The organism is Actinomyces sp. zg328 (genome assembly GCF_009829635.1).
In the GTDB taxonomy this organism is placed as follows: domain Bacteria; phylum Actinomycetota; class Actinomycetes; order Actinomycetales; family Actinomycetaceae; genus Actinomyces; species Actinomyces marmotae.
Genome location: NZ_VWPE01000016.1, coordinates 1 through 52,112 on the forward strand (window position 1 = coordinate 1; position 52,112 = coordinate 52,112).

38 protein-coding genes, 1 pseudogene and 1 riboswitch are annotated in these 52,112 nt (G+C 73.3%); of the genes and pseudogenes, 16 read left to right on the plus strand and 23 right to left on the minus strand.

The window, feature by feature from the left end:
* Window positions 1-204, minus strand: a pseudogene (locus tag GVV75_RS07495) (electron transfer flavoprotein subunit alpha/FixB family protein); the annotation flags it as partial.
* A 93-nt stretch (window positions 205-297) separates the two neighbouring features.
* Window positions 298-1,059 (minus strand): electron transfer flavoprotein subunit beta/FixA family protein, encoded by a 762-nt coding sequence (locus tag GVV75_RS07500; protein ID WP_159524223.1) that lies wholly within the window; start codon window positions 1,057-1,059, stop codon window positions 298-300.
* 111 nt (window positions 1,060-1,170) lie between these two features.
* On the opposite strand from GVV75_RS07500, the gene glgX reads away from it, so the two are divergent.
* From glgX to GVV75_RS07540, 8 genes are all read left to right on the plus strand, one after another.
* Entirely contained in the window at window positions 1,171-3,549 is a 2,379-nt protein-coding gene (glgX, locus tag GVV75_RS07505; protein WP_159814191.1) for a glycogen debranching protein GlgX, read from the plus strand.
* 159 nt (window positions 3,550-3,708) lie between these two features.
* A complete protein-coding gene (locus tag GVV75_RS07510; RefSeq protein WP_159814193.1) occupies window positions 3,709-5,091 on the plus strand; it encodes a PAS domain-containing protein in 1,383 nt (460 codons plus the stop codon).
* A gap of 65 nt (window positions 5,092-5,156) precedes the next feature.
* A complete protein-coding gene (gene trpS / locus GVV75_RS07515; RefSeq protein WP_159626644.1) occupies window positions 5,157-6,302 on the plus strand; it encodes a tryptophan--tRNA ligase in 1,146 nt (381 codons plus the stop codon).
* A gap of 107 nt (window positions 6,303-6,409) precedes the next feature.
* Window positions 6,410-8,464 (plus strand): alpha-1,4-glucan--maltose-1-phosphate maltosyltransferase, encoded by a 2,055-nt coding sequence (locus tag GVV75_RS07520; RefSeq protein ID WP_159814195.1) that lies wholly within the window; start codon window positions 6,410-6,412, stop codon window positions 8,462-8,464.
* A 149-nt stretch (window positions 8,465-8,613) separates the two neighbouring features.
* Window positions 8,614-10,428 carry a maltose alpha-D-glucosyltransferase gene (gene treS / locus GVV75_RS07525; protein ID WP_442858386.1) on the plus strand — a complete coding sequence of 605 codons (1,815 nt, stop codon included), beginning with the start codon at window positions 8,614-8,616 and terminating at the stop codon, window positions 10,426-10,428.
* Complete coding sequence (locus GVV75_RS07530) at window positions 10,425-11,975, plus strand: phosphotransferase (protein WP_159814197.1); 1,551 nt, start codon at window positions 10,425-10,427, stop codon at window positions 11,973-11,975. The genes treS and GVV75_RS07530 overlap by 4 nt, the downstream gene beginning before the upstream one ends.
* 97 nt (window positions 11,976-12,072) lie before the next feature.
* Window positions 12,073-14,322 (plus strand): 1,4-alpha-glucan branching protein GlgB, encoded by a 2,250-nt coding sequence (glgB, locus tag GVV75_RS07535; RefSeq protein WP_235905498.1) that lies wholly within the window; start codon window positions 12,073-12,075, stop codon window positions 14,320-14,322.
* A 231-nt stretch (window positions 14,323-14,553) separates the two neighbouring features.
* Complete coding sequence (locus tag GVV75_RS07540) at window positions 14,554-16,917, plus strand: glycogen/starch/alpha-glucan phosphorylase (protein WP_159814199.1); 2,364 nt, start codon at window positions 14,554-14,556, stop codon at window positions 16,915-16,917.
* Window positions 16,918-17,013: 96 nt separating this feature from the next.
* Here the strand turns inward: GVV75_RS07540 and GVV75_RS07545 are convergent, their stop codons facing one another.
* The 3 genes from GVV75_RS07545 to GVV75_RS07555 all read right to left on the minus strand — a co-directional run bounded on the left by GVV75_RS07545 (window position 17,014) and on the right by GVV75_RS07555 (window position 20,456).
* Window positions 17,014-17,949: a tetratricopeptide repeat protein gene (locus GVV75_RS07545; protein ID WP_201288738.1), complete on the minus strand. Its 936-nt coding sequence runs from the start codon at window positions 17,947-17,949 to the stop codon at window positions 17,014-17,016.
* A gap of 102 nt (window positions 17,950-18,051) precedes the next feature.
* The gene (locus tag GVV75_RS07550; RefSeq protein ID WP_159524230.1) at window positions 18,052-19,074 is read right to left on the minus strand and encodes a hypothetical protein; all 1,023 of its coding nucleotides are present in this window, start codon (window positions 19,072-19,074) and stop codon (window positions 18,052-18,054) included.
* Window positions 19,074-20,456, minus strand: coding sequence for a hypothetical protein (locus GVV75_RS07555; RefSeq protein ID WP_159814201.1), 1,383 nt, complete (start codon window positions 20,454-20,456; stop codon window positions 19,074-19,076). Before GVV75_RS07555 ends, GVV75_RS07550 begins: the two co-directional genes overlap by 1 nt.
* A 301-nt stretch (window positions 20,457-20,757) precedes the next feature.
* Here GVV75_RS07555 and GVV75_RS07560 point away from each other — a divergent pair, with 301 nt between their 5' ends.
* Window positions 20,758-22,179: a hypothetical protein gene (locus GVV75_RS07560; protein WP_159524232.1), complete on the plus strand. Its 1,422-nt coding sequence runs from the start codon at window positions 20,758-20,760 to the stop codon at window positions 22,177-22,179.
* A gap of 85 nt (window positions 22,180-22,264) precedes the next feature.
* On the opposite strand, the gene GVV75_RS07565 is transcribed toward GVV75_RS07560, so the two are convergent.
* Window positions 22,265-22,630 carry a GntR family transcriptional regulator gene (locus GVV75_RS07565; RefSeq protein ID WP_159524233.1) on the minus strand — a complete coding sequence of 122 codons (366 nt, stop codon included), beginning with the start codon at window positions 22,628-22,630 and terminating at the stop codon, window positions 22,265-22,267.
* Window positions 22,631-22,696: 66 nt separating this feature from the next.
* Here GVV75_RS07565 and GVV75_RS07570 point away from each other — a divergent pair, with 66 nt between their 5' ends.
* Complete coding sequence (locus tag GVV75_RS07570) at window positions 22,697-23,215, plus strand: hypothetical protein (RefSeq protein WP_159814203.1); 519 nt, start codon at window positions 22,697-22,699, stop codon at window positions 23,213-23,215.
* A 51-nt stretch (window positions 23,216-23,266) separates the two neighbouring features.
* Here GVV75_RS07570 and GVV75_RS07575 read toward each other — a convergent pair whose 3' ends face one another.
* Together GVV75_RS07575 and GVV75_RS07580 are read right to left on the minus strand one after the other, a co-directional pair.
* The gene (locus GVV75_RS07575) at window positions 23,267-23,557 is read right to left on the minus strand and encodes a hypothetical protein (RefSeq protein WP_159814205.1); all 291 of its coding nucleotides are present in this window, start codon (window positions 23,555-23,557) and stop codon (window positions 23,267-23,269) included.
* Between the two features lie 159 nt (window positions 23,558-23,716).
* Complete coding sequence (locus tag GVV75_RS07580; protein ID WP_159524235.1) at window positions 23,717-24,706, minus strand: malate dehydrogenase; 990 nt, start codon at window positions 24,704-24,706, stop codon at window positions 23,717-23,719.
* Window positions 24,707-24,904: 198 nt separating this feature from the next.
* Here GVV75_RS07580 and GVV75_RS07585 point away from each other — a divergent pair, with 198 nt between their 5' ends.
* Both GVV75_RS07585 and GVV75_RS07590 read left to right on the plus strand, forming a co-directional pair.
* Entirely contained in the window at window positions 24,905-26,722 is a 1,818-nt protein-coding gene (locus GVV75_RS07585; RefSeq protein WP_159718508.1) for an ABC transporter ATP-binding protein/permease, read from the plus strand.
* Window positions 26,719-28,581, plus strand: coding sequence for an amino acid ABC transporter ATP-binding/permease protein (locus tag GVV75_RS07590; RefSeq protein WP_236266101.1), 1,863 nt, complete (start codon window positions 26,719-26,721; stop codon window positions 28,579-28,581). The genes GVV75_RS07585 and GVV75_RS07590 overlap by 4 nt, the downstream gene beginning before the upstream one ends.
* A 26-nt stretch (window positions 28,582-28,607) precedes the next feature.
* On the opposite strand, the gene GVV75_RS07595 is transcribed toward GVV75_RS07590, so the two are convergent.
* The 5 genes from GVV75_RS07595 to GVV75_RS07615 form a co-directional block, all read right to left on the minus strand.
* Window positions 28,608-29,957, minus strand: a complete 1,350-nt coding sequence (locus tag GVV75_RS07595; RefSeq protein WP_159524237.1) for a dicarboxylate/amino acid:cation symporter — start codon at window positions 29,955-29,957, stop codon at window positions 28,608-28,610.
* A gap of 150 nt (window positions 29,958-30,107) precedes the next feature.
* Window positions 30,108-30,485 carry a DUF3017 domain-containing protein gene (locus tag GVV75_RS07600; protein WP_236266102.1) on the minus strand — a complete coding sequence of 126 codons (378 nt, stop codon included), beginning with the start codon at window positions 30,483-30,485 and terminating at the stop codon, window positions 30,108-30,110.
* Window positions 30,486-30,542: 57 nt separating this feature from the next.
* On the minus strand, window positions 30,543-32,324 hold the full coding sequence (gene purH, locus GVV75_RS07605) for a bifunctional phosphoribosylaminoimidazolecarboxamide formyltransferase/IMP cyclohydrolase (protein ID WP_159814207.1): 1,782 nt from the start codon (window positions 32,322-32,324) through the stop codon (window positions 30,543-30,545).
* Between the two features lie 27 nt (window positions 32,325-32,351).
* A riboswitch (ZMP/ZTP riboswitch) is annotated at window positions 32,352-32,441 on the minus strand.
* Between the two features lie 183 nt (window positions 32,442-32,624).
* Window positions 32,625-33,746 (minus strand): peptide chain release factor 2, encoded by a 1,122-nt coding sequence (gene prfB, locus GVV75_RS07610; RefSeq protein ID WP_159524239.1) that lies wholly within the window; start codon window positions 33,744-33,746, stop codon window positions 32,625-32,627.
* A gap of 37 nt (window positions 33,747-33,783) precedes the next feature.
* On the minus strand, window positions 33,784-34,701 hold the full coding sequence (locus tag GVV75_RS07615; protein ID WP_159524240.1) for a LysR family transcriptional regulator: 918 nt from the start codon (window positions 34,699-34,701) through the stop codon (window positions 33,784-33,786).
* A gap of 73 nt (window positions 34,702-34,774) precedes the next feature.
* On the opposite strand from GVV75_RS07615, the gene GVV75_RS07620 reads away from it, so the two are divergent.
* Window positions 34,775-35,224, plus strand: coding sequence for a CBU_0592 family membrane protein (locus GVV75_RS07620; RefSeq protein ID WP_236266103.1), 450 nt, complete (start codon window positions 34,775-34,777; stop codon window positions 35,222-35,224).
* A 146-nt stretch (window positions 35,225-35,370) separates the two neighbouring features.
* Here the strand turns inward: GVV75_RS07620 and GVV75_RS07625 are convergent, their stop codons facing one another.
* From GVV75_RS07625 to GVV75_RS07655, 7 genes are all read right to left on the minus strand, one after another.
* Window positions 35,371-35,841 (minus strand): pilus assembly protein TadG-related protein, encoded by a 471-nt coding sequence (locus GVV75_RS07625; RefSeq protein ID WP_235925283.1) that lies wholly within the window; start codon window positions 35,839-35,841, stop codon window positions 35,371-35,373.
* A gap of 74 nt (window positions 35,842-35,915) precedes the next feature.
* Window positions 35,916-36,389, minus strand: a complete 474-nt coding sequence (locus GVV75_RS07630; protein ID WP_235925282.1) for a peptidase T4 — start codon at window positions 36,387-36,389, stop codon at window positions 35,916-35,918.
* Between the two features lie 8 nt (window positions 36,390-36,397).
* Window positions 36,398-36,871 (minus strand): TadE/TadG family type IV pilus assembly protein, encoded by a 474-nt coding sequence (locus tag GVV75_RS07635; RefSeq protein ID WP_235925281.1) that lies wholly within the window; start codon window positions 36,869-36,871, stop codon window positions 36,398-36,400.
* Window positions 36,861-37,127, minus strand: coding sequence for a hypothetical protein (locus GVV75_RS07640; protein ID WP_159718500.1), 267 nt, complete (start codon window positions 37,125-37,127; stop codon window positions 36,861-36,863). Before GVV75_RS07640 ends, GVV75_RS07635 begins: the two co-directional genes overlap by 11 nt.
* Window positions 37,128-37,174: 47 nt before the next feature.
* A complete protein-coding gene (locus tag GVV75_RS07645) occupies window positions 37,175-38,104 on the minus strand; it encodes a type II secretion system F family protein (RefSeq protein ID WP_159718498.1) in 930 nt (309 codons plus the stop codon).
* Window positions 38,101-38,952, minus strand: coding sequence for a type II secretion system F family protein (locus GVV75_RS07650; RefSeq protein WP_159718496.1), 852 nt, complete (start codon window positions 38,950-38,952; stop codon window positions 38,101-38,103). Before GVV75_RS07650 ends, GVV75_RS07645 begins: the two co-directional genes overlap by 4 nt.
* Window positions 38,952-40,283: a CpaF family protein gene (locus tag GVV75_RS07655; protein ID WP_159718494.1), complete on the minus strand. Its 1,332-nt coding sequence runs from the start codon at window positions 40,281-40,283 to the stop codon at window positions 38,952-38,954. The genes GVV75_RS07650 and GVV75_RS07655 overlap by 1 nt, the downstream gene beginning before the upstream one ends.
* Window positions 40,284-40,581: 298 nt before the next feature.
* Between GVV75_RS07655 and GVV75_RS07660 the strand changes: the two genes are divergently transcribed.
* Window positions 40,582-41,853, plus strand: coding sequence for a phosphotransferase (locus tag GVV75_RS07660; RefSeq protein WP_159718492.1), 1,272 nt, complete (start codon window positions 40,582-40,584; stop codon window positions 41,851-41,853).
* 36 nt (window positions 41,854-41,889) lie between these two features.
* Here GVV75_RS07660 and GVV75_RS07665 read toward each other — a convergent pair whose 3' ends face one another.
* Together GVV75_RS07665 and GVV75_RS10465 are read right to left on the minus strand one after the other, a co-directional pair.
* Entirely contained in the window at window positions 41,890-45,330 is a 3,441-nt protein-coding gene (locus GVV75_RS07665; RefSeq protein WP_159814209.1) for an ATP-dependent helicase, read from the minus strand.
* Window positions 45,327-48,908, minus strand: a complete 3,582-nt coding sequence (locus tag GVV75_RS10465; RefSeq protein ID WP_159814211.1) for a PD-(D/E)XK nuclease family protein — start codon at window positions 48,906-48,908, stop codon at window positions 45,327-45,329. The genes GVV75_RS07665 and GVV75_RS10465 overlap by 4 nt, the downstream gene beginning before the upstream one ends.
* A gap of 233 nt (window positions 48,909-49,141) precedes the next feature.
* Here GVV75_RS10465 and GVV75_RS07675 point away from each other — a divergent pair, with 233 nt between their 5' ends.
* Window positions 49,142-49,357 (plus strand): DUF3107 domain-containing protein, encoded by a 216-nt coding sequence (locus GVV75_RS07675; RefSeq protein WP_017177145.1) that lies wholly within the window; start codon window positions 49,142-49,144, stop codon window positions 49,355-49,357.
* Window positions 49,358-49,459: 102 nt separating this feature from the next.
* Here the strand turns inward: GVV75_RS07675 and GVV75_RS07680 are convergent, their stop codons facing one another.
* On the minus strand, window positions 49,460-50,134 hold the full coding sequence (locus GVV75_RS07680; protein ID WP_159524661.1) for a ferritin-like fold-containing protein: 675 nt from the start codon (window positions 50,132-50,134) through the stop codon (window positions 49,460-49,462).
* 365 nt (window positions 50,135-50,499) lie between these two features.
* Here GVV75_RS07680 and GVV75_RS07685 point away from each other — a divergent pair.
* Window positions 50,500-52,112: DEAD/DEAH box helicase (locus GVV75_RS07685; RefSeq protein WP_159814213.1), on the plus strand; the 1,613-nt coding region annotated here is incomplete at its 3' end.

Consider the following 52,112-nt stretch of genomic DNA (forward strand, 5'->3'; position numbering starts at 1 on the left):
GGCGGCCAGCAGCCGGGTCGCGCCCGCAGTGGCCAGGGCGGGCGCGACGGCGCTCGCCGCGGCGGCGTCGCCGAGCACGAGGGCGATCGCCTGGGGGCTCAGCGACCGGGCCGCGGCGAGCAGCTCCAGGGCGGCGCCGGTGGGGTGGCCGGCGTCATCGAGGTCGGCCAGGACGAGGATGGGGGCGTCAAGCGTGTGGGACATGCGGGATCTCCTTGGGTCTTATGGGCGGCGGGCGCGCATCAGACGTCTTACGGGCGGGCTCCGGATGAGCCTCAGACAAGTTTCAGACGAGCCTCAGACGAGCTTGGTCTCGACGAGCCACGCGGCGAGTTCCCGCCCGGCGTCCCCGGCGTCGGTGCGGATGATGCCGGCCTCGCGGGCGGGCCTCGCCTGGGCGGCCACCACGCTCACGGCGGGATCGCCCGGGGCCTCCAGCCCGAGGTCGTCCAACGAGAGCACGTCGAGGGGCTTCTTCTTCGCCGCGCGCATGGCGGCGAAGTTCGGGTAGCGGGGCTCGTTGGCCTGGTCGGTCACGGAGACGAGGGCGGGCAGCGGCGCGCGCAGGGTCTCGCGCAGCGTGCCGGTGGTCCGCTGGATCGTCACGGCCCCGTCGGCGACCCCCAGTTCGGTGGCCAGGGTGAGCGCGGGCACGCCCACGGCTGCGGCGAGCGCCCCGGGGAGCATGGAGGTCATGCCGTCCAGGGAGGCCATGCCGGTGACGATGAGGTCGACGCCGCCGATGCGCTCGATGGCGGCGGCGAGCACTCGCGCGGTGGTGACGACGTCGGCCCCGGCGAGCCCGTCGTCGGCGACGATGAGGCCGGAGTCCGCCCCCATCTGGAGGGCGCGGCGCACGCCGTCCTCAGAGTCCTCCGGGCCCATGGTCAGGGCGATCACCTCCCCCCCGGCGTCCTCGGCGAGGCTGACGGCCGCCTCGACGGCGTTCTCATCGAGCTCATTGAGAACATCCTCGTCGCCGCGCAGGAGGCGACCCTCCTCGAAGCGGCGCTCGGACTGCACGTCAGGAACGTGCTTGATGCAGACGACGATTTTCATGCGTCCAAGGTTGCCATAAAGCGGGGTGTGACCGCTCACTCAGTTCGGTGATCCTGCTTGCAGCCCTCGGCTCGCGCCCCGCGTTTGGCCAGGGTTGGCGCGCGAGCGACAATGAAACCCGTGTCCGATCCCGCCCTGCTCGCCCCTGCGCCGCTGGCACCAGCGCGCGCGCTTGAGCGCGCCCGCCTGGGGGCCACGCCTCAGGGCGATGGGACGGACTTCGTGGTCGTGGCCCCTCGCGCCACGGCGGTGGACCTGTGCCTCGTCGAGGTCGACGACGCCGGGACCCCCATTGCCGAGCGCCGCATCGGCATGCACGGCCCGCAGCAGGGCGCGTGGGACGCGCATGTGCCCGGCGTCGGCGTCGGGCAGCGCTACGGGTACCGGGTCCACGGATGCTGGAACCCCTCCGAGGCGCTCCTCCACAATCCGCGCAAGATGCTCCTGGACCCCTACGCGCGCCTGACCAGCGGCCCCACAAAGTTATCCCCGGAGATCTACGCCCACGCGGTGGAGGAAGACCTCTCCCCCGCGCTCATCCCCTTCGCCCCCTCGGAGCTGGACTCGCTGGGGAGCACGGCGCTGGGCGTGGTCACGGGCGGGCCCCGCTTCCCCCTGGTCCCCGGCCCGCGCGTGCCCGCCGAGCGCACGGTCATCTACGAGACCCATGTCAAGGGCATGACATTGAGGATGCCCGGCGTCCCCGAGCCCCTGCGCGGCACCTACGCCGGACTCGCCCACCCCGCCACCATCGAGTACCTGCGCGCCCTCGGGGTGACGACGATCGAACTCCTGCCGATCCACGCGGCCTTCTCCGAGCCGTTCCTCCAACAGCGGGGCCGGCGCAACTACTGGGGCTACTCGACCCTCTCCTTCTTCGCCCCCGAGCCGTCCTATGCGACGGCCGCCGCCCAGGCCGCCGGCCCCGAGGCGGTCCTCGATGAGCTGCGCGGCATGGTCTCGATCCTCCATGAGGCGGGCCTCGAAGTCATCATGGACGTGGTCTACAACCACACCTGCGAGGGCGGCATGGATGGGCCGTCCCTTTCCTTGCGGGGCCTGGACAACCTGGAGTACTACCTGCATGCCCCGCAACGGCCCGCCGTCTACGGGGATGTCACCGGCACGGGCAACAGCATCGACTTCCGCTCGCCCCGGGCGGTCCAACTGGTGCTGGACTCGCTGCGCTACTGGGCGACCGACGTCGGCATCGACGGCTTCCGCTTCGACCTCGCGGTGACCCTGGGCCGCCACGGCGCCGAGTTCACCCCCCGCCACCCGCTCCTGGTGGCGATGGGCAGCGATCCCGTCCTCAAGCGCGTCAAGCTCATCTCTGAGCCCTGGGACGTGGGCCCCGGCGGCTGGCGCACCGGCGAGTTCCCCGAGCCTTTCAAGGACTGGAACGACCGCTACCGCGGCGCGGTGCGCTCCTTCTGGCTGGCCGATGCCTCGGAGCTGTCCAAGGGGCGCCCCGGCTCGGGCCTGAGCGACCTGGCCACCCGCCTGTCCGGCTCGGTGGACCTGTTCGGCCACGGGGAGTACCCGGGTGGACGGGGCCCGCTGGCGAGCGTGAACTTCATCACCGCTCACGACGGCTTCACGCTCAGGGACCTGACCTGCTTCGACCACAAGCAGAACCTCGCCAACGGCGAGGAGAACCGCGACGGGACGGATGACAACCGCTCCTGGAACCATGGCTGGGAGGGCCCCGTGGCCGAGGGCATGGACGGGGGGCCGATCGAGGTCCTGCGCCGCCGCTCAGCGCGCAATCTGCTGGGCACGCTGCTCATCAGCGCGGGAACCCCGATGATCCTGGGCGGGGACGAGATGGGCCGCACCCAGGGGGGCAACAACAACTCCTACTGCCAGGACTCCGAGATCTCCTGGTACGACTGGGACCTGGAGATCTGGCAGCGCGACCTCATCTCCATCACGCGCTTCCTCATCCGCCTGCGCGAGGAGCACCCGGTGCTGCGCCCGGACCGCTTCGCCGTGGGAGCCCCGGCCCTCATCGACGGCGAGCCGGACACGATCCCGGACCTGTCCTGGTTCAGGGCCGACGGCGAGCGCATGGACCACTGCGACTGGCACGACGCCGGCTGCCGGACGGTGCAGATGCTCCGCTCGGGCGCCCCCTGGGGCGACGACGACCTCCTCGTCGTCATCAACGGCACCCTGGCCGAGCAGGAGGTCGTCCTGCCGGGGGCCCACGGCCGCGACTGGCACCTCGTGTGGGACTCCACATGGGCGGTGCCCCGCCCGCACACCTCCGCGTTCGCGCTGGCCCGCCGCATCAGGCGCGCCTCGGGGCCTGCGCCGGTCTCGATCATCGGCTCCGCTCAAGGGCCCATCTGCCGCCAGGACCGCCCCGGGGACACCACCACGATGGAGGTGCTCTCCATGCGCATCTACCTCTCCGGCGAGGCTCTCGCCCGGGAGCCGGAGCGCTTCGCCCACGCGGACGACGACGCTGCGAGACCGGCGAGCTAGGGCCTCCCGCGGGTCCCTCGCCGTCGGCGTCATGGCTCCCCCCGCGCCTGGCAGAGCGCGCGCCCTACGACTAAAGTCGCGTGTTATCTGTCTGTAATTTAGACGCGCGGCCGCCGCACGGCTCGTCACGCGAAACGACTCGCAAGGAGCCCCTCCAGCATGACCGAGGTCACAGGCGCCACCCATGAGGTCGGTGTTGACCAGATCTTCTTCTCCACCACTGACGCGCGCGGGGTGATCCGCCACTCCAACAACGTGTTCGTCGAGATGTCCCGCTACAGCCGCCAGCAGCTCTCCGGCGCGCCGCACAACATCATCCGCCACCCGGAGATGCCCGGCGGCGCCTTCAAGGCCATGTGGGACACCCTTCAGGCGGGCAGCCCCTTCGCCGCCTACGTGCGCAACCTCGCCGCCGACGGCTCGGAGTACACGGTGTTCGCCACCGTCACGCCCCTGTCCGACGGCGGCTACCTGTCCGTGCGCACCCGCCCCATGCGCGACGACCTGTTCGAGACCGCCCGCGCGATCTACCGCGACGCCCGCGCCGTGGAGGACGCCGCCATCGAGGCGGGGGACAACCGGCGCGAGGCGTCGGTCAAGGGACTGGGCCGCATCGCCGAGCTGCTCACGGCCGCCGGGCTGTCCTCCTACGAGGACTTCCAGAACGCCGCCCTACCGGCCGAGGTCGCCCGCAGGGAGGAGATGTCCGAGGGCATCCCGCGACGCCCGGGCGCCACCGGCGACCTGGCCGAGATGCTCTCCTCCGTGAGCGCCATCACCGATGGACTGGACTCCTGGATGGCGGGCCAGGGCGAACTGGCAGAGCTGTCGGCCTCGCTCAAGGCCACCGGGGCCTCTCTGACCCAGACCCTCGCCGATCCCCGCCTAACCGCCGCCACCATCGCCACGCTCGATCGCGGCGACACCCGCGTCAAGCCCCTGGCAGATATGCTCGACCTGTGGACGCAGATGCAGGGCATCGTCTCGCCCCTGGTCAACCGCCTCGTCAAGACCCTCGCCCAACTGGACCTCAACGGCGCCCGCACCCGCTTCCGGATCGCCCTGGCGCGCCTGCACGCCACGATCACCGCCCTGTTCACCGTTGAACTCATCGACGGCGTCGGGGAGACGCAGCACTCAGCCGAGTCCATCCCCGACCTCATCGAGAGCCTGACGGCCGGACTGGAGGAGATGGAGCGGGCCGCCCAGGCGCACCGCGCGCTCAGCGCCCAGGCCGTGGCCACGATCGGGGAGGCCAGCCGCATGATGCTCATTCCCAATCAGTTGCTCATGCTGTGGACGGGGTCACTCGCGGCGAAGGACCCCCATCTGCCCGCCACCGCCGCGGGGCTCTCAGCCGCGGCCTCCGGGGTCGTCGAGACCGTGCGGGGGCGCCTGGCCGAGCTCGACGCCCTCGCGGCGAGCTGCCAGCGCCTCGACATCGCCGCCGGGGCCTCGGACCTGCGCGGCCACCTGGCCGCCCTCACCCGGGCCGCCGCCTCGGCCGCCCCGTCGTCGCCCTCGCGGCGCCCGGTCCCCTGAGCGCGGGCGGGCTCCGCGGGCAGGGGCGCGGTGCCCTGCGACGCCCCTCGCCTAGGATTAGCGCCATGACGCCCTCCACCGCATCTGACACCTCCTCGGCCGCCCAGGCCCCCTCCGCCGCCGAGGAGGCCCTGGCCAGCGCCGTCGACGACGCCTCGCTCGCCCGCTCCATCGCGCGCAGCCGCGAGATCGAGGCGGACATGCCCCTGAACCCCGGCCGCTACCGGATGCTCACCGGCGTGCGCCCCACCGGCAACATGCACCTGGGCCACTACTTCGGGACGATGCGGAGCTGGGCGCCGATCCAGGACATGGGCATCGACACCTGGATCCTCGTGGCCGACTACCAGGTGATCACCGACCGCGACGGCGTCGGCCCGATCCGCGAGCGCGTCCTGTCACTGACGGCGGACGCGCTGAGCGTGGGGGTGGACCCGGAGCGCTCGACGATCTTCGCCCACTCGGCGGTGCCCGCCGCCAACCAACTCATGCTTCCCTTCCTGTCCCTGGTCACCGAGTCCGAACTGCACCGCAACCCCACGGTCAAGGCCGAACTGGAGGCCACCGCCGGGCGCGCCATGAGTGGCCTGCTGCTGACCTACCCGGTGCACCAGGCGGCGGACATCCTGTTCTGCCAGGCGAATCTCGTGCCCGTGGGCAAGGATCAGCTGCCCCACCTGGAGCAGGCCCGCCTCATCGCCCAGCGCTTCGACAAGCGCTACGGCCGGGCGGAGAAGTCCCGCCCGGTGTTCCGCCGTCCCGAGGCGCTGCTCGGCGAGGCCCCGCTGCTGCTGGGGCTGGACGGGGAGAAGATGAGCAAGTCGCGGGGCAACACGATCGAGTTGCGCATGAGCGCCGATGAGACCGCCAAGGCCCTGAAGAAGGCCAAGACGGACTCCGACCGCGTCATCACCTATGACCCCGCGGGCCGCCCGGAGGTGTCCAACCTGCTCATGCTCGCCTCCCTGTGCGGGGCGGGCTCCCCAGAAGGGATCGCCGAGAGCATCGGCGACGGCGGCGCGGGCGCCCTCAAGAGGCTCACCACCGAGGCGGTCAACGAGTACTTCGCGCCGATCCGCGCGCGCCGCGCGGAGTTGGCCGCCAACGAGGACCACCTCCTGGCGGTCCTGGCCTCGGGAAACGCGCGGGCCAACGAGGTCGCGGACGAGACCCTGCGGGCGGTTCGCGCCGCCATGCGCATGGATTACTGAGGCGGCCCGGGAGGCCCGGGCCCCGCCTGACCGTGACTGCCCGGGGGCGCGCCCGGAGCCCCTCCGTTCGGGGTGCCGGATGTACGCCGGGCCCGTAGTCTTGTCCTGTGATCCGACACACCACCGCTCCGCGTCCTGCCCGCCCCCTCGTCGGCCGGATCCCGGTCACCGAGGTCTTCCCCGTGGTCGAGGATGGCCACTGGCCCGCCAAGGCGGTGCCCGGTGAGGTCATCCCCATCCGCGCGACCGTCTTCCGCGAGGGGCATGACCGCTTCGCGGCGACCGCCGTGCTCATCCGCCCGGACGGCACCGATGGGCCCAGCGCCCGGATGCGGCTCATCGCCCCCGGCCTGGACCGCTACGAGGCGCGCCTGGCGCCCGACGCTCCGGGCGACTGGTCCTTCCGCGTCGAGGGATGGTCGGACCCCTACGCCACCTGGGCCCATGACGCCGGGATCAAGGTGCCCGCTGGTGTTGACGTCGAGCTCATGCTTGAGGAGGGCGCGCGCCTCATGGAGCGCGCCCAGGCCGTGCCCGGCCGGGGCCGGGCCGATGCCGCCGTGCTGGGAGCCGCCGCGGCCCTCCTGCGCGACGCCTCCCGCTCGGCCGTCGAGCGCCTGGGGGCGGGACTGGCCGACGCCGTCGTCGCCGTCCTCGACCGCCTCCCGCTGCGGGACCTCGTCTCCCCCTCACGCGCCTACCCCCTGCAGGTGGACCGCCCCCGCGCCCTGGCCGGCTCCTGGTACGAGATCTTCCCCCGGTCGCTGGGCGCCTACTGCGACGAGCGCGGCAACTGGCACTCCGGCACGCTGCGCACCGCCACCGAGAGCCTGGACCGCATCGCGGCCATGGGCTTCGACGTCCTCTACCTCACCCCCATCTCCCCGATCGGCGTCACCAACCGCAAGGGCCGCAACAACACCCTCAACGCGCGGCCGGGCGACCCGGGCTCGCCCTACGGCATCGGCTCGGCCGAGGGCGGCCACGACGCCATCCACCCGGACCTGGGCACCTTCGAGGACTTCGACGCCCTCGTGGCCCGCTCCCGCGAGCTCGGCATGGAGGTGGCCCTGGACCTGGCGCTCCAGTGCTCCCCGGACCACCCGTGGGTGGCCGAGCACCCCGAGTGGTTCACGGTCCTGGCCGACGGCTCCATCGCCTACGCGGAGAACCCGCCCAAGAAGTACCAGGACATCTACCCCCTCAACTTCGACAACGACCCCGAGGGCATCTACGACGCCATCAAGGGCGTCGTCGACACCTGGATCGCCCACGGCGTGACGATCTTCCGCGTGGACAACCCTCACACCAAGCCCCTGAACTTCTGGCAGCGCCTCATCAGCGAGGTTCGCGAGGCCCACCCCGAGGTCCTCTTCCTCGCCGAGGCCTTCACCCGCCCGGCGATGATGCGCACCCTGGGCAAGATCGGCTTCCACCAGTCCTACACGTACTTCGCGTGGCGCAACACCCGCGAGGAGTTGACCGACTACCTCGTGGAGCTCTCCCAGGAGACCGCGCACGTGCTGCGCCCGGCCTTCTGGCCCACGACGCACGACATCCTCACCCCGTTCATGACCCACGGGGGCGTGCCCGCCTTCAAGCTGCGCGCCGTGCTCGCCGCCACCCTGTCCCCCACCTGGGGAATCTACTCCGGTTACGAGCTGGCCGAATCCATTCCGCGCCCCGGCTACGAGGAGCAGATCGACAACGAGAAGTACGAGTACAAGCCGCGCGACTTCGCCGCCGCCCGCGGCAACGGCATCGAGGACCTCCTCACCCGGCTCAACACGATCCGCGCCTCCCACCCGGCGCTCGGCCAACTGCGGGACATCTGGTTCCATGACACCGGCAACGACCAGATCATCGCCTACTCCAAGCGGGTGAGCGCCGCCGAGGTGACGGAGGGGCCCACCAGCGCCCCTGGTGAGGACGACGTCGTCCTCACCGTGGTCAACCTCGACCCGCGCAACGCGCAGGTCGGCCGGTTGAGCCTCAACCTGGCCCAGCTGGGGCTGCCCGAGGACGCCGACGGCTCGCGCCCGTGCCTGGCGGTCACCGATGAGCTCACCGGGCAGGACTACGAGTGGTCCGGCTCGAACTACATCCGCCTCGACCCGCACTCGGGCCAGGTCGCGCACGTCATGCGGGTGCGCGCCCTGTGAGCGCTGCCAGCCCCCCGCCCGCCGGGTCACCGCCCATCGGCCCGCCGCCCACCGGCGCGGGAGCGCGCCCCCTGACGCTCATGGATCCCCCGGTGGGCACCGGCCCCGCCTCCATGACGGCGCCCGTGGCCGCCTCTGGGACCGCGCCGATGACGGTGGTCCCGCCCGTCCCGGGCGTGCCGGTGCTGCCCGAGCAGCCGCGCCCCGGCCTGGACGCCGACCCCGACTGGTTCCGCACCGCGGTGTTCTACGAGGCGCTCCTGCGTTCCTTCGCGGACTCCGACGGCGACGGCGTCGGGGACATCCCCGGCCTCATCACCCGCCTGGACTACCTGGCCTGGCTGGGCGTGGACTGCATCTGGATCCCGCCCTTCTACCCCTCCCCCATGCGCGACGGCGGCTACGACATCTCCGACTACACCGCCATCGACCCGCGCTACGGCACCATGGAGGACTTCCGCGAGCTCGTCCACCAGGCGCACCAGCGCGGCATGAGGATCGTCATCGACATGGTCCTCAACCACACCTCGGACGCCCACCCCTGGTTCCAGGCCTCCCGGTCCGACCCCGAGGGCCCCTACGGGGACTTCTACGTGTGGCGCGACGACGACTCCGGCTACCCGGGCACGCGCGTCATCTTCGTGGACACCGAGGAGTCGAACTGGGCCTACGACGTCGAGCGCGGCCAGTTCTACTGGCACCGCTTCTTCTCCCACCAGCCCGACCTCAACTACGACAACCCCGCCGTGGTGGAGGCCGTGCACGACGTCGTGCGCTTCTGGGCCCGCACCGGGGTGGACGGGTTCCGCCTCGACGCGATCCCCTACCTGGCGGAGGCCGAGGGCACCAACTGCGAGAACCTCCCCGCCACCCACTCGATCATCGCGGGCATCCGGGCGATGCTCGACCGCGAGTTCCCCGGGACCATCACCATCGCCGAGGCCAACCAGTGGCCCCACGAGGTCGTGGAGTACTTCGGCACCGCCGAGGCCCCCGAGTGCACCATGTGCTTCCACTTCCCGGTGATGCCGCGCATCTACTACGCCCTGCGCGCGGGCTCGGCCGAGGCGATCCGCTGGGTGCTCGAGCGCACCCCCGACATCCCCGCCCACGGCCAGTGGGGCACCTTCCTGCGCAACCACGACGAGCTCACCCTCGAGATGGTCACCGAGGAGGAGCGCGCCCACATGTACGCCTGGTACGCGCCCGAGGAGCGGATGCGTGCCAACATCGGTATCCGGCGCCGCCTGGCCCCCCTCCTGGACGCCTCCCGGGCGGAGACCGAGCTCGCCCTGGCCCTCCTGCTGAGCCTGCCGGGCAGCCCCTGCCTCTACTACGGCGATGAGATCGGCATGGGGGAGAACATCTGGCTGGAGGACCGCGACGCCGTGCGCACCCCCATGCAGTGGGACGACTCGCCCAACATGGGCTTCTCCACGGTGGTGGACCCCGGCGCCCTGACCCTCCCGCTGATCCAGACGCCCGGCTACGCGCACCTGACCGTGGCCACGGAGATGGGCCGGCCCGACTCCCTGCTCCACTTCACCCGGCGCATCCTGCGCCTGCGCCGCGCCCACCCGGTTCTGGGCCGGGGCGGTTTCGCCCTGCGCGAGGCCTCCGACCCCGCGATCCTGGTCCACACGCGCAGCGAGGGCGGTGCGCCGGGTGATGAGGGCGGCGCCACCCTCATCTGCGTGGCCAACCTGGCCGCCACCCCGCGGGCGGTCAGCATCAGCGTCCCCGAGCTCGCCGGCAGGGCCACCCGGGACGTCTTCGGGGGGACGCCCTTCCCGTCCGTCGGGGCGGACGGCTCCCTGCGCCTGACCCTCGGCGGCCTGGGCTACTACTGGCTCGAGGTTCTGCCCCGCCAGGACGGGGGCCACGAGGGCAGCGGGGATCAAGACGATGGTGAAGGCGCCGGCCCGCGGCCGGGGCACGACGACGAGGCAGGAGAGCCGCGATGAGCAACGCCACCCCCACCCAGTGGCCCACGGATGAGGAACTCCTGGAAGCCCTGCTGCCCTGGATGCTGGCGCGCCGGTGGTTCCCCCTCAAGGGCGACGCCGCCCCGTCGGCGCTGCGGCTGGCCCACCGCGTCGATCTGGCGCCCGGCGCGCGCGACCTCATCGTCGCCGCCCCGCGAGGCGATTCCATGGGCCGGGCCCCCGAGGCACTCATCCACGTGCCGCTCATCCTGGGGGCGCCCGAGGACCTGGCGCGCTACGCCGTCGACGGCGGCGCCCCCGGGTCCGAGGGACTGCTCATGACTGACTCCCAGGGCCGCGAGTTCGCGCTCATCGACGGCGCCCACCACCCCGCCTTCTGGCGGGCCTGGGCCGAGGCCGCCGCGGCGGCGGGGACCGTGCTCGGCGCCGAGGGCGCCGCCGCGATCGCCCAGCGCGCCGAGCGGCTGCGCGTGACCACCGGTGAGCAGTCGAACACGAGCGTCATCATGCCCGCTCCCCGCGCCCCCGAGCAGGCCGCGGGCCCGGAGGACGCCGCCACCGGCGACCTCATCGTCAAGCTCTTCCGCGTGCTCGCCCCGGGGCGCAACCCGGACGTGGAGGTCCCCGTGGCCCTCGCGCGCGACGGCTGGGACCGCGTGCGCATGCCCGTGGCCTGGTCCGTCGTCGCGGCTCCCGGGCCCGACCCGGCGGGCGCCCCCTCGATGGACACGGCGGTGGCCTGCGCCTTCATCCCCAGGGCTGACGACGGCTTCGAGTTGTTCTGCTCCTTGGCCGCCGACGGCGGCTCCGGGCCCGCCCGCGAGCGCGCCCTGACCCTGGCGGCGGACCTGGGGGCCACCACCGCGCAGATGCACGCTCATCTGCGCTCCTCATTGGGCGAGGCGGCCCCGCAGTCGCCGGAGGCGCTGGCCCGCGCCCTGCGTGAGCGGGCCGACTGGGCCATGCGCGAGGTCCCGGCCCTGGCCGAGGAGGTCCCCGGCCTGGGCGCCGCGATCGACGCCCTCCTGGCCGAGTTGGCCCTCCTGCCCGCCCTCGAGCCCGCCTGCCGGGTGCACGGCGATTACCACCTCGGCCAGGCGCTCCATGAGATCGGCGGCGCCGAGCGCTGGTACGTCCTGGACTTCGAGGGCGAACCGCTGCGCCCCCTGGCCGAGCGCACCCGCCCCGATCAGCCCGCGCGGGATGTGGCCGGCATGCTGCGCTCCTTCGACTACGCCTGGGCGGTCGGCGGGGCGGGCGGCAGTACCAGCGCCGACTGGCTCCCCGCGGTCCGCGGCGCCTTCCTGAACGGCTACCGCGCTGAGAGCGCCCGGGCCACCGGGACCGCCGGGAGCGCTCCCGCGGACGGGACCGGGGAGCAGGGCCCCTCGCGGCGCCAGTCCGTCCTCCTGGCCGCCCTCGAACTCGACAAGGCCCTGTACGAGGCCGTGTACGAGGCGCGCAACCGCCCGGACTGGCTGGCGATCCCGCTACGGGGCCTGGCCGGCATCGTCGCTGCTCGCAGCACTGATGAAAGCGCCTCCCACGGCCAGGCGGGAGCCTGATCGCGACCCTTTCCTCTCTCCCCCCCTCCCTCGTTCGATGCGACCGGAGACCTCAATCCCTCGCATCAGCTCACCCAGCCATGGAAGAATCACGATCATGACCGACGCCACACCCACCGGGTCCCCCTCGCAGTCCCCCGCCCCCAATACCGAGACAGGCTCCCCCTCCCCTGTCGAGGTCGAGCCCTGGATCCTCGCGGATGTCGCCTACGCGCGCTACCACAACCCGCATGAGGTCCTCGGGGCCCACGTCGGCGCCAACGGCGTGACCGTGCGCACCGTGCGCCACCTCGCCGACTCCGTCTCGGTGATCACCCCCGAGGGCGAGTTCCCCGCCGCGCACGAGCAGGACGGCGTCTGGGTCGCCGTCCTGCCCGGGGAGTCAGTGCCGGACTACCGCATCGACGTCACCTACGGCGAGGAGACCACCCGGGTCGACGACCCCTACCGCTTCATGCCCACCCTGGGTGAGATGGACACCTACCTCATCTCCGAGGGCCGCCACGAGGAGCTGTGGGAGGTGCTCGGCGCCCACCTCAAGCACTATGAGGGCCCCATGGGCGGCGTTGACGGCACGGCCTTCGCCGTGTGGGCCCCCAACGCGCGGGCCGTGCGCGTCGTCGGTGACTTCAACTACTGGGACGGCACTGCCTCGGCCATGCGCTCGCTCGGCTCGTCAGGCGTGTGGGAGTTGTTCATCCCCGGCGTCGGCGTGGGGGCCCGCTACAAGTTCGAGATCTGCTTCGCCGACGGCTCCTGGCACCAGAAGGCGGACCCGATGGCCCGCGCCACCGAGGTCCCCCCGGCCACCGCCTCCGTGGTCACCACCGCCGTCCACGAGTGGGGGGACCAGGAGTGGATGGAGCGCCGCAGCGCCACCGACCCGCACTCGGGCCCCATGAGCATCTACGAGGTCCACATCGGCTCATGGCGCCAGGGCCTGGGCTACCGGGGCCTAGCCGACCAGCTCGTCCCCTACGTCAAGGAGGCGGGCTTCACCCACGTCGAGCTCATGCCGGTGGCCGAGCACCCCTTCGGCGGCTCATGGGGCTACCAGGTCTCCGGCTACTACGCCCCCACCGCGCGCTTCGGCACGCCGGACGACTTCAAGTACCTCATCGACGCCCTCCACCAGGCCGGCATCGGCGTCATCCTCGACTGGGTCCCGGCCCACTTCCCCAAGGACGAGTGGGCCCTGGCCCGCTTCGACGGAACCCCCCTGTACGAGGACCCCGACCCCCGCCGCGGCGAGCACCCGGACTGGGGCACCTACGTGTTCAACTTCGGGCGCAACGAGGTCCGCAACTTCCTCGTGGCCAACGCCCTGTACTGGCTCGGCGAGTTCCACGTGGACGGCCTGCGCGTGGACGCCGTCGCCTCCATGCTCTACCTGGACTACTCGCGCCAGGACGGCCAGTGGGCCCCCAACCAGTTCGGCGGGAGGGAGAACCTGGAGGCCATCAGCTTCCTCCAGGAGGCCACCGCCACCGCCTACCGGAAGAACCCCGGCATCATCATGGCCGCCGAGGAGTCGACCGCCTGGCCGGGGGTCACCGCCCCCACGAACTACGGCGGCCTCGGCTTCGGGCTCAAGTGGAACATGGGATGGATGAACGACACCCTGCGCTACCTGCAGGAGCTGCCGATCAACCGCCGCTACCACCACGGCGAGCTGACCTTCTCCCTCGTCTACGCCTTCTCCGAGCAGTTCATCCTGCCGCTGAGCCATGACGAGGTCGTCCACGGCAAGGGCTCGCTGCTGTCGCGCATGCCCGGCGACGCCTGGCAGGAGCTCGCGGGACTGCGCGCCCTGTACGCCTACCAGTGGTCGCACCCCGGCAAGCAACTGCTGTTCATGGGCCAGGAGATCGGTCAGGGCGCCGAGTGGAACGCGGATAACTCCCTGGACTGGTGGCTCCTGGACGACCCGGGTCACGCCGGCCTGCTGCGCCTGGTGACCGACCTCAACCACTTCTACACCTCCTCCCCGGCCATGTGGGCCGATGACTTCTCCCACCGCGGCTTCGAGTGGATCGAGGCCGGCGACGGCGACCACAACGTCATCTCCTACCTGCGTAAAGGCACCGGCCCCGACGGCTCCAGCGACCTGGTGGTCTGCATCGTCAACTTCGCCGGCGCCCCGCACGAGGGGTACCGGGTCGGCCTGCCCTTCGCCGGCGGCTGGGATGAGATCATCAACACCGATTCGGAGATCTACGGCGGCTCCGGGGTGGGCAACCTCGGCCATGTCGAGGCCGAGGAGCTCCCGTGGAACGGCCGCCCGGCCTCCGTCCGCCTGCGGATCCCCCCGATGGGGGCCGTCTTCCTGCGCCCGACCCGCGACTAAGAGGGCCATGCCCGGGGTCATCGTCAAAGACCCCGGGGATCATGCGCCGCCGCACCAGGGGCGGGCCCGCGCGGGCCCGCCCCTGGCTTGGCATGGCCGCGGTGATCAGACCGGCCGACCGGCCCCCGCTGGCTCTACCACCTGGCATGGGGAGCGGCTGCGTGTACGATCTGAGCGAGTTCTGCAAGTTGCTTGCAGCCATCCGAACCCATGTCCGACAAGGGAAGAACTATGACGAAGAACCTGATGGCGACGGTTCCCTCTCAAATCCGCGCCGTCTCCGGTCGCCCCGCCGACGCCTCCACGCCGATGGAGGTCTGGCAGGGTCTGTCCTCCGCCGTCGTCGACGCCATCGCGGACGACTGGTACGCCACCACCCGCGCCTACCAGGCGGGCCGGATGGAGCACTACTTCTCCGCCGAGTTCCTCATGGGGCGGGCGCTGCTCAACAACCTGACCAACCTCGGGCTGGTCGAGGAGGCCCGCGAGGCGATCGGCGCCTTCGGCCAGGACCTGTCCGAGATCCTTGAGCAGGAGCCCGACGCCGCGCTGGGCAACGGGGGCCTGGGCCGCCTGGCCGCCTGCTTCCTCGACTCCTGCGCCACCCTCGACCTGCCCGTGACCGGCTACGGCATCCTCTACCGCTACGGCCTGTTCAAGCAGCTCTTCTCCGACGGCTTCCAGACCGAGCACCCCGACCCGTGGATGGAGGAGGGCTACCCCTTCGTCATCCGCCGCGAGGAGTGCGCCCGCATCGTGCGCTACAACGACCTCACCGTGCGCGCCGTGCCCTACGACATGCCGATCACCGGCTACGGCACGAGGAACGTGGGCACCCTGCGCCTGTGGAGAGCCGAGGCGATCGAGGAGTTCGACTACGAGGCCTTCAACTCCCAGCGCTTCACCGACGCGATCGTCGAGCGCGAGCGCACCGCGGACATCTCCCGCGTCCTCTACCCCAACGACACCACCTACGAGGGCAAGGTGCTGCGGGTGCGCCAGCAGTACTTCTTCTGCTCGGCCTCCCTGCAGGAGATCGTCGACAACTACATCGCCCACCACGGCGCGGACCTGTCCGGCTTCGCCGAGTTCAACTCCATCCAGCTCAACGACACCCACCCGGTGCTCGCCATCCCCGAGCTCATGCGCATCCTGCTCGACGAGCACCACCTGGGCTGGGAGCAGGCCTGGGAGGTCGTGTCCAGGACCTTCGCCTACACCAACCACACGGTGCTCGCCGAGGCCCTGGAGACCTGGGAGATCTCCATCTTCGACAAGCTCTTCCCGCGCATCATGGAGATCGTGCGCGAGATCGACCGCCGTTTCCGTGACGACCTCGCCGCCCGCGGCATCGACCAGGCGACCATCGACTACATCGCGCCGATCTCCGGCGGCCGCGTCCACATGGCCTGGATCGCCTGCTACGCCTCCTACTCCATCAACGGCGTCGCCGCCCTGCACACCGAGATCCTCAAGCGCGACACCCTCAAGGAGTGGCACGCGATCTGGCCCGAGCGCTTCAACAACAAGACCAACGGCGTCACCCCGCGCCGCTGGCTGCGCCAGTGCAATCCGCGCCTGTCCGCCCTCCTGGACGAGGTCACCGGCTCGGACGCCTGGGTCCGTGACCTGTCCGCCCTGCAGGGCTTCGACGGCGCCGCCACCGATGCCGTCCTGGACCGCCTGGCCGAGGTCAAGCGCGCCAACAAGGCCGACTTCGCCGACTGGATCAAGGCGCGCGAGGGCATCGAGATCGACCCCGACGCGATCTTCGACGTCCAGATCAAGCGCCTGCACGAGTACAAGCGCCAGCTGCTCAACGCCTTCTACATCCTCGACCTGTACTTCCGGATGAAGGACGACCCCACGCTCGTGGTCCCGCCGCGCGTCTTCATCTTCGGTGCGAAGGCCGCCCCCGGCTACATCCGCGCCAAGGGCATCATCAAGCTCATCAACACCATCGGCGAGTTGATCAACAACGACCCGGTGATCTCCAAGACCCTCAAGGTCGTGTTCGTCCACAACTACAACGTCTCCCCCGCCGAGCACATCATCCCGGCGGCCGACGTCTCCGAGCAGATCTCGATGGCCGGCAAGGAGGCCTCGGGCACGTCCAACATGAAGTTCATGATGAACGGCGCCCTCACCCTGGGCACGCTCGACGGCGCGAACGTGGAGATCCTTGAGGCCGTCGGCCCCGAGAACGCCTACATCTTCGGCGCCACCGAGGACGAGCTGCCCGCGCTGCGCGAGAGCTACGACCCGGCCTGGCACTACGAGAACGTCCCGGGCCTCAAGCGGGTCCTCGACGCCCTCATCGACGGCACCCTGGATGACAACGGCTCCGGCTGGTTCGCGGACCTGCGCCGCTCGATCTTCGAGGCCACTTATGAGCCCGCCGACGTCTACTACGTCCTGGGCGACTTCGCGGCCTACCGCGAGGCCAAGGACCGCATGGCCGCCGACTACGCCGACCAGCGCGCCTGGCAGCGCCGGGCCTGGATCAACATCACCCGCTCGGGCCGCTTCTCCTCGGACCGCACCATCAGCGATTACGCGAAGGTCTGGGGAATCAGCCCCACGCCCATCGCCTGAGGCCGGCAGTAGGAGGCCCGCCGCCCCTCGGGGCGGCGGGCCTCCCGCTGCGCGCGGGCGGGCAGCCGGGTCCGCGTCAGTACAGGCGGGTCCGCGTCAATACAGGATCGTGGCGAGGCGGCGGCGCGCGGCCTGGACCTCGGGGGCGCTGGCGCCGATGATCTCGAAGAGCTCCAGGAGGCGCAGGCGAGCGGTCTCGCGCTCATCACCGCCGTGACGGGCGACGGCGTCGAGCGCCCGGGCGAGGCAGCCCTCGACATCCCCCGCGGCGAGAGCCGCGTCCGCCCCCGCCAGAGCGGCGTCGAGGTCCTCCGGGGCGGCGTCGGCGGCGGCGAGCAGCGCCGCGGGGTCCTGGCCGTCCATGCGGGCGAGCATCCGCACCTGGGCGCGGGCGGTCTTGAGGTCGGCGTCCGCGGGGCTGTTGGCGATGGCGTGGTCGTAGACGGCCTCGGCGCCGGCCCAGTCCCCCTTCTCGATGGCCTCGCGGGCGGCGCGCTCGACCTCGGTCTCCGCGGGCTCCTCGGGATCGTCCGCGGCGGGGGCGCCCGGCGCGAGGCGGCCCGTCACGCCGTTGGCGGCGGCGACCTGGAGGAGCTGGTCGAGCAGGGCGCGGGCCTGCTCCTCGCCGACCGCGCCCTGGGCCAGGGGCACGGGCTGACCGGCGAGGAGGGCAACACAGGTGGGGACCGCCTGCACCCCGAGGGCTTGGGCGACCTCCGGGGAGGCGTCGACGTCGAGGCGGGCGAGCTCGAAGCGGCCCGCGTACTCCTCGGCCAGGCGCCCCAGCATCGCCACGGCCTGGGTGGCGGCCTCGCTGCGAGGACTGTGGCAGATGATGACGACGGGGACCCGCGAGGAGATCTCCGCGATATCGCGCAGGGCCTGGGCGTCGATGTCAACGATCAGGGGGGCGGGGATGCCCCCGGCCTGACCGGCCGGCGGGGCCTGCGTCGCCGCGGGGGCCCCCGGCGCGGGGCTCGCGGTGGGGCGCGGGGCGAGGGAGGACAGATCAACGGCGCCGAACATGCTCATGGGCGGCCTTCCTGGATCGGGCCCGCTGCTCGCGGGCGGGTACCGGTCAATGGGCGCGCCCGGGGCAGCGCCATGCGCGCGCCCCGGGCACCGGGAGGGGGATCAGGCGGGAGACTTCGAATCGTCCCTGGTCACGGAGGCGAGGACCACGGATCCGCCCAGCGCGGCGGGGGCCTCCGAGCTCCCCTCGGCGGGGATCGAGAAGGCGATCATCGCGTCGTAGGAGGCGGTGACGGTGCCGCGGACCGCGTCATCGCCTCCCAGCATCTTGCCGAGCGTCGGGCCGGCCTGGAAGCCGGCGTCCTTGACGGTGCGCTTGAACTCCGTGGTGTAGCCGAGGGTGGTCATGACGATCGCCCCGCCGTCGGCGGTCCGCAGGCCACGGAAGCCATCGGTGCCCGCCGTCGCCGTGACCGTGACCGTGCCCGCGGCGGAGACCTGGTCGTTGATGGACCGGTCCGTGGCGACCTGTGAGCGAATGCGGTCCTGGTCATTGGCGAACGTGGTCGCGTTGTCGCCCGAGGGGTTGTTGAGGGCGTCGACGTAGGCGGCCAGGACTTCAGCGGGGGTGGAGACCAGCCCGGTGGAGTCCGCGGTGATGGCCTCGGTCCCGGCCGCGGCGGTCGGGGTCCCGGGCACGCGCGCGCCGGGGAAGAGCTGGCCCCAGGCCCACAGCCCGAAGTTGTCCCTGGCGTCTTCCTGCGACAGCACCATGATCCAGGGCGCCTTGGCCGCCTCGGGCTGCTGGGACACCACGACGGCGGCGCGCGGGAAGCCCTCGGCCAGGCTGGCGGCGCCCGCCGCGGAGTCGAGGACGATCTGGCTGATCCGCGTGTCGTCCCCCAGGGCCGAGGCCACAGCGTACTGCTCGGCGCGGCCACGGGCGGCGGGCCCCACCAGGTAGCCGTTGAGGGAGTCGGCGGTGCGGGCGGTATCCGCCTGGGCCAGGCCCGTCTTGATCCGCTCCAGGATGGAGGTCAGGCGCTCGGAGTCGAGCGCCGAATAGGCCCCGGGCGTGCCCGTGGCAGCCACGGGCGTGGTGGTGATCTCCTGCCCGCAGGCGGCCAGCGTCGCGGCGACGGCCGAGGCGGTCATGCCCCCGAGGAAGAAACGGCGCGTGGTCATCAGATGGTCTCCTTGTCATCCCGGGCGCCACCGGCGCCCTGGCCGTCCGCGCTCCTGCCCAGCCCGAGCTCGCCCAGGTCCTCCGTGGAGGGGCCCGATGAGCCGGCCCTGTGCGCGGGCAGATCGACGGGCGGGGACGCGGGCGGCGCCGCCGAGGCGCTCGAGTCCCGCGGGTCATCCACCTGGAAGTAGGGAGCGGAACCCGGGATCATCGAGGGCGCCGGGCGCAGCGCCTGGGCGCCATCGCCCCCAAGGATGGCGGTGCCGAAGTAATCCACGGGCTCGGCGGGGCCGAGCGGCGGCAGGGATGCCGTCGCGCTATCCCAGGGGCGCTCATGCGCTGTCATCCCACCGCCCTGGTCCGGGCGCGGGCCGCCCCAGCCCGTCTCATCGGGGGCGCCCGCGGCGCCGCCGCTGGGGGGCGTCGTGGCGGGCGCGCCGGAGTGGGGATCGTTGGAGGTCGCGCTGATGCTCGGAGCCGCGCTCGCCGCCCCGGCGCCCTGGGCGGTGAGGGCCTCGGGGGACGAGGGGATCGAGGGGACCTCGACGCCACCGACGTAGGCGCGGCCGGTGCGCGGGTCCACCCACTCCTCGCCCTGCCGCTCGGCGCGCTCCTTGTCCCGCTTCTCCCGGCGGGTCAACGGGCGGTCCGGGTCCTCGACGCTGGGCACCGCCGCGGTCGGCACGCCATCGGCGGCGTCGAGGCGGGCCTGCCGCTCAGCCGCGCGGTTGCGGCGCTCAGCCTCCACCCGGCGGTTCTGGAAGTCGAGGAGCAGGCCGAACACCCCGACGAGGATGAGTAGGCCGCCCAGGATCAGGCTGGGCATGAACCACCACGTGGACACCGTCCGCTCCCACGACAGGGACACCGACGGCGCGGGGCCCGAGCCGTCCGTGGCGATGAGCGCGACCATGTCCGAAGAGCTGACGTTGACGACGGCCGACGCCGAGCCCGTGCCCTTGGCCTTGTCGCTCCACAGGTCAGAGGAGGTGGGGTCGGCGTTGGAGGGCGTCGCCTCCGAGCAGGCCCCCGAGGAGTCGCAGGCCTCCGTCACGGGAGAGGCCTGGAGGGTCTTCTCGTCGGCCAGGCCGGTCACCGACAGGTACGGGTCCCGCGCGAGCCAGGCCTTGACGTCCGCCTCATGGCCGACGGCGATGACGACTGGCGAGGAGCCATCGGCGGCGGTGGCCTTGATCGTCACCGATGAGTCGATCAGGTTGAGGACGCCTGGGGCGGTGACGGCGTAGTTCTGCTCGGGCGACGTGGGAAGGGTGGCTTCGATGGTCGAACTGGGACGCCACACTGTGGCGAAGCAGACGGCCAGAGCGATGACGATCAGGCCAGCAGCAGCGACGATCGCGCTCAAGAGTCGTCGATTCACGACGCTGAACTCCTCGGACTCGGCGTTTGGTCCCCCGCGTCCCGGGCGTGACGCTGGGCGGAACGGGGCATTGATGCCCAGAATCCCATGCCGACGCACCGGATTCCCACCATCCTGGGGAACATCACACAACCCGGCGCCCTGGGCGGACGTGTCCCGAAAACCCTGGGAGTGACCTGGGAGCCATCGCAGAGTAATCTGGAAACCCCAAGGGATTCCGAGGTCGCGGCCGAGCCGTCCAGAGTCCTACCCTTGTCCCTGAGCCGGGGCGCCGCCCCACATTATAAGAAATGGAGACACAGTGTCCGACGAGACCTATGAGTTCGCCGTGACGATGCGCGGCTACGACCGCGCGCAGGTCGAGCAGCGCATCGAGTCCCTGGTGCGGCAGTTGGCTGACGCGCGCCGCGAGGTCGCCAATCTCGATCAGCGAGCGATGACGCTCAGCGGCGAGCTGGCCGACGCGCGCCGTCGTCTGCGCGAGGCCGACAAGCCGACCTACGCCGGTCTCGGATCGCGCATCGAGCAGCTGCTGCGCAGCGCCGAGGAGCAGTCCGCCACCGTGATGTCCAAGGCCAATGCCGAGGCCGAGGCCCTGCTCTCCCGCACCCGCACCAATGCCAAGCGCCTCCAGGAGCGCAGCTCCTCCGAGGCCGCCACTCTCGTGGCGGACGCCCGCCGCGAGGCCGGCGAGCTCACCAGCCGTTCCCAGGCGGAGGCGGCGACGACGCTCGCCAACGCCCAGGCCCGCGCCGACGAGATGGTGGCCGCGGCCGAGCGCACCGCCGCCAAGGCGACCACGGACGCGCAGACCGCCGCCACCGAGGCCCGCAGTTCGGCCGAGCGCGAGGCCTCCCTCGTCATCGCCCAGGCCAACAAGCAGGCCACGGAGACCACCGTCGCCGCCGATCAGCAGGCCGCCGCGACCCGTGACGAGGCGGAGGCCGCCGCCGAGCAGCTGCGCCGGACCTCCACGGAGGAGTCCGAGGCGCTGCTGACCTCCTCGCGCGAGGAGGCGCGTCTGGCCGTGGAGAAGGCCCGCACGGAGGCGGAGTCCCTCGTTCGCAACGCCAAGGCCGAGGCGGAGTCCCTCGTTCGCAACGCCAAGGCGGAGGCGGAGGCGGCCCGCTCCGAGGTGGCCGAGCTCCGTCAGCAGGCCGCCCTGGAGATCGCCAGCCAGCACGAGGCCGCCGCGACCGAGGACTCCAAGGCCCATCAGGAGACCCAGGAGTCGATCCGCCAGATGGTCGAGGAGGCCCAGGCCCAGACCGCCCAGGCGGAGGCGAGCCTCCAGGAGGCCCTCGATCGCGCGGAGAAGGTGCGCGCCCGCACCGACGCCGAGGCCCGCACCCGCTACGAGGAGGCCACGAACAAGGCCGACGAGATCGTGCGCGAGGCGCGCGAGCAGGCTGAGCAGCTCCTGGAGGACACCCGCGCCGACGCTGACGCCCAGACCTCGGCGGTGCGCCGCCAGATCGATGAGCTCGAGCGCCAGCGCGACTCGATCGCCGCCTACCTGGAGGACATGCGCGGAATCCTCGGTGACTCCGCGCTCGTCCACGCGCCCGCCCCGGTGGTCGGCGGCGCCGCCCGGTCGGCGCAGTCCCCCCAGGACGCCGAGGGCGAGGAGGCCGAGCCCGGGGCCGGGAAGGCCGCCAAGCAGTCCTCCCAGGAGGGCGCCAACAAGCCCTCGGCGAAGCAGGGGGCGAAGAAGAAGCCCTGATCCGCCTCGTGGCGCCCGCTGCGCGCGGGCGCCACGAATGTCGTCGCGACGCCAACGCGCATCACGCCGTGGGGCTCCTGAGCCGTCAGGAGCCCCACGCGCGTGTCAGGAGGTCGAGCGCTTTCTCACGGCTCACCCCGAGGTCGCGCAGCGCGTGGGCGCAGCGCAGGGCCTCGCGCTCGGCGGCGGTCCCGGAGGGGTCGATGACGAAGGTGCCCTGCCGGCCCCTGCCCTCGATGACCCCCTCCAGTTCCAGCTCGCGGTAGGCCTTGGCCACGGTGTTGACGGCGACGTCGATCTCGGCGGCCAGGGCCCGCGTCGTTGGGAGCCTGGTTCCGGCGGGAAGGCGGCCCAAGGCGATGTCGCGGCGCACGGCATCGCAGATCTGCTCGAAGACAGGGGACGGGGATCCCGAGTTGAGGCGGATGCGCAGTCGGGCTGGTTCGGACATGCTTCCAGTCTGCGCCATCCGGCACTCCCCGGTGGCCTCATTGACGACTCGCTTTAGGCTTGGGTCATGCCCGGCGTCCAGCCCTCCCCCGACCACGGCCTCCCGGCCCCGGAGCGCCCGGATCCCCCAGCGGCCGCGCCGGGGGATCCCGAGGAGGCGGACTGGGCCGCCCGGCGCCGTGAGGCCGCTGCCCAGAGGGCCCGGATGCTCCGGGCTTCCCGATCGGCCGAGACCGCCCGGGCGGAGCGGATCGTGCGGGCCTTCCTCAGCGCCGCCTCCGCGGAGGGCCTGGAGCCGGTGGCGCTGAGGGCCAAGGGCTATGGCGGCGGCAGCGCGCGCACTCCGCTGAGGGGCTGGTACTTGCGCGCCGATAGGACTGTGGCGATCGACGTCGAGGGGTGCTTCTACATCCTCACCCGCCAACTAGGGCTGAGGGACAGGCTGCTCGGCGTTTGCCCGAGCCCGGATCCGGTTCCCCTGACGATCGGGGAGGGCGGGCGCGACGGCGATGTCGTGCCGCTGCGCTTCGCCCTGGACCGGCTCCTGCCCGGCTGGGAGGGGCGCTCAGGCACTCCCCTCGTCTGAGTCGGGCCCGCGCGCCCGGAATCAGGGGCGCCGCGCGGCGCGGGCCCGCGACTACCAGAGGCGGCGCTCCCAGCAGGAGGCGTGCCAGTGCCGGCGCTCCTCCAGCCCGCGGTCCGCCCCGAAGAGGGACTCATTGGACCAGGCCACCACATGCGGGGTGCCCGGAACGATGCGCCGATGGCAACCCGGGCAGGTGTAGTCCTTGGCGCCGCCGCGCACATGCCGGACGGTGAACTCCGCTCCCCCCGGTCCGGCCTGGCTGCGCGGCACGGAGGCCAGGCGCCCCAAGTTGAGGGGGATGTGCCCGGCCCCGTAGGGCCGCTTGGAGCTGCGGCGTGCCATGCCGCTGATTCCAGCACAGCGACGCGCCGCGCTCCAAGGCGGCGGGGAGGCCACGCCCCGGGTCAGGGGGCCGACGACGACGCGACCGGCCCCCTCGCCGGTCGGGGACGGGACGAGGGGGCCGGTCGAGGCGTCGTCAGGGTCTGAACGACGGGTTCCTCAGATGAGGTTCATCGAGGCGACGGACTCCTTCTCGGAGATGAGCTCGGCGGCGGAGGCGTCGATCCTGGCGCGCGAGAACTCGTCGATCTCGAGGCCCTGAACGATCTTCCACTCGCCGTTCTCCACGGTGCAGGGGAAGGAGGAGATGATGCCCTCGGGCACGCCGTAGGAGCCATCGGACATGATCGAGGAGGAGGTCCAGGAGTAGCCCTTGACGCCCAGGCACCAGTCGCGGACGTGGTCGACCGCCGCCGAGGCCGCCGAGGCGGCCGAGGAGGCGCCGCGCGCGTCGATGATGGCGGCGCCGCGCTTGGCGACGGTGGGGATGAAGTCCTCCTCCACCCAGGCGCGGTCTGCGAGCAGGTCCGTGATGGGCTGGCCCTTGACGGTGGCCTGCGTGAGGTCGGGGTACTGGGTGGTGGAGTGGTTGCCCCAGACGGTGACCTTGTCGATGTCGGTGACGTGGCAGCCGGCCTTCATGGCGAGCTGGGCCAGGGCGCGGTTGTGGTCCAGGCGGGTCATCGCGGTGAAGCGGGAGGCCGGGACGTCCGGGGCGTGGGAGGCGGCGATGAGGGCGTTGGTGTTGGCCGGGTTGCCCACGACGAGGACCTTGATGTCGTCCGCGGCGCCGGCGTTGATGGCCTCGCCCTGGGGGCCGAAGATGCCGCCGTTGGCGGACAGCAGGTCGGCGCGCTCCATTCCGGCCTTGCGGGGCATGGAGCCGACGAGGAAGGCGATGTTGGCGCCCTCGAAGGCGGCCTTGGCGTCGTCGAAGATGTCGATGGAGCCCAGCGTCGGGAAGGCGGAGTCGAAGAGCTCCATGGCGGTGCCCTCGGCGGCCTTGATGGCCGGGGGGATCTCGAGCAGGCGCAGGTTGACCCGCTGGTCCGGGCCGAGGAGGGCGCCGGAGGCGATGCGGAAGAGAAGGGCGTAGCCGATGTTGCCGGCGGCGCCGGTGATCGTGATGTTCACGGGGGCGTTGGCCATGGTGTCTCCTTTGATCGGGGCGGTGCTGTCACGGCGCTGGACTGGGCTGTCGCAGTGCGATCACCGTGCTGTTGCGGAGTGCCGGCCGCGATAGGCCGACCATATGGGAGAAGCCTACGAGCCCGGGCCCCCGCGATGACGGGACGATGGGGCTGCAATTTTAGCACTCACCCTATGACCCGCAGCACAATAGGCCGCATGTCCGCCCCCACCGCGCTCCCGTCCCGCACCCGCCCCTCCCCCTCACGACCCCCGCTGGCGACGCCGTCGTCCAGGCGGGCGAATCTGATCTCCTTCAGCCTGACCGTCCTGGCCTCCCTGGCGCAGGGCTGGTCGCTCATCTCGGCCGGGCGGGCGCTCGGCGCGCTCATCGAGGGCGGTGCCCCGGGCGAGCACCTGGCCTCGGCGCTGGCCGCCGGCGCGGTCTCGGCGCTGGCGGCGGCGGGGGCGCGGGCGGTGTCCCTGGGCAGCGCGGCCCGAGAGGAGGCGGCGCTGCGCCGCAAGGTGCTCTCCCACCTCATGCGGCTCGGCCCGGCCCGCGCGGCCCAGCAGCGCACCGGATCGACCGTGTCGGTGCTGGCCGACGGCGCCGAGCGCGTGGCGCTGTACCGGCAGACCTTCCTCGCCCCGACGATCGCCGCGGGGCTCGCCCCGGCCCTCGTGCTCGCCGAGCTGGGCATCGCGGTGGACCCGGTCCCCTCCGCGGTGCTGGCCCTCGCCGTCGTCGGCGTGCCCGCGCTCATCATCGGCTTCCACAAGACGCTGAGGTCGTCATCCTCGGGATCGCGCAGGAGCCGGGCGCGCCTGAGCGCGGAGTACCTCGACGCCATCCAGGGTCTGACCACCCTTACGCTGGCCCGTGCGGCGCGGCGCACGCACGAGCGGCTGCGCGAAGCCGGGGAGGGCAACCGGCGCGCGGTCATGCGCCTGCTGGCCGGCAACCAGCTCGTCATCCTGGTCACCGACTCCCTCTTCTCCCTCTTCCTCATCTCGGTGGCCGCGGTCAGCGCCGTGGCGCGGCTGGGCTCGGGGGCCATCGGCGTCGGCGATGCGCTGGCGATCGTGCTGACCTCCTTCGTCCTGCTCGAGCCACTGGACCACGTGGGGGCGTTCTTCTACGTCGGCATGGGAGGCCTGGCCAACCAGCGGGTCATCCGCCGCATCCTGTCCTCCTCGGGCCCGGGCGGCGCGGCGGCGCGGGGGCCGTCGAAGGCGGCGGGGGCTCCTGAGCCGGCGGGGCCGCCAGGACCATCCGAGGCCCCGGGGGAGGTGGGGCCCTCCAGGGCGATCCGCCTGCGAGGGGCGAGCGCCACCTGGGGGCACGCCGAGGTGCTCCACGGCATTGACCTCGAGGTGGAGCCCGGCGAGCACGTGGCGGTCGTCGGCCCCTCCGGATCGGGTAAGTCCACGCTCATGGCCCTGCTCAAGGGCGATCTCCTCCCCTCAGCCGGCGCCGTGGAGGTCAACGGCGAGGCGCTGGCGCCGGGGTCGGGCGCCGCCGAGCAGGAACGGGTCCGCGCCGCGAGCGCCCTGGTGGCACAGTCCACCTGGCTCTTCTCCGGCACCATCGCCTCCAACCTCCGGCTCGCGGCGCCCTTGGCCAGCGACGATGAGCTGTGGGAGGCGCTGGCCACGGCCAATCTCGCCCAGGAGGTGCGGGCGATGCCCCAGGGCCTCCAGACCCTCGTGGGTGAGCGGGGCCTGGGCCTGTCCGGGGGCCAGGCCCAGCGCGTCTCCCTGGCGCGGGCGGTGCTCGCCGACCGGCCCGTCCTGCTCCTGGACGAGCCGACCAGCCAGGTGGACCTGGCCGGGGAGGCCGCGATCATCGAGGCGATCGAGCGGGTCTCCGCCGGGCGCGCCGTCATGACGGTCTCGCACCGCGCCGGCGCGCTGACCGGGGCTGATCGCGTCATCACCGTCGAGGACGGGCACCTCATCGCCACCGAGCCCGGCGGGCGCCCGGGCAACGGGGCGGCCACCGAGCCCGGGCACGGGGCGGCAAGGGGCGGGCGATGAGCACCAGCGCAAGACGCGAGCGAGGCGGCCCCGGGGCGCAGGACGCCCGGATGGCGCGGACCCGCCCGGGTGGGGCCAACGAGTCGGCATCCGCCCCGTCCTCCCCACTCCCCCCGCCGAGCCGCCGCGCGCTCATCGGCTGGCTCCTGGGCGTGACGCGGCCGGTCCTGGCGCCCCTGGTGGGCTCGACGCTGTGCCGCATCGCCGACCTCCTCCTGGGCTGCGCCATCATGGCAATCGGGGCGGTCGCCGTCGTCCGCGCGGGCGCGCAGGCCGCCTCCGGGGCACACATCGGCATCCCCTGGGACCTGGCCGGGCAGCTCGCGCTCGCCTCCCTGCTCAAAGCGGCGCTGCGCTACGGCGAGCAGTTCCTCGGGCACTTCGTGGCCTTCAAAGCTCTGGAGCTGCTGCGCGGGGAGATCTTCGCCGCGCTCATCCCCCGCGCTCCGAGGGTCATGCTGGAGGCGCGCTCAGGGGACCTACTGGCGCGCGCCACGAAGGACGTCGACCGGATCGAGGTGTTCTTCGCCCACACCTTCGCCCCCGCCGTCAGCGCCGTCGTCGTGCCCCTGAGCGTGGTGGGCATCGTCGGGGCGACGACGTCCTGGCCCGTGGCCCTGACCGCCCTGGCCTTCCTCGTCGCGGCGATCGGGGTCGTGCCCGCGCTCGGGTGGCGGGCGTCGCTGGCCTCCTCGCGCCGGGCAGTGGTGGAGCGGGCCGGGCTGACTCAGCACGTCACGGACTCCATTCAGGGAATGGCCGAGGTGGTGGGCTACGGGCGCGCGGAGGAGCGTCTCGAGGAGATGGGCGCGATCGACCGCGCCATTCAGGCCGCCGGAGCCCCGGCGCGGCGCTGGACGGCACTGCGCCGGGGCGGCGCCCAGCTGCTCGCGCTCGCGGGCCCCGCCGCGATGATCCTCGTGGGCGCCGACGGCGTGCGCGCGGGGGCCTTCTCCGCGGCCGCCCTGGCGGGCGGCGTGGCGGCGGTGGTGCGCCTGGCCGAGACGGCGCGGGGCGTGGAGGAGCTCGCCGCCGCGCTCAACGCCTCCTTCGCCGCGGCCGAGAGGGTGTGGGCCACCGCTCACTCCCCTATCGAGGTCGTGGACGGGCAGGGGGAGCTGGCCCGGGCGGGCTCCCATGAGCTCGTGTGGGAGGGCGTCTCCTACGCCTACCCGGGCTCACCGAGGCTCGCGCTCGATGACGTGTCCGTGCGCGCGGCGGCGGGCCGGTGGACCTGCCTCGTGGGGGTCTCCGGCTCGGGCAAGACCACCATGGGCCATCTGGCGCTACGCTTCGACGACCCCACGGCGGGCCGGATCCTCCTGGACGGCGTCGACATCCGGGAACTGAGGGGGGACAGCCTGCGTCGCGAGGTGGCCCTGGTCAGCCAGAGCGCGCACCTCTTCCGGGCCAGCGTCCTGGACAACCTGCGGCTGGCCGCGCCGGGCGCGAGCGAGGAGGAGGCGCGGCAGGCCTGCCAGGACGCCGGGATCCATGACGACATCGAGGCCCTGGAGTCCGGTTACGGCACGATGATCGGCGAGCGCGGGGCCTCGCTGTCCGGCGGGCAGCGCCAGCGGCTAGCGCTGGCGCGGGCGCTGCTGGCCCGCCCCGGGGTCATCGTCCTGGACGAGTTCACCTCGCACCTGGACCCGGCGCTCGACGCCCGGGTGCGCTCCCGCGTGCGCGAGCGCCTGGCCGGCACGACAGTCGTGGAGATCACGCACCGCCTGCAGTGGGTGGGCGGGGCGGACCACGTGGCCGTCCTCGATGGGGGCCGCGTCGTCGAGCAGGGCACCCCCGCCGCGCTCATGTCAGCGGGCGGGGCGCTGGCCAGGCTGGTGGCCCGGGAGGGGTGAGAGAGGGCCGCGGCCCCGGCTCGGCCTCAGTCGCTGGGATGGCCCGCCGCGGCCCTGGAGGCGGCCAGGTCCTCGGGGCTGACCACGCCCTCGACGCTCACGCTGTCGAGGTAAGCCATGCCGTCGAAGGCGAGCTCTCGGGCGTTCTCCGGGTCCCCCTCGCGGCCGAGGCGGCCGTCGGCGAAGCGGTCGATGGCGATGGCGATGGCGGCATCACCGGTGACGTTGGTGGCGGTGCCGAAGGAGTCCATGGCGATGTAGGTGGCGAACATGAGCCCGACCTGGGCGTCGTTGAAGCCCAGCATGGAGGCGATGAGGCCTGAGGCCGCCGCGATCGCGCCGCCGGGGACGCCGGGGGCCGCGACCATCGTGATGCCGAGCATGAAGATGAAGCCGATCCACTGGGCGGTGCTGATCGTCAGGCCCTGGGTGAAGGCGATGGCGAAGGCGAAGGCGAAGATCTTCGACGTCGAGCCGGCCAGGTGGATCGTGGCGCACAGGGGGATGACGAAGGAGGCGACGGCGTCGGACACGCCCAGCTTCTTGGTCTGGCGCAACGTGACCGGGATGGTCGCCGCGGAGGACGAGGTGCCCAGGGCCGTCATGTAGGCCGGCAGCAGCGTGAGGATGGCCTTGAGCGGGTTCTTGCGGCCGATGGCCCCGGCGGCGGTGTACTGGCACGCCAGGATGACGACCTCGAGGACGAGCACGACGATGACCACGCGCACGAGGGTCTTCATGACGGCCCAGGCCTCGCCCGTGTAGGCGAAGTTGAGGAAGATGCCGAAGATGTGCAGCGGCAGGAGGGGGATGATGATCGCCTCGATGAGGCGGGTGATGATGGCGCGGAAATCGATGAATCCCTTGCGCAGCACGCCGCGGGGCACGAGCGAGAGGCCGATGCCCATAACGAAGCTGAGGATGAGGGCGGTCAGGACCTCCAGCGGCGGGGCGATCTGAAGGGTGAAGAAGCTCTCCAGGGCGCTCCCGGGCTCGGAGACGTTGCCGAGCGTCACGCCGGACAGGAGCGTGGGGAACAGGGCCGCGCAGGTCGCGTAGGTGACGAAGCCCGCGAAGAGGGTGGAGGCGTACGCGACGGTGGTGGTAACGCCCAGCCACTTGCCGGCCCCGTGCCCGAGGTCGGCGATGGCGGGGGTGACCAGGCCGATGATGATCAGCGGGATCGCGAACTGCAGGAACTGGCTGAAGATCGCCGAGAAGGTGGCAAAGACGCGGCCCAGGGGCGCCGGGATGATGGGGTCGCCGCCCACGCGGATGGAGCCGAGGATGACGGCCAGGAGGATCGCGACAATCACCCACAGGAGAATGCCGCCCCTCATGCGGCGCTTGCGCGCGGCGGGCTGTGCGTTGGACATGTTGGGGCCTTCCAGATACAGGGGATCGCCGCGTGAGCGCGTGATGACTGTGACAGCGGGGCAGGATCTCACACTCACCGCCGCGCGGGCGGGGGCGTCTGCCATCCGGGATGGAGCGAGGCCCCGATGCCGCCCGCCGGGCGCCGGGGCTCAGCCGAAGATGCGCGGGAGGTCCGCGTAGGGGGCGAGCACGAGGAGCGCCAGGGCGAGCAGCACGCCGAAGACGACGTCGAAGAGCCGTGAGCGCGCGGAGATCCAGGTGCCCTGGGGGCGCTGGAAGCGCATGACGACGAGGGTGAGGAGCAGGGCCACCAGCGCGATGACGCCGAGCCGCTGGCGGCCCAGCAGGCTGATGACGGGAACGACGGCGAGGCTCACCGCCACGGCGACGACGCCGGCGGTCCGGTAGGTCTGATGGGCGCGGCTGCGCGGCGGGGCCACGCCCCGCCGGGGGCGCTCATCCGCGGGTCCCGCGGACGGCCCACCCGTGGTGCTGGCGCTGGCCGCGCTGTCCCCCTCCTGGCTCACGCGCCCACCCTATCGCCCCGCCTCCAGCCCGGCCGCGCCGGGCCGGGAGCGGCGGCCTCAGTGGAAGAAGTGGCGCTGCCCGGTGAGGTACATGGTCACGCCCGCGGCCTTGGCGGCGGCGATGACCTCCTCGTCGCGGATGGAGCCGCCGGGCTGGACGACCGCGCGCACACCGGCGTCGATGAGGACCCGCAGGCCATCGGCGAAGGGGAAGAAGGCGTCGGAGGCGGCCACGGCCCCCCGAGCCCGCTCGGGGGAGGGACCGGTGAGGATCCGGCCGGCGTCGCCCCCGCCGACGGCCCCGGTCTCACCGGACGCGGAGGCGGGCGCCGCGGCGTCGCCGGTGGAGCGGGCGCCGAGCGTGTTGGCGCGCTCGACGGCCAGGCGGCAGGAGTCGACGCGGTTGACCTGGCCCATGCCCACGCCCACGGTGGCCCCGCCGGAGGCCAGCAGGATGGCGTTGGACTTGACCGAGCGGATGGCCCGCCAGGCGAAGCGGAGGTCGGCGAGGGTGGCCTCATCGGCGGGGTGGCCGGCGGCGAGGGTCCAGGCGGCGGGGTCATCGTCACCGGCCTGATAGGCGTCGCGCTCCTGGATGACGGCGCCTCCGGAGATCTGCTTGATCTCCCATCCCTCGCGCTCGGGCGGCTCGACGGCGAGAACGCGCAGGTTCTTCTTGGCCCTGAGGATCTCCAGGGCCTCGTCCTCGAAGGCGGGAGCGGCCACGACCTCGGTGAAGATCGGCTTGATCTGATGCGCCATGGCGGCGGTGACGGTGGCGTTGGTGGCGATGACGCCGCCGAAGGCGGACACGGGGTCGCAGGCATGGGCGAGGCGGTGGGCCTGCGCGACATCACCACTGGGGCTGATGGCCACGCCGCAGGGGTTGGCGTGCTTGATGATGGCCACGCAGACCTCGCCGTCGTGGTCGTAGGCGGCGCGCAGGGCGGCGTCGGTGTCCGTGTAGTTGTTGTAGCTCATGGCCCTGCCGGACAACTGCCGGGCGTTGGCCACTCCCCCGCGCGCCCCTGGGGCGGTGTAGACGGCGGCGCCCTGGTGGGGGTTCTCGCCGTAGCGCAGGGCGGCGAGGCGCTCGTAGGCGGCGCCGGCGTAGGCGGGGGGCGCGACCGGGCCCTCGGCATCGGCCGCGGTGCCGGCTCCCGCGCCGTCGGCCTCGATCTGCTGCGCGAACCAGGTGGCGACGGCGGCGTCGTAGGCGGCGGTGTGGGCGTAGGCGGCCGCGGCGAGGCGGCGGCGCTGGGCGAGGGAGAACCCGCCGTCGGCGATGGCCTGGACGGCCTCGGCGTACTGGTCGGGGGAAGTCAGGATGGCGACGCCGGGGTGGTTCTTGGCGGCGGCGCGGACCATGGAGGGGCCGCCGATGTCGATCTGCTCGACGCAGGCGTCGAAGGGCGCGCCGGAGGCGACGGTGGCGGCGAAGGGGTAGAGGTTGACGACGACGAGGTCGAGGGGGGCCACGCCCAGGGAGTCGAGTTGGGCGAGTTGGTCGGGCTTGCGGCGGTCGGCGAGGATGCCGGCGTGGACGGCGGGGTGGAGGGTCTTGACGCGGCCCTCGAGGCACTCGGGGAAGCCGGTGACCCGCTCGACGCCGGTGACCGCGATGCCCGCGGCGGCGATGGTGGCGGCCGTGGAGCCGGTGGAGACGATCTCGACGCCGGCGGCGGCCAGGGCGGTGGCGAGCTCGACGAGGCCGGTCTTGTCGTAGACGGAGACGAGCGCGCGGTGCACGGGGACGACGTCGGGATTGACCAGTCCCTCGGTGGGGACGTGGGCGGTGGGCACGCTGGTCGGGGCTGAGGGGGCCGGTGAGGCGGTCACGAGGGGCTCCTGTGGTTCCGGGTTTCGGCGGGACGCCCAGGCGGGCGACGTCCCCTCCACATGGGGCGGCGGCCGCTCCCCGGTGGTACCCCACCCTCGCCAGTCGCGACCGGTCCCAGGCTAGCGCGCTCCCGCCCCGCCCCGCCACATCACGCCGAGACCGGTCGAAAATAAGAGCGAGACCGGTCGAAAATAGGAGCGAGACCGGTTCCCGGCGCCCCGCCGACCGGTCTCGATCCTGATATCGACCGGTCTCGATCCTGATATCGACCGGTCTCGGGAAAGGGCGCGGGGCGCGGATCAGTCCTCGGCCTGCTCCTGCTGCTTGCGCCAGCGGATGCCGGCGTCGATGAAGCCGTCGATGTCGCCGTCGAAGACGGAGTCGGGGTTGCCGACCTCGTGGTTGGTGCGCAGGTCCTTGACCATCTGGTACGGGTTGAGGACGTAGGAGCGCATCTGGTCTCCCCAGGAGGCCTTGATGTCCCCGGCGAGCTCCTTCTTCTTAGCGTCCTCCTCCTGCTGCTTGAGCAGCAGCAGGCGCGACTGGAGCACGCGCATGGCGGCCGCGCGGTTCTGGATCTGCGACTTCTCGTCCTGCATGGACACCACCAGGCCAGTGGGCAGGTGCGTGATGCGCACGGCAGAGTCGGTGGTGTTGACGCTCTGGCCGCCGGGCCCCGAGGAGCGGAAGACGTCGATGCGGATGTCCGTCTCGGGGATGTCGATGTGGTCGGTGGACTCAATGAGCGGGATGACCTCGACGGCGGCGAAGGAGGTCTGGCGGCGCCCCTGGTTGTCGAAGGGGCTGATGCGCACGAGGCGGTGCGTGCCGCCCTCCACGGACAGGGTGCCGTAGGCGTAGGGGGCATGGACCTCGAAGGTCACGGACTTCAGCCCGGCCTCCTCGGCGTAGGAGGTGTTGAGGACCTTGACGGCGTAGTCGTGGCGCTCGGCCCAGCGCGTGTACATGCGCAGGAGCATCTCGGCGAAGTCGGCGGCGTCGACTCCCCCGGCGCCCGAGCGGATGGTGACGACGGCGTCGCGCTGGTCGTACTCGCCGCTCAGCAGGGTGCGGATCTCCAGGTCGGCCAGGTCCTTGGAGACGGCGGCGAGGTCAGACTCGGCCTCGGCGAGGATCTCCGCGGCGTCGTCGCCCTCCTCCTCCCCGGCGAGTTCGACCATCGCCTCGAGATCGTCGATGCGCTCGCCGAGCTCCTCGACGCGCTTGAGATCCGCCTGGGCGTGGGACAGGGCGGAGGTGACCACCTGGGCGGCGTCCGGGTCGTCCCAGAGGTCCGGGGCGGCAGCGGACTCGCTCAACTCGACGATGCGGGCGCGCAGGGCGTCAGGGTCGGTCACCGCGGCGATGGAGGCGTAGGTGTGTCGGAGTCGTTCGATCTGCATGGGGAAGTCAGTGGCCACCCGGCAAGAGTAGTCGATCCGCCAGACCCTCCCCTCCTCACCCCATGACGGCGCCCAGGGGGATCGTCTGCTCCAGCAGCGCTGACAGGACCGCGCGCACCGCCGGCCCGGGCTCGGTGCGCGTGGCGCGATGGCGCACGACGAGCTGGCGCGCGCCCAGGCCGGGCAGGCGGGTGATGCGCACGTCGTCGGGGATGTCGTTGCTGCGCACCGCGAGTTCGGGGAGGAGCGCGTAGCCCAATCCCGCATGGGCCATGGCGAGCACGACGTCGTAGTCGTTGCCCACGTGCCGGGTGTTCAGGGCGACTCCGAGCTGCCCAGACAGGCGGGTCAGCGCGAAGGCCCCGGCGGTGGAGGGGTCGAGGGCGATCCAGGTGGCGCCGGCCAGGTCCGCCAGCGACGTCGGCACGGCGCAGCCCGGGGGGACGACGACGAGCCAGGACTCGTCGAGGATCGGCACATCGCCGAGGCCGCGGGGGGCGGGGGGCAGGGCGCGGGCGTCGCGCTCCAGGAGAAGGAGGTCGAGCTCGCCGCGGCGCAGGCGGGACAGGCCCGCGCGCTCCTCGACCTCCTCGATGATGATGTCGAGCCCGGGGCGGTTGGCCTCCAGGTCGGCGATGAGCGGGAGGAGGATGGCGCGCACGGCGGTGGCGAAGGAGCCGACGCGAACCGTCCCGGTGGGGCTGGCGCCGTCGAGCGCGGCGAGCTTGCGCTGGGCCTCGATGAGCTCGCCCTCGATGCGCTCGGCGCTCTCGGCCAGGACCCGACCGGCCTCCGTGAGGACCGCGCCAGTCGGGGCGCGGTCCACGAGACGGGCGCCGCTTTCCTTCTCCAGGAGCCGGACGTGCTGGGACACCGCGGAGGGGCTCATGTGTAACGAATCCGCTGCTGCGACCACCCCTCCGGCGCGCTGGACGGCGAGGAGGACGGACATCCGACGAGACGACAGGTTCATGAAGTAAAACTACATCCCCCATGCAGATACCTGCGATTGATCTTCATCGTCAGGGAGTCCATGATCTTCCTCCGTGACCCACATCGTTCCCTACCTCCTCTCCCTGGCCGGCTGGCTCGGCGCCGCCGAACTCCTCTGGGCCTACGTCCTCATCTCCTCCGGCAGGCTGGCCGGTGATTCCCTCAAGTACCAGGCCCTCAACATCTCGGGCTCGATCATGCTCATGGCCAACTGCGCCTCCTCCGGCGCCTGGCCGAGCGTCATCGCAAACCTCTTCTACCTCGTGGTCGGCATCAACGTGCTCCTGACCGTCAAGCGCGCCTACATCGCCGGGCTCGTGCGCCGCGAGGCGGCCGCCGTCTCCGCCCGCTGGCAGCGCCCGGGGCAGACCAGGATGACCGGCGCCGCCACTGACCCCGCCGCGCGAGCCCTTCCGGCCCCCACGGCCGAGATGGCGGCGATGCCCGCCGGTCAGACGGCGTCGTCGGCGCCTGCCGCCGCGCTCCTGAGCACCGCCGCCTGACCGAGCCGCCCATCGGCTGGCGCGCTCCGCACCGAGCGGTGCCGTGCGCACCGAGCGGTGCGAGTTGCCCGCACCAGTCGGCGCAGACGGCACCGGTGGGCGCAGACGGCACCGGTGGGCGCGCGTCGCGCGGATCCCCACCCGCCTCAAGGCGCCGTCGTCGTCCGGGCCGACCCCGCGGCGCTGATGTCGAAGCCCTCGAAGGGCAGCACCCCCCAGGGCAGGAAGGGCGGGCGCGAGTGTCCGCTGAGGGTGACGACGGCGACCCTGCCATCCTCGACGTGGGCATCTCTCACGCTCACATCGCTCAGGCCCCCGGCGCTCGCCACTCCCACCTCCGCCTGGGAGACGAGGTCGTCGACGGCGGCGCTCCGCACGGAGGCGTCGTCCATGGCCACGGGCGCGGCGCTAGGGCCACCCGTGTAATAGCCGTCGGGCGCGATCCTGCCCGCCCCCGCCACCGCGGCGGAGTCCGCCATGGCGGTCAGGCGCTTGACGTCCAAGTAGACGGAGGTCACCGACGCGATGCCGAGGGTCAGGGCGAGCACGACGGCGATCATGCCGATCCCGAGCAGCATGGCCTGCCCGTCCTCGGCCGCGCGGCGACGAAGCAGCACCCTGAGGCGCCGTCGCCAGGGGACGGGCGCCGAGAGCGCGGGTGGGCCCGTGGTTGCGCGGGCATCGTCGGGCCTCATCGATCACCCTCTGGGCCCGGGATGCCATTGTCGATGGTGCTCACGGGGCGCACGGCGGAGATCGTGACGAGATCGTCACCGATTCCGGTCATGGACACGAGCGGCAGGCCGACTCCCACCTCCACGCGCACGGCCCTGGGCCGGGCGCAGGCGGAGTCCTCGCAGTCGAGGACGAGCGCGGTGGCGGGGTCGTCATCGATCCCTTGATCGGCCAAGGCGAGGCCGACGGCGGCACGGGCCCGGGCCGGACCCAGGCCATCAGCGCCACCCGCGCTGTACTCCATGGCGCGGGCGGCGGAGTCGGCGGCGCTGGCCACGGCGAGCGAGGCCGCCTGAGCCTGGGCGAGAGCGATGATGAGGTAGAGGACCGGCAAGACGATGGCCACGCTCCATCCGATGAACTCGACCGTCGCGCTGCCCCGTTCGCCCTCCGCTCCCCCGCCCGGCGCGGGGAGCCACCGGGTCCTCATCAGCCGTCTCATGGCGTCGCGCCAGCTCGGGCGAGGGCCGATTCATCGAGGGCGTGACCGCTCACACGCAGGCTCCCGCCGGGGCCCAGCAGCCCGAGGACGGGCATGGGCGCGCTCACCTCGACCTCCACCACGGGCAGACCATCGCGAACCGCGCGGCGGACCCGCACATCCGTGACGTAGTCGTCGGCGAGGGCGGCGCCGGTCAGGGCGCGGACGCGCGCGGCGGCCTCCTCCTCGGTGCCTCCCGCCAACGCGGCGCGCCTGGCGCCCTCACCCGCGGCATCGATGAGGACGTTGCGCGCGTAGAGCCCCAGCGCGAGCTGGAGGAGGGCGACGGCCACCGCGATGACGAGGGAGCCGACCATGACGAACTCGGCGATCGCCGAGCCCTCCTCACCGTTCCCCTGCCCGGGGCCGCGGCGGGATCGGGGCGGGCGCGGGGCGTCAGGCCGACACGGGCCCAGGCGCTCAGATCGCACCGGTCACCTTGTTCATCGCGGAGGTGAAGATGTTGACGAGCGCGGGACCGGCCACGGTCCATAGGGCGACGACGAGCCCGGCGGTCATGAGCGTGACCAGGACCCATCCGGGGACGTCGCCGCGCTCGGGCGCGATCGCGCGGCCGGCTCGGACGGCGAGCGCCCTGGCGCGCCGGGGGCAGTCGAGCGCGGCGGCGCCAAGTGAGCCGCTCAATCTGACGGCGCCGCGCCGGGAGCTGCGGGAGGGGGTGCTCATGGTGGTTCCTTCCTTGAGTGGGGGGATCGGGCCGCGGCTCCGGGAGGTCAGATGCCCAGGCGCAGGACGACGATCCCGGGATAGAGGGCGAACAGGACGGTGATGGGCAGGACGAGGAAGACGACGGGCACCATCTGGGCGATCTCGCGCTTGCCGCCCTCCTCGATGAGGGCGCGCCGGGCGGCCTCGCGGGAGTCGGCGGCTTGGGAGCGCAGGACCTCGGCCAGGGGCGTCCCGCGCTCCATCGCCACGGTGATGGCCTCGCAGAGGCGGGCCAGGGCCGGACAGCCGCACCGCGCCTCTAGGTCCTCGAGGGCGGTGGCCAGGACGGTGCCCGAGCGGATGTCGGCCAGGGTCATGGCGAGCTCGTCGACGAGGTCGCCGCGCCCCCGGCGGGCGACCCGCTCGATGGCGTCCACCGGCCCTTGACCGGCCCCGACGGCGAGCGCGAGGAGCTCGACGACGTCGGGCAGCTGCGCCTCGATCCTCGCGGTGCGCCGCTTCACGGAGCGTGAGAGCCACCAGTCGCGGGCCGCCGCCCCGGCGATCGCCGCGATGAGGGCGCCGATCAGCACGGCGGGGACGCTGATGGGCCGCACGAACGAGGAGATGAGCCCCAGCCCGAGGGCGGCGGACAGGCCCGCGCCCGCCCAGACGAGTTGCTGGACCCTCAACTCGTCGTAAGTGAGGTGGGAGCCGGATCGGGCCAGGCGCTGTCGGACTGAGTCGGCGGACGAGCCCATGGATTCCAGGAGCCCGCCCAGGCCGGCGACGGCGGCGAGCAGCAGCCCAGGGACGGTCTTCCCGCTGGGGCCGGGGGCGCGCAGGAGCGCGGATCCGCGGGGCCGCTCCCGGACGTAGGGCTCAAGGCGCGCGACGAGGCCGGGGCGCCGCCACGACAGGGCCTGGAGGACCAGGAGGATGCCCAGCGAGGCGAGCAGGCCGATCAGGCCCCCGAGAACGAGATGGTCGCTCATCGCAGCACCCGCTCCTCCTCGGGCAGGCGCCCGATCCTCAGCATGAGGCGGTAGGCGAGCGCGCTGGCCATCGCCCCGATGAGCAGGACGAGGGCGCCGCCGCTCGTGGCGTAGGCGGCCGCGGCCTGGGGGCGCGTGGACAGCAGGGCCAGGACGAGCCAGGGGGCGGCCACGGCCACCCGCGCGCCGTTGACGGTCCAGGATTGACGGGCCTCGAGTTCGCCGCGGGTGCGCATGTCCTCGCGCAGCATCCGGGCCAGGGACCGCATGAGGTCGGCGAGTTCGGTGCCGCCGACCTCGTGGGCGAGGTGGAGCGCCTCGACAATCCTGTCCGCGACGGGGTCGGCGAAGCGGGCCCTCAGGCGGGCCAGGGACTCATCGAACCGCGCTGTGGCCGCGTAGTCGACGGCGAAGGCGGAGAACTCGGCGCGCACCGCCTCCGGGCCCCGCTCGGCGAGGCTGGCCAGCGCCTCGGGCAGGCTCATCCCGGCCCGGATCCCGGAGATGAGCGTGTCGACCGCCTCGGGCCAGATCTCGCGCAGGCGCGTGCGCCGGGCGCGCGCCCGCGAGGAGATGAGGAGGAAGGGTAGGAGGGAGGCGATGGCGCCGAAGGCGGCCGCGATGGTCCATGCTCCGGTGGCGCCGAGGAATCCGAGCGCGACGACGGCGCCGGCCCCGAGGCTTCCGATCACGAAGGCGGCGGGGCTCGTGCGCCCGGCACCGGCCTGGATGAGGAGGTCCCCCAGGCGCCGGGACCGCTCGGATCTCCACCGCGGGGGCTCGCTCGTGCAGGCCTGCCAGATGAGGACGAGGCCCAGGCCCGCCAGGAGCCCTGCGATCGCGCCCATCACTGGCCCTCCCGTCCGGCGGGGGCCAAGTGGGCCGCGACCGCGGCGGGGACTCGGGCGGAGCGCCGCGAAGTGGGCGGCGCGGCGTCGGGGAGGAACGGCGCCTGGCCAACGGCCAGGAGGGAGGAGAGGTCGTGCCCGGCGCGCTCGTAGCGCTCCCGGCCCGGCGGCAGGCCGGTGCCGCGGACGAGGTGGTCGGCCCGGTCGCGGTGGAAGAGGTCGGCCAACTCGATGACGCCGTTCTCGACCCGGCCGGTGACGGCGCGGATCTCTCGCACGGTGCGGCGGCCGGCGGCGTCGATCCCGAGGTGGACGACGAGGTCGATCGCGCTGGCGACCGTGGGCACGACGAAGGCGGCGGAGACGTTCTCCCCGGCGAGCAGCGGCAGGGTGCAGATCTTGACGACGGCCTCCCTGGCCGAGTTGGCGTGGAGGGTGGACATGGCCGGCAGGCCGGAGTTCATCGCGATGAGCAGATCGAGGGCCTCGGCCTCCCGGACCTCGCCGATGAGGAGGCGGTCGGGTCGCATGCGCAGCGCCTCCTTGACCAGGCGCCGCAGGGTGATTTCACCGGCGCCCTCGAGGTTGGCTGGGCGGGTCTGCATGGCCACGCAGTCGCGGTTGCGCAGGGAGAGCTCGAAGACCTCCTCGCAGGTGATGATGCGTTGGCCGGCGGGGATGGCCCCGGCCAGGGCGCGGACCATGGTGGTCTTGCCGGCCTGGGTGGCCCCCGAGACGAGGATGTTGAGGCCCGCCTGCACGGAGGCGTCGAGGAAGGCGGCGGGCCTGGCCGGCAGGGAGCCGAGGCGGACGAGGTCGGCCAGGCGGCTGGCGCGGGCCATGTGCTTGCGGATGTTGACCGCCCAGTGGGCGCCGGTGATGGGCGGGATGACCACGTGGAGGCGCTCGCCGCCGGGTAACTGGGCGTCGACGAAGGGACTGGCCATGTCGAGGCGGCGCCCGGAGACGCGCAGCATGCGCTCGACGAGGACGCGCAGGTCGCCGTCGGCCAGGAGGGTGGTGGTCAGCTCGGGGCGGCCCGAGCGGGCCACGAAGACGCGGTCCGCGCCGTTGACCCAGATCTCCTCGACCTCGTCGTCGTCGAGGTAGCGCTGGAGGGGGCCCATGCCGGCCAGGGAGTCGATGATGCCCGCGGTGGCCGCCTCGGGATCGAGCAGGGGCGGGACGAGTCCAGCGTCGGCACGAGCAAGGTAATCGGCGGAGGCCTCCTTGACGAGGGCGACCAGGGATCCGGGCTCGGAGAGGGGGTCGATGCCGCGACGGCGCACGAGTTCGCGGACCTCTGAGTGCAGCAGCGTCGCGGCGTCCATGGGGTTCCTCGGTGGTCGAGCAGGAGGCGGGAGCGTCTGGCTCGGGGGACCAGTCGAGGTCAGGGGCCGGCACTGGGGCCGGATAGCAGCTCCGATCTGGGACGATCGGACGAGAGCTGAGACTAAGCGAGGATCCGCGCCTCGCGCTACCCCCATCGGCGAACCTGTGGATAACCGCCTGGATGACGGGGATGGCGCTTGTAGGAGCGCCACTGACCGCCCACCCGCACCGCTCACCAGGCGAGCAGGGCAGGCGCGGCGGCTGCGCGAGACGCCGAGCCTCGCCTACGGTTGGGTCATGACGCCCACGGACCCCGCCCTGGACCCGGCCATGGAAACGAGCGCTGAGATCAGCGCTGAGACAGGCGCGGGGGCTTCCCCCGGCGCGCCGTCGGGCTCAAGCGGCGGCGGGCCCGAGGGCGAGGGGCTGCCCGAGGGCGAGCAGGCCGCCGACGGGGCGCTCCCCTCCCCCGCGCGCGGCGAGGCCCCTGACAGCGCGGGCGCGCCAGAGGGGACGCCGGTCGAGCGCCGCTCGGCGCTGGCCCTCGCCGCCATGGCGTCGATCGCGGTGCGGGGCCTGGACCCGGCCCGCCTGGCGCTGCCCCAGTTGGACTCCGCGCATCTGAGGGTGGTCGGCGTCATCGACACCCGAGGGCGCCACTGGGAGGTCCACGAGGCCCTCGATGACATCACCGGCGCGGAGCTGGTGGCCGAGGCGGAGGTGCTGCGGCGCATCGGCAGGATCGTGGACGGCGGGCGCCTGTCCTTCGACGTGCCTCGGCCGGCCGGCTTCCTCAGGCGCGACGGCGCCTGCGTCCAGGTCCGCTCCCACACGGCGGGCCGGCCGATCAATCTGATGTCCCTGCGCCCGGGGCCGGGGCTGTCGGCGGGGCTCGGCAAGGCGTTGGGCGAGTTGCACGAGCTGCCCACCACCGTCATCTCGGAGGCGGGCATGCCGGTGCGCGACGCCGATGAGGTGCGGGACTCGTGGCTGGCGCTGCTCGATGAGGCCGCGGGCACGGGCAAGGCGCCGTCCTCGGTGCTCTCGCGCTGGGAGCGGGCTCTGGAGGACGCGGCGCTGTGGCGCTTCCGGCCGGTGGTGGTCCATGGGGACATGGCCGCGGAGAACGTCCTGACCGCCGGGGGCTCCGTGGTAGCGATGAGCGGCTTCGGCCAGGCGCATGTGGGCGACCCGGCGGAGGACCTGGCGTGGATCTACTCCTCGGCGCCCCTGGACTGCCTGGACTCGATCGAGTCGGCCTACGACCTGGCGCGCTCGGAGGGGGTGGACCGTCACCTGCGCGACCGCGCGGAGCTGGTGAGCGAGATGAGCCTGGTGCGCTGGCTGTTGCATGGCGTCCACTCCGGAGACGAGTCGGTCACTCGGGACGCGGTGGCGATGCTGGAGGATCTGGCCGAGCAGGTGGGCGACGATCCGATCGTCGCCCACCACGAGCCGCGCCTGGCCCCGGTGCCAACGGATTCGGCGGTTCGGGCCGCCGATGAGATGGAGGCGGTGACCTCGGAGGTCCCCGCGCCCCTGCGGGCCGTGCCCAGTCCCGGGGAGTAGGGGCGAGGCGGCGGGTCTTTAAGGACCGCGCGCTGGTCATGGCCCGGCGCCCGGGTCCTCCACAGTGGCCGGGGTGTGGGGGTCCCCCGGGGCGGCCGCGCCGGGGGCGAGGAGGCTCCCGACGGCGTCCAGTGGCAGCAGATCCGCCGGCGTGAGTTCGTCGACCTCGCCCACGTCCACATAGGCGTAGGCGGCGCGCACCCGTTCCGCCGGCGTCCCCTGACTGGCGGCCCAGGCGTGGACGTAGACGCTCAACTGGTCCACGGGGACGCGGCGGCGCCCCGTCTTCCAGTCGACGATCAGCCACGAGCCGTCCGGGGCGGCGAAGACGGCGTCGATCCGGCATCGCAGCGTCGTGCCGCCCACCGTGAGCTCCCGCTCCACCTCGGTGGCGCGCAGGGCGTGGCCCTTGAGGAGGGGCAGGGACTCGGCGGTGGCGAGCCAGCGCTCGACGCGCTTCCGATCGGCCGGGGGAAGGGCGTCGGGGACGCCCGCGTCGGTGAGCGGAATGAGGGCCGCGCGACCCGCGAGGCGCTGGGCGATGGCGTCGTGGAAGACGGTGCCGAGCCGCCCGGCGGTCCGCGGCTCGGGCGGCAGGGGGCGGCGCAGGTCGAGGGCGAAGGCGGCGGGATCGGCGCGCAGGCGGTCCAGGCTCGTGGCCGCCAGGTGGGAGGGCATGCGCACCCCGGGGAGCGCGCGCTCGGTCCGACGTCGCTCGGCCAGCAGTAATTCGGCCTCGGCCTCCCATCGGGCCACGAGTGGGTCCGTGGGCGCCGCAGGATCTTCTCCGGCCCGCGGCGCGGACGCGCGCCGGGCGGCGTCGACGGCTCGGGCGGCCGCGATCCTCTCCGCGCGGGGGCCTCCGGGCCCGGCGGGGCGCTCCACCGGCCACCAGGCTGAGGCGGTGGCGTCGTGGAGGGGGTTGGAGGCCTCGTCGTCGATCTCGGTGAGGCCCGCGCCCCAGGGGGTGGCGGGCGAGGCCCCTCCGCCGCCGCGCAGGACCTCGTCGAGGAAGCGGGACATGCGCCGCGGGGTCTTGCCCGTCTTGACGAAGTGCGATCCGGTCAGGAGGAGGTCGTGGCGGGCGCGGGTCACGGCCACGTAGGCCAGGCGCCTCTCCTCCGCGATGACGTGACGGCCCAGGGCCAGCGCGTACTGCTCCCACATGCCCTTGACGTCGTCCTTGTCCACGTGCGGGGGTTCCAGGGATCCCAGCTCGAAGGGCGGCAGCTCACCGGCGTCGGCGCGCAGGGGGTGGGGGAACTCCTCCGTGCTGGAGGTCCACGAGCCCGTCTTGATGGCGCCGTCCTCCTCGGCCTTGCCCCGGTAGGAGGGGAAGGCGGTCTCGGTCATTCCGATGACGGCGACGGCGTCCCATTCCAGGCCCTTGGCGGCGTGCGTGGTGAGGAGTTGGACGGCGCCGGGCTCGGGGTCGGGCTCGGGGGCGTCGAGCCCGTTCTCCTCGGACTGGGCGATCTGGAGCCAGTTGAGGAACCCGGCCAGGGTCGGGGCCTCGGTGTCCGCGGCGTACTGCTCGGCCACGGCCCTGAAGGCGTCGACGGCGCGCCTACCGGCCCGCTTGGGACCCATGGCGGCGATCTCAATATCGAGGTCGAGGGCCCGCTCGGCGATGTCGATGATGTCCGGCAGTGGTAGGGCGAGGGCGGCACGGACCCGTCGCAGGGCGCGGGCCAGGCGCAGGGCGAGGGCGCGCCCGGCCTCGGACAGGCCCTCGATGGGACCATCGCCGCCCGATTCCTCGGCCCGTCGGGCGATGGTCTCCAGGGCCTCGGTGAGCAGCGGCGCCTCGGAGGCCTCCTCCTGGCCGTCGGCCGGGGGCTCGGGCGCGGCGCTCCCGGCCTGGCACCGCGCGGACCGCTGCGGGCCGCGGGTGTGGCGGCGCGCCAGGTCGTGGAGGGCGCGCAGGTCGGCGGCGCCGATGTCCCCGGCGCTCAGCAGGCGCATGAGGCGGTCCCCCCGCTCGGGGTCTGCGGCCGCGGTGATGAGGGCGCGCAGGTCGGCGACCTCGGGAACGCTGAGCATCCCGCCGATGCCGACGACCTCGTGGGGGATGCCGCGCGCCTGGAGCGCGTCGGCGATGGGGATGAGTTGGGAGCGCGTGCGGGACAGGACGGCGAGCTCGGCGCGCGGCCCCCAGCGCCGCGCCATGAACTCAGCCACCTCCTCGGCCTCGGCGAGGGGATCGGGCAGGAAGGCGACGTGGACGGCGCCGTCGGCCAGGCCCGCGGCCTCGGGGCGGGGGACGAGGCGCGCGACGGGGATGCGCGCCACGTCGGCGTCCCCCGGCTGGGGGCTGTGGTCGCGCAGGGGGGCGGAGATGATGTTGGCGGCGTCGAGGATGCGCCGGTCATTGCGCCAGGCGGTGGACAGGGGCAGCACGGGCGTGGCGAGCGCGGGGTCCGCCCCCTGGGCCAGGGCCTCGGTGCCCGCGGGGTTGAAGCGGGCGTGGAAGGAGTCGAGGGCCCCGGCGCTGGCGCCGCGCCATCCGTAGATCGCCTGGTTGGGGTCTCCGACGGCGGTGACACCTCCCCCGGCGAAGAGGCGGGAGAGCAGGAGGGCCTGGGCCACCGAGGTGTCCTGGAACTCGTCGAGCAGGACGGCGGGGTACTGCTCGCCGAGCGCGCGGGCGGCGCCGGGGACCTCCTCGGCGATCCGGCACGCCAGGGCGATCTGATCCCCGAAGTCGACGAGCCCGTGGCGGCGCTTGTGCTCGCGGTACTCGGCGGCGAGTTCGAGGAGGGCGCGCTGGGTGGTCATGGTCTGACCCCTGGGTTTGAAGATGGTGGCCAGGCCTCTGACCCCGGCGAGTCCCTCGAAGAGGTGCTGGAGGTCATCCAGGCCCTCGGCGGCCTCCTCGACGCTGAGCAGGTTCTCCGACAGGGCGCCGTCGAGGCGCAGGACGGCGCGCACGGTGGTGCGCGTGGGTTCGAGAGGCAGGTGCGTGACGCGCGAGGCCAGCATGTCGTCGACGATCTGCCAGGCGCGCGCCGCGGTGATGAGCGTGGCGTCGGGATCGACGCCGATGCCCAGGCCGTGGTCGTGCACGAGCGCGGCGGCGAAGGAGTTGTAGGTGGAGATCATCGGCTCACCGAGCTCGGCGCCGCCGTCGGCCCGGCCCGCTCCCGGCAGGAGCCCCGCCTCAGCGAGCTGGCCGAGGCGAGTGGACACGCGCGAGGCGAGCTCGGCAGTGGCCTTGCGGGTGAAAGTGAGCCCCAGGACCTGGTCGGGCCGAACGGCGCCGTTGGCCACGAGGTGGACGACGCGCTGACTCATGGTGGCGGTCTTCCCGCTGCCCGCGCCGGCGACGACGAGCAGCGGGGTCAGCGGGTGAGAGATGACCTGGGCCTGCTCGTCCGTGGGCGGGGACAGGCCGAGCTCCTTAGCCAGCTCCCGGGGGCTGAGGCCCGGCTTGGCGTCGGGCTGGTTGGTTCGGCCAGTGGCCCGGGGATCGCTCATGGAAGCGTCCTCCTCCCCTCGTCGACGGCGGGGCAGGCGTCCTTGACGGCGCAGAACTCACAGTGGCCGCCCGTGGTGGCGCGCAGGCGCGGTCCCCTGGCGGCCAGGGCGGCGCGGGCGACGAGGGTGGCGGCCCAGTCCTCGCCGGTCTCGGGATCGGGGATGGGGGCGAGGGCGGCGGTGTCCGGGGCGAGGCGAACGCCGCCGTCCTTCTTGCGCGGCTGAGCGCCCAGGAGGACGAGCGCCCCGCCGTCAACCCGGTAACCCAGGGACTCCAGGGCCAGGCGGTAGGCGGTCAGCTGCGGGTGGCGGGAGGCATCCCCCTCGCCGGCGCTCTTGCCGGTCTTGAGGTCGATGAGGCGCAGACGCTGGCCCGTGCCACCGGGCAGTGGGGCGCCCGGCTGCCCGGCCGCGGGAGGGATCTGCCCCTCGATGGCCTCGAGGCGGTCGATGCGGCCGCGCAGCCGCACCTCGATCGTGGCTCCGGCGGTGCGGCCCGACGGCGGGGCACCGCCATCGCCCCGCCCCTGCCCGGCGTCCGCGCCGGGAGGCAGCGGCAGGACGAGGGTGGCGTCAATGGAGCGCTCGACCTCGACCTGACCGGGCACGGCGGTGAGGCGCGCGTCGAGGCGGCGGATCATCTCGCGGGCGCGCTCGGCCTCGAGGGAGCCGATCCAGGTAGGCGGGAGGCCGAGCTCGGGCAGGCGCTCCTCGAAGGCCTCCATGAGGGCCGTCCCGCGCAGGCCCTCGCGCTGCGCCCGCTCGGCGATGGAGTGGATGAGGGTTCCGAGCGCCTGGGCGCTCGTGGGCGCGCCGCCAACGCCGTTGCGCTGGAGGAACCAGCGCAGCGCGCAGGTGGTGAGGCCCTCGACGTCGGAGGGGCTCACGCGCACCGGCTGTCCGCCCGCCACGAGGGGCTCGGTGGAGGTGGGCTCGGACAGCCCGCCCCAGGTGGCCGGATCGGCGCCGGCCACGCCTGCCCCGGCCAGGCGCGCGAGCAGGGCGGCGGCGCTGGCGCCCCGCTGGCGCTCCAGCGCCGTGGCCCGGGGCGATTGGGCGGCCAGGAGGGCGTGGCGGAGCTCGCCGACGAGGCCGCGCAGGGTGAGATCACCGGTGTCCGGCGCGATGAGCGTATCGCCGCCGGCGTCGGTCAGGGGGCGGCCGGCGGCGGTGGCGACCTCGATGAGGAAGGAGGAGGGCGAGTCGTCAGCGTCCTGGACGGCGGTGGCGATGAGGCGGCGGGTGGCGCGGGTGAGGGCGGCCAGGAGCATACGGCGCTCGTCGGCGCGCACCTGGGCGCGGGCGGCGGTGACGTCGAGAGCGCCGGTGGGGGCACCGTCGGCGCCGACGGGCAGGCGGCCGGTGACGGCGTCCACGAGGAGGCCCGAGCGGGTGATGGAGTCGCGCAGGCGCAGATCGGGCCAGGAATCGCGGCCCAGCCCCATGACGGCGACGACAGCCCACTCGCGGCCGGCGGCCGCGGCGGGGGTGAGGACGGAGACGCCCTCGGGACGAACCCCGGCGGGGGCCACGGAGTCGGAGGGGAGGACCTCGGCGGCCAGCTCGGTGAGGAAGACGGCGGCATGGGCGCCGGGGTGCCGCTCGGCCCAGACCTCGGCCCGCTTGAACAGCGCGGTGACCACGTCGAGGTCGCGCTCGGCGGCGCGGGCGAGCGGCGCCCCGTGATCGCCCGCCAGCGCGAGGCCGCGCCAGCGCTCGGCGCAGCCGGAGGCGCTCCAGGCCGCCCAGAGCAGCGCCTCGGCGTCGACGCGCTCATCATCCGGCGGCGCCTCCGCGCTCTCCGGCCCCTCATCCCGCCGCGGGCCCTGGAGCCCTACGACGCCGCGCAGGGCCTCGATGATCCGGGCGGCCCGGGCCAGGCGCGCGGCCTGCTCGGCCAGGGGCTCCTCGGTGAGAGCAGCGGCGAGATCCTCCCCGGCGCCGGCGGAGGCCAGGGCGGTGAGAAGGTGCTCGTCCGGGACCGTCTGCGCGGGGCGGTCCTCACGCAGACGGCGGCGCAGACGCCGCAGGTCCAGGAGGCTGAGGCCCACGAGCGGGCTGGTGAGCAGGTCGATCGCGGCGGCGCGCTCCGGCGGCTCGCCCACTGCCCCAAGACGACCGTCGAGCGCGGCGCGGGACACCCGCAGGAGGGCGGCCGCGGCGGGCTCGGCGCGCAGCAGAACGGCGGGAGCGGAGGCCGCCAGGGGCACGCCGCGCCGCCCGAGCTCGCGGGCGACCGCCTGGGCCCGCCCGGCCGAGCGCACGATGACGGCCATCTCCCGCCAGGGCGTGGCGTGGTGGATGTGCTCGGCGCGAAGGACGCGCGCCACATGGGCGGCCTCCTGCGCGGCGGAGGAGGCGACGATCGGCTCGATCCCCGAGGGGGCGCCGGCGCCCCCCGGCCCGGCCAGCGGCGCCCCGCCCGGCACCGGCTCGGCCGTGGCCGCGCCGCCTCCCCGCTCCGGGCTGAGGCCCGGGTGGCGGTGGGCGGCCGATCCCGTGATGGGCAGCCGCCCGGCCTGATCCGCCCACAGGGCCGCGAGCGCGGGCGTGCCGCGGTACAGGGTGCTCAGGCGCAGGCGGCGCGCCGCGAGCCCGGAGCGGTCCTCGGCGGCCGACAGCAGGCTGGGAGAGCCGCCGCGGAAGGTCTCGACGGCGACGTCCGGGTCCCCCAGGACCACCACCTGGGCTCGGTTCCCGCGCTCATCGGAGCGGGCGAGCGCGGCCAGGAACCGGGCGGTGGCGGCGGTGCAGTCCTGGTAGTCATCCACGATGACCAGGCCGGGCACGGGCTGGGGGACGGCGACGCCGTCGGCGTCCCAGGAGGCCAGGGCTTCGGCGGCGCGGTCCTGGAGGCGGGCGGTGTCCATGCGGCGGGTATCCGCGCGGCGCTCCGCGCTGGGCCGGCCCTGGGCGTCCCAGGTGCGCAGGAGCGCTGAGGCCGGCCCCCACAGGGGGACGTCGAGGGCTCGGCCCAGCCCGGCGAGGTCGTCGGCGGTGACGCCGAGTTCCCCGGCGCGGGCGAGCAGGTTGCGCAACTCGGCGCGGAAGGCGCGCGAGCCGACGGCCTCGGGCGGCAGGCCGGGCCACTGCTCGGGGCGGATGAGGGAGGCGAGCGCGGCGTCCTCCTCCGCTCCGGCCAGCAGGACCGGGGCGGGCAGCGGGTCCGGGCGCTGGGTGAGGGAGGCGGTGAGGATCGCCAGGGCGAGGGAGGCGGGCGTGCGGACGCGGACCACTCCCCCGCCGTGGGCGCTGAGGAGGGACGCGGCGCATTGGCGCAGGCGGTCCGCACGGGCGCGTGTGGGGGCCAGGAGGACGGCATCGGTCCCCCGCTCGACGGCGCCGACGAGCATCCGCAGGGCGAGGCTCGTCTTGCCGGTGCCCGGGGCGCCGAGCACGACGATGTTGTCCCCGCTGGAGACGGCCGCGAGGACGGCGCGCGCGGACGCGTCCGGCTCCGGCAGGGGCTCGGGGGCGGAGGCGGGCAGGAGGCGCGGCGACGCAGTGATCGCCGGATTCGCGGCGCTGGCCGCGAATCCGGCACCGCTGGCGCTCGGGGTGGCCTCCTGGATCCGCATGGGCCTATCTCACCACGCCCCACTGACACGAATAGGCGCCCGTGGGGCCTCACTCGACGCTCCGCCCCTCCCACGACCGCGCCCCCGTCCGCGCGGCGCGAAAACCGACGCCGCCGGACCCGCGCTGCCGCCGTCGTCGGCCACCGGCGCCCTACGATCGGGGCGGCGACGCGGGGCCCACCGGGGCCACCCGCGCACGATCCGCCCCCGATCCGCTCTTCCAAGGAGTCACCATGCAGGTCAGCCTCGGCTTCAAGCACGCCGCCCGTCAGATCGAGATCGAGACCTCCGCCTCTCACGACGAGGTCCTGGGCGCGCTGGCCGACTCGGCGACGAAGGATGTCGTCCTCACGGACGACAAGGGCCGCAAGGTGCTCGTGCCCGCGGGATCCCTGGCCTACGCCGAGCTCGGGGCCGCCGAGCAGCGCCGCGTCGGCTTCGGCATCTGAGCCCGCGCCCGGCCCGCGCCGCCCGCGCGAGGCGTCCCGGGATCGGCCCGCCCGTGATCCAGTCGGCCCGTGAACCAGTCGGTCCCCGTGAACCAGTCGGTCTCAGACGCGCAGCCCGAGGCCCCTCATGCGGCTCGTCGCGCCGGAAGACAGGACGGCGCCCAGGCGCGCCGAGCCCTGCTCCCCGCCGGCGAGTTCGGGGAAGCGGGCGAGCATGAGTTGGATCGCGCCGATCTCCTCACCCGCCACCCGGCGGCCCCACAGGCCCAGGCGGGCGGCGAGCTGGGGGTCGCCGTCGAGATCGGCCATGAGCTCGGCGGCGGCGAAGGAGCCGAAGCGGTCCTCGGACAGGGCCTCCAAGACGGCGTCGCGCACGCGCGGGGGCAGGGAATCGGTCAGGGCCATGCCGAAGTCCACGAGCAGCCCGAAGGACAGGTAGGTCTTGACCAGCCGCTCGACCCAGTCGTGGGGCCGCAGACGATCATCGACGTCGCCCAGGGAGCCGAGGAAGCGCTCAGCGGACGCCGGCACGTCCACGCCCTCATCGGCGCCGATGCGGATGATCGCGTCGAAAGCGCCCACCTTGGCTGCACTCATGCGCAGCAGTTCGATGCGCGCGCGCATCGCCGGGGCCTTGTCCGCGTCCTTGGCGTAGCGCGTGCAGGCCACGGAGCAGCTGTAGCCGATGACGCCGAGCACGGCGGCCATGAGGGCGCCGGGCGCGCTGGGGGCCGGGGGCGTCGAGGCGGGGACCGGTTCAGGAACGGAAGGGCTCATGAGCAAAGCGTAGAGCGAGGGCGCCCCTGCCGCGGCCGCCTTGGCGAAGGCGCGTGATGTGCCCCACCTACCGGGGGCAATCGCCGTCGCCTCACCGCCGCGGGGGCGGATGACGGGTAGTCTGCCGACGTCCACGGTTGCCCGGTCGTCCAGCAGCCTGGTCCCGCCGGCCGGCGAGCCGCGCCCTGAGCGCGGCGGCGCCCCTGGGCCCTGAGCGGGACACGATTCACGATCGGCTGCCACATACACGACCGCGAGCGCGGCCCAGGGCCCCGTCGGCCCGGGCGGCGCCGAGCCCTGTCGGCCCGCGCAGGACCACCCTCCGCGCCGGTAACGAGGCCGCGGTCCACATCCGAAGGAACGTCGTGACCGACGAGAACCCCGTCATCACCAGCCCCGCCGAGGCCGCCTCGGCCCCCAGCGCACCCAGCGCCGCGAGTGCCCCCAGCGCCGCCAGCGCCCCCGAGGCCCCCGCCTCGGGCCTCATCGAGACCGCGGGCGCACACGCCCCCGTCCTGGACGAGGCCTCCCCCGACATCACCGATGAGGGCGCCGCGGTGGACCTGAGCATCAAGTCCTTCGCGGACTTCGGCGTCGAGCCCGAGATCTGCGAGGCGCTGGCCGCCAAGGGCATCATCCACCCCTTCCCCATCCAGGCCCTCACCCTCCCGGTGGCCCTGGAGGGCAACGACATCATCGGCCAGGCCAAGACCGGCACCGGCAAGACCCTGGGCTTCGGCATCCCGCTGCTCATGGACACCCTGGGCCCCGGCGAGGAGGGCTGGGACGAGGACCCCGCCGCCGGAAGCCCGCAGGCCCTCATCGTCCTGCCCACGCGCGAGCTGGCCAAGCAGGTCGCCGTCGAGCTCGAGCAGGCCGCGGCCAAGCGCACCGTGCGCATCGTGCAGGTCTACGGCGGTCGCGCCTACGAGCCGCAGATCGAGGCCCTGGAGAAGGGCGCCGAGATCGTCGTGGGAACCCCGGGGCGCCTCATCGACCTCATGGACCGTGCCGTCCTGGACCTCACCCACGTGACCACCGTGGTGCTCGACGAGGCGGATGAGATGCTGGATCTGGGCTTCCTGCCCGATGTGGAGAAGATCCTGGCCCGCACCCGCGCCGACCGCCAGACGATGCTGTTCAGCGCCACGATGCCGGGCGCCGTCGTCGCCCTGGCCCGCCGTTACATGAGCCAGCCGACCCACATCCGCGCCCAGGACCCCGGGGATGAGTCGATGACGGTCAAGTCGGTGGCGCAGGTCGTTTACCGCACGCACGCCCTGAACAAGGTGGAGGTGGTCGCCCGGATCCTCCAGGCCGAGGGCCGGGGCCGCACGATCATCTTCGCCCGCACGAAGCGCACGGCGGCCCGCGTGGCCGACGACCTGGCCTCGCGGGGCTTCGCCACCGGCGCGTTGCACGGCGATCTCGGGCAGGGGGCGCGGGAGCAGGCCCTGCGCGCCTTCCGCAACGGCAAGGTGGACGTGCTCGTGGCCACCGACGTCGCCGCCCGCGGCATCGACGTCGATGACGTCACCCACGTCATCAACTACCAGTGCCCCGAGGACGAGAAGATCTACGTCCACCGCATCGGGCGCACGGGCCGCGCCGGGAACGCGGGCACGGCCGTGACCTTCGTGGACTGGGATGACATCCCGCGCTGGCGGCTCATCGCCAAGGGCCTGGGCCTGCCTGTGACCGAGCCGATCGAGACCTACCACACCAGCGAGCACCTGTACTCCGACCTGTCGATCCCCGAGGGCACCACGGGCACGTTGCCGCGCTCCAAGCGGACGCTGGCCGGCCTGGACGCCGAGGAGATCGAGGACCTGGGCGAGACCGGCAAGCACGGCGGGCGTGATGGCCAGCGCGACAGCCGCGGCGGCCGCGGCGGGGCCCGGGGCCGCGATGGGCGGGGCTCGCGCTCCCGAGGCGGCCGGGGCGGCAGCGCGTCGCGGGCCTCTGAGGACGGCGAGCG

Coding starts and splice junctions, on each gene's coding strand:
- GVV75_RS07500 (WP_159524223.1), bottom strand. CDS start 1,059: ATGAAAATCGTCGTCTGCATCAAGCACGTTCCTGACGTGCAGTCCGAG.
- glgX (WP_159814191.1), top strand. CDS start 1,171: ATGAAACCCGTGTCCGATCCCGCCCTGCTCGCCCCTGCGCCGCTGGCA.
- GVV75_RS07510 (WP_159814193.1), top strand. CDS start 3,709: ATGACCGAGGTCACAGGCGCCACCCATGAGGTCGGTGTTGACCAGATC.
- trpS (WP_159626644.1), top strand. CDS start 5,157: ATGACGCCCTCCACCGCATCTGACACCTCCTCGGCCGCCCAGGCCCCC.
- treS (WP_442858386.1), top strand. CDS start 8,614: ATGACGGTGGTCCCGCCCGTCCCGGGCGTGCCGGTGCTGCCCGAGCAG.
- GVV75_RS07530 (WP_159814197.1), top strand. CDS start 10,425: ATGAGCAACGCCACCCCCACCCAGTGGCCCACGGATGAGGAACTCCTG.
- glgB (WP_235905498.1), top strand. CDS start 12,073: ATGACCGACGCCACACCCACCGGGTCCCCCTCGCAGTCCCCCGCCCCC.
- GVV75_RS07540 (WP_159814199.1), top strand. CDS start 14,554: ATGACGAAGAACCTGATGGCGACGGTTCCCTCTCAAATCCGCGCCGTC.
- GVV75_RS07545 (WP_201288738.1), bottom strand. CDS start 17,949: ATGAGCATGTTCGGCGCCGTTGATCTGTCCTCCCTCGCCCCGCGCCCC.
- GVV75_RS07550 (WP_159524230.1), bottom strand. CDS start 19,074: ATGACCACGCGCCGTTTCTTCCTCGGGGGCATGACCGCCTCGGCCGTC.
- GVV75_RS07565 (WP_159524233.1), bottom strand. CDS start 22,630: ATGTCCGAACCAGCCCGACTGCGCATCCGCCTCAACTCGGGATCCCCG.
- GVV75_RS07570 (WP_159814203.1), top strand. CDS start 22,697: ATGCCCGGCGTCCAGCCCTCCCCCGACCACGGCCTCCCGGCCCCGGAG.
- GVV75_RS07575 (WP_159814205.1), bottom strand. CDS start 23,557: ATGGCACGCCGCAGCTCCAAGCGGCCCTACGGGGCCGGGCACATCCCC.
- GVV75_RS07580 (WP_159524235.1), bottom strand. CDS start 24,706: ATGGCCAACGCCCCCGTGAACATCACGATCACCGGCGCCGCCGGCAAC.
- GVV75_RS07585 (WP_159718508.1), top strand. CDS start 24,905: ATGTCCGCCCCCACCGCGCTCCCGTCCCGCACCCGCCCCTCCCCCTCA.
- GVV75_RS07590 (WP_236266101.1), top strand. CDS start 26,719: ATGAGCACCAGCGCAAGACGCGAGCGAGGCGGCCCCGGGGCGCAGGAC.
- GVV75_RS07595 (WP_159524237.1), bottom strand. CDS start 29,957: ATGTCCAACGCACAGCCCGCCGCGCGCAAGCGCCGCATGAGGGGCGGC.
- GVV75_RS07615 (WP_159524240.1), bottom strand. CDS start 34,701: ATGAACCTGTCGTCTCGTCGGATGTCCGTCCTCCTCGCCGTCCAGCGC.
- GVV75_RS07630 (WP_235925282.1), bottom strand. CDS start 36,389: ATGAGGACCCGGTGGCTCCCCGCGCCGGGCGGGGGAGCGGAGGGCGAA.
- GVV75_RS07640 (WP_159718500.1), bottom strand. CDS start 37,127: ATGAGCACCCCCTCCCGCAGCTCCCGGCGCGGCGCCGTCAGATTGAGC.
- GVV75_RS07645 (WP_159718498.1), bottom strand. CDS start 38,104: ATGAGCGACCATCTCGTTCTCGGGGGCCTGATCGGCCTGCTCGCCTCG.
- GVV75_RS07650 (WP_159718496.1), bottom strand. CDS start 38,952: ATGGGCGCGATCGCAGGGCTCCTGGCGGGCCTGGGCCTCGTCCTCATC.
- GVV75_RS07655 (WP_159718494.1), bottom strand. CDS start 40,283: ATGGACGCCGCGACGCTGCTGCACTCAGAGGTCCGCGAACTCGTGCGC.
- GVV75_RS07660 (WP_159718492.1), top strand. CDS start 40,582: ATGACGCCCACGGACCCCGCCCTGGACCCGGCCATGGAAACGAGCGCT.
- GVV75_RS07665 (WP_159814209.1), bottom strand. CDS start 45,330: ATGAGCGATCCCCGGGCCACTGGCCGAACCAACCAGCCCGACGCCAAG.
- GVV75_RS10465 (WP_159814211.1), bottom strand. CDS start 48,908: ATGCGGATCCAGGAGGCCACCCCGAGCGCCAGCGGTGCCGGATTCGCG.
- GVV75_RS07675 (WP_017177145.1), top strand. CDS start 49,142: ATGCAGGTCAGCCTCGGCTTCAAGCACGCCGCCCGTCAGATCGAGATC.
- GVV75_RS07680 (WP_159524661.1), bottom strand. CDS start 50,134: ATGAGCCCTTCCGTTCCTGAACCGGTCCCCGCCTCGACGCCCCCGGCC.